The organism is Pseudomonas sp. NBRC 111133 (assembly GCF_001320605.1).
GTDB classification, from domain to species: domain Bacteria; phylum Pseudomonadota; class Gammaproteobacteria; order Pseudomonadales; family Pseudomonadaceae; genus Aquipseudomonas; species Aquipseudomonas monteilii.
In genome coordinates this window covers 1-55,348 of record NZ_BCBJ01000003.1, presented here as the reverse complement: position 1 = coordinate 55,348, position 55,348 = coordinate 1, and the positions used below count along the sequence as shown (strand labels likewise).

51 protein-coding genes and 3 pseudogenes (1 of these 54 cut by a window edge) are annotated in these 55,348 nt (G+C 63.1%); 23 read left to right on the top strand and 31 right to left on the bottom strand.

All coding sequences use genetic code 11. The features are described 5' to 3' along the window. A pseudogene (locus APH36_RS01950) lies at positions 1 to 875 on the top strand (helix-turn-helix domain-containing protein) (it extends 66 nt beyond the left edge of the window). A 117-nt stretch (positions 876 to 992) separates the two neighbouring features. Here APH36_RS01950 and APH36_RS01945 read toward each other — a convergent pair. Both APH36_RS01945 and APH36_RS01940 read right to left on the bottom strand, forming a co-directional pair. Further along, positions 993 to 1,715 carry a FadR/GntR family transcriptional regulator gene (locus APH36_RS01945; protein WP_060497266.1) on the bottom strand — a complete coding sequence of 241 codons (723 nt, stop codon included), beginning with the start codon at positions 1,713 to 1,715 and terminating at the stop codon, positions 993 to 995. 223 nt (positions 1,716 to 1,938) lie between these two features. Further along, positions 1,939 to 3,672 carry an IlvD/Edd family dehydratase gene (locus tag APH36_RS01940; protein WP_060497265.1) on the bottom strand — a complete coding sequence of 578 codons (1,734 nt, stop codon included), beginning with the start codon at positions 3,670 to 3,672 and terminating at the stop codon, positions 1,939 to 1,941. 185 nt (positions 3,673 to 3,857) lie between these two features. Here APH36_RS01940 and APH36_RS01935 point away from each other — a divergent pair, with 185 nt between their 5' ends. The 3 genes from APH36_RS01935 to APH36_RS01925 all read left to right on the top strand — a co-directional run bounded on the left by APH36_RS01935 (position 3,858) and on the right by APH36_RS01925 (position 7,891). Then, a complete protein-coding gene (locus tag APH36_RS01935; protein WP_060497264.1) occupies positions 3,858 to 5,165 on the top strand; it encodes an MFS transporter in 1,308 nt (435 codons plus the stop codon). A gap of 28 nt (positions 5,166 to 5,193) precedes the next feature. Further along, positions 5,194 to 6,183 (top strand): AraD1 family protein, encoded by a 990-nt coding sequence (gene araD1 / locus APH36_RS01930; protein WP_060497263.1) that lies wholly within the window; start codon positions 5,194 to 5,196, stop codon positions 6,181 to 6,183. A gap of 133 nt (positions 6,184 to 6,316) precedes the next feature. Then, positions 6,317 to 7,891 carry an aldehyde dehydrogenase (NADP(+)) gene (locus tag APH36_RS01925; RefSeq protein ID WP_060497262.1) on the top strand — a complete coding sequence of 525 codons (1,575 nt, stop codon included), beginning with the start codon at positions 6,317 to 6,319 and terminating at the stop codon, positions 7,889 to 7,891. A 59-nt stretch (positions 7,892 to 7,950) separates the two neighbouring features. Here APH36_RS01925 and APH36_RS01920 read toward each other — a convergent pair whose 3' ends face one another. Both APH36_RS01920 and APH36_RS31520 read right to left on the bottom strand, forming a co-directional pair. Beyond that, on the bottom strand, positions 7,951 to 8,334 hold the full coding sequence (locus tag APH36_RS01920; protein WP_060497261.1) for an NUDIX domain-containing protein: 384 nt from the start codon (positions 8,332 to 8,334) through the stop codon (positions 7,951 to 7,953). 216 nt (positions 8,335 to 8,550) lie between these two features. Continuing rightward, positions 8,551 to 8,694: a hypothetical protein gene (locus APH36_RS31520; protein WP_156342044.1), complete on the bottom strand. Its 144-nt coding sequence runs from the start codon at positions 8,692 to 8,694 to the stop codon at positions 8,551 to 8,553. A 117-nt stretch (positions 8,695 to 8,811) separates the two neighbouring features. Here APH36_RS31520 and APH36_RS01915 point away from each other — a divergent pair, with 117 nt between their 5' ends. Next, the gene (locus tag APH36_RS01915; protein ID WP_060497260.1) at positions 8,812 to 10,935 is read left to right on the top strand and encodes a PAS domain-containing sensor histidine kinase; all 2,124 of its coding nucleotides are present in this window, start codon (positions 8,812 to 8,814) and stop codon (positions 10,933 to 10,935) included. Between the two features lie 8 nt (positions 10,936 to 10,943). Here APH36_RS01915 and APH36_RS01910 read toward each other — a convergent pair whose 3' ends face one another. Continuing rightward, positions 10,944 to 12,326 (bottom strand): PLP-dependent aminotransferase family protein, encoded by a 1,383-nt coding sequence (locus tag APH36_RS01910; protein ID WP_060497259.1) that lies wholly within the window; start codon positions 12,324 to 12,326, stop codon positions 10,944 to 10,946. A 121-nt stretch (positions 12,327 to 12,447) separates the two neighbouring features. Between APH36_RS01910 and APH36_RS01905 the strand changes: the two genes are divergently transcribed. Continuing rightward, on the top strand, positions 12,448 to 13,317 hold the full coding sequence (locus APH36_RS01905; RefSeq protein WP_060497258.1) for a DMT family transporter: 870 nt from the start codon (positions 12,448 to 12,450) through the stop codon (positions 13,315 to 13,317). Between the two features lie 76 nt (positions 13,318 to 13,393). Here APH36_RS01905 and APH36_RS32490 read toward each other — a convergent pair. Continuing rightward, positions 13,394 to 13,609, bottom strand: a pseudogene (locus APH36_RS32490) (diguanylate cyclase domain-containing protein); the annotation flags it as partial. 114 nt (positions 13,610 to 13,723) lie between these two features. On the opposite strand from APH36_RS32490, the gene glsB reads away from it, so the two are divergent. Together glsB and APH36_RS01890 are read left to right on the top strand one after the other, a co-directional pair. Beyond that, a complete protein-coding gene (gene glsB / locus APH36_RS01895) occupies positions 13,724 to 14,632 on the top strand; it encodes a glutaminase B (RefSeq protein WP_016711224.1) in 909 nt (302 codons plus the stop codon). A gap of 65 nt (positions 14,633 to 14,697) precedes the next feature. Beyond that, positions 14,698 to 15,154: pseudogene (locus tag APH36_RS01890) on the top strand (anti-virulence regulator CigR family protein). A gap of 29 nt (positions 15,155 to 15,183) precedes the next feature. Here APH36_RS01890 and APH36_RS01885 read toward each other — a convergent pair. The 5 genes from APH36_RS01885 to APH36_RS01865 form a co-directional block, all read right to left on the bottom strand. Continuing rightward, positions 15,184 to 15,948, bottom strand: coding sequence for a hypothetical protein (locus APH36_RS01885; protein WP_060497256.1), 765 nt, complete (start codon positions 15,946 to 15,948; stop codon positions 15,184 to 15,186). Positions 15,949 to 16,012: 64 nt separating this feature from the next. Next, on the bottom strand, positions 16,013 to 17,290 hold the full coding sequence (locus APH36_RS01880; protein WP_060497255.1) for a bifunctional O-acetylhomoserine aminocarboxypropyltransferase/cysteine synthase: 1,278 nt from the start codon (positions 17,288 to 17,290) through the stop codon (positions 16,013 to 16,015). Between the two features lie 232 nt (positions 17,291 to 17,522). Then, the gene (locus APH36_RS01875; protein WP_060497254.1) at positions 17,523 to 18,293 is read right to left on the bottom strand and encodes an SDR family NAD(P)-dependent oxidoreductase; all 771 of its coding nucleotides are present in this window, start codon (positions 18,291 to 18,293) and stop codon (positions 17,523 to 17,525) included. Between the two features lie 120 nt (positions 18,294 to 18,413). Further along, positions 18,414 to 19,445: a 5'-nucleotidase gene (locus APH36_RS01870; protein ID WP_060497253.1), complete on the bottom strand. Its 1,032-nt coding sequence runs from the start codon at positions 19,443 to 19,445 to the stop codon at positions 18,414 to 18,416. A gap of 58 nt (positions 19,446 to 19,503) precedes the next feature. After that, positions 19,504 to 19,749: a hypothetical protein gene (locus tag APH36_RS01865; RefSeq protein WP_060497252.1), complete on the bottom strand. Its 246-nt coding sequence runs from the start codon at positions 19,747 to 19,749 to the stop codon at positions 19,504 to 19,506. A gap of 410 nt (positions 19,750 to 20,159) precedes the next feature. On the opposite strand from APH36_RS01865, the gene APH36_RS01860 reads away from it, so the two are divergent. Beyond that, entirely contained in the window at positions 20,160 to 20,645 is a 486-nt protein-coding gene (locus APH36_RS01860) for a hypothetical protein (protein ID WP_060497251.1), read from the top strand. 7 nt (positions 20,646 to 20,652) lie between these two features. On the opposite strand, the gene APH36_RS01855 is transcribed toward APH36_RS01860, so the two are convergent. Beyond that, the gene (locus APH36_RS01855) at positions 20,653 to 21,564 is read right to left on the bottom strand and encodes a LysR family transcriptional regulator (RefSeq protein ID WP_060497250.1); all 912 of its coding nucleotides are present in this window, start codon (positions 21,562 to 21,564) and stop codon (positions 20,653 to 20,655) included. 94 nt (positions 21,565 to 21,658) lie between these two features. Between APH36_RS01855 and APH36_RS01850 the strand changes: the two genes are divergently transcribed. Next, complete coding sequence (locus APH36_RS01850; RefSeq protein WP_060497249.1) at positions 21,659 to 22,828, top strand: MFS transporter; 1,170 nt, start codon at positions 21,659 to 21,661, stop codon at positions 22,826 to 22,828. 52 nt (positions 22,829 to 22,880) lie between these two features. Here the strand turns inward: APH36_RS01850 and APH36_RS01845 are convergent, their stop codons facing one another. Further along, a complete protein-coding gene (locus APH36_RS01845) occupies positions 22,881 to 23,504 on the bottom strand; it encodes a glutathione S-transferase family protein (protein WP_060497248.1) in 624 nt (207 codons plus the stop codon). Positions 23,505 to 23,703: 199 nt separating this feature from the next. On the opposite strand from APH36_RS01845, the gene APH36_RS01840 reads away from it, so the two are divergent. Beyond that, complete coding sequence (locus APH36_RS01840; RefSeq protein ID WP_060497247.1) at positions 23,704 to 24,006, top strand: DUF3077 domain-containing protein; 303 nt, start codon at positions 23,704 to 23,706, stop codon at positions 24,004 to 24,006. A 77-nt stretch (positions 24,007 to 24,083) separates the two neighbouring features. Then, on the top strand, positions 24,084 to 24,806 hold the full coding sequence (locus APH36_RS01835) for a hypothetical protein (RefSeq protein ID WP_060497246.1): 723 nt from the start codon (positions 24,084 to 24,086) through the stop codon (positions 24,804 to 24,806). A gap of 9 nt (positions 24,807 to 24,815) precedes the next feature. On the opposite strand, the gene APH36_RS01830 is transcribed toward APH36_RS01835, so the two are convergent. Next, the gene (locus tag APH36_RS01830) at positions 24,816 to 25,358 is read right to left on the bottom strand and encodes a WYL domain-containing protein (RefSeq protein WP_060497245.1); all 543 of its coding nucleotides are present in this window, start codon (positions 25,356 to 25,358) and stop codon (positions 24,816 to 24,818) included. A gap of 119 nt (positions 25,359 to 25,477) precedes the next feature. Between APH36_RS01830 and APH36_RS01825 the strand changes: the two genes are divergently transcribed. Further along, positions 25,478 to 25,762, top strand: coding sequence for a type II toxin-antitoxin system RelE/ParE family toxin (locus APH36_RS01825; RefSeq protein WP_025752732.1), 285 nt, complete (start codon positions 25,478 to 25,480; stop codon positions 25,760 to 25,762). Between the two features lie 46 nt (positions 25,763 to 25,808). Here APH36_RS01825 and APH36_RS01820 read toward each other — a convergent pair whose 3' ends face one another. Further along, the gene (locus APH36_RS01820; RefSeq protein ID WP_060497244.1) at positions 25,809 to 27,233 is read right to left on the bottom strand and encodes a PLP-dependent aminotransferase family protein; all 1,425 of its coding nucleotides are present in this window, start codon (positions 27,231 to 27,233) and stop codon (positions 25,809 to 25,811) included. Between the two features lie 325 nt (positions 27,234 to 27,558). Between APH36_RS01820 and APH36_RS01815 the strand changes: the two genes are divergently transcribed. Beyond that, complete coding sequence (locus APH36_RS01815; RefSeq protein WP_060497243.1) at positions 27,559 to 28,971, top strand: amino acid permease; 1,413 nt, start codon at positions 27,559 to 27,561, stop codon at positions 28,969 to 28,971. A 3-nt stretch (positions 28,972 to 28,974) separates the two neighbouring features. On the opposite strand, the gene APH36_RS01810 is transcribed toward APH36_RS01815, so the two are convergent. Next, positions 28,975 to 29,154 carry a hypothetical protein gene (locus APH36_RS01810; protein WP_060497271.1) on the bottom strand — a complete coding sequence of 60 codons (180 nt, stop codon included), beginning with the start codon at positions 29,152 to 29,154 and terminating at the stop codon, positions 28,975 to 28,977. Positions 29,155 to 29,257: 103 nt separating this feature from the next. On the opposite strand from APH36_RS01810, the gene tam reads away from it, so the two are divergent. Next, a complete protein-coding gene (gene tam, locus APH36_RS01805) occupies positions 29,258 to 30,040 on the top strand; it encodes a trans-aconitate 2-methyltransferase (RefSeq protein ID WP_060497242.1) in 783 nt (260 codons plus the stop codon). Here tam and APH36_RS01800 read toward each other — a convergent pair. Both APH36_RS01800 and APH36_RS01795 read right to left on the bottom strand, forming a co-directional pair. After that, positions 30,030 to 30,401: a DUF2784 domain-containing protein gene (locus APH36_RS01800; RefSeq protein WP_060497241.1), complete on the bottom strand. Its 372-nt coding sequence runs from the start codon at positions 30,399 to 30,401 to the stop codon at positions 30,030 to 30,032. The genes tam and APH36_RS01800 overlap by 11 nt on opposite strands. A 92-nt stretch (positions 30,402 to 30,493) precedes the next feature. Continuing rightward, complete coding sequence (locus tag APH36_RS01795; RefSeq protein WP_025752728.1) at positions 30,494 to 31,363, bottom strand: LysR substrate-binding domain-containing protein; 870 nt, start codon at positions 31,361 to 31,363, stop codon at positions 30,494 to 30,496. A 243-nt stretch (positions 31,364 to 31,606) separates the two neighbouring features. On the opposite strand from APH36_RS01795, the gene APH36_RS01790 reads away from it, so the two are divergent. The 5 genes from APH36_RS01790 (at position 31,607) to APH36_RS01770 (ending at position 37,713) form a co-directional block, all read left to right on the top strand. Next, entirely contained in the window at positions 31,607 to 32,923 is a 1,317-nt protein-coding gene (locus APH36_RS01790) for an MFS transporter (RefSeq protein ID WP_019097816.1), read from the top strand. A 14-nt stretch (positions 32,924 to 32,937) separates the two neighbouring features. Continuing rightward, entirely contained in the window at positions 32,938 to 34,329 is a 1,392-nt protein-coding gene (locus tag APH36_RS01785; RefSeq protein WP_060497240.1) for an FAD-dependent oxidoreductase, read from the top strand. Between the two features lie 97 nt (positions 34,330 to 34,426). Next, positions 34,427 to 35,137: a YebC/PmpR family DNA-binding transcriptional regulator gene (locus APH36_RS01780; RefSeq protein ID WP_060497239.1), complete on the top strand. Its 711-nt coding sequence runs from the start codon at positions 34,427 to 34,429 to the stop codon at positions 35,135 to 35,137. A gap of 137 nt (positions 35,138 to 35,274) precedes the next feature. Further along, positions 35,275 to 36,219 (top strand): LysR family transcriptional regulator, encoded by a 945-nt coding sequence (locus tag APH36_RS01775; RefSeq protein ID WP_060497238.1) that lies wholly within the window; start codon positions 35,275 to 35,277, stop codon positions 36,217 to 36,219. A gap of 81 nt (positions 36,220 to 36,300) precedes the next feature. Then, positions 36,301 to 37,713 (top strand): DOPA decarboxylase, encoded by a 1,413-nt coding sequence (locus APH36_RS01770; protein ID WP_060497237.1) that lies wholly within the window; start codon positions 36,301 to 36,303, stop codon positions 37,711 to 37,713. Positions 37,714 to 37,748: 35 nt separating this feature from the next. On the opposite strand, the gene APH36_RS01765 is transcribed toward APH36_RS01770, so the two are convergent. Beyond that, entirely contained in the window at positions 37,749 to 39,122 is a 1,374-nt protein-coding gene (locus APH36_RS01765) for an MFS transporter (protein ID WP_060497236.1), read from the bottom strand. A gap of 287 nt (positions 39,123 to 39,409) precedes the next feature. Between APH36_RS01765 and quiC the strand changes: the two genes are divergently transcribed. Beyond that, positions 39,410 to 41,317: a 3-dehydroshikimate dehydratase QuiC gene (gene quiC, locus APH36_RS01760; RefSeq protein WP_060497235.1), complete on the top strand. Its 1,908-nt coding sequence runs from the start codon at positions 39,410 to 39,412 to the stop codon at positions 41,315 to 41,317. Between the two features lie 30 nt (positions 41,318 to 41,347). On the opposite strand, the gene APH36_RS01755 is transcribed toward quiC, so the two are convergent. From APH36_RS01755 to APH36_RS31515, 3 genes are all read right to left on the bottom strand, one after another. After that, a complete protein-coding gene (locus APH36_RS01755; RefSeq protein WP_060497270.1) occupies positions 41,348 to 42,016 on the bottom strand; it encodes a bifunctional 2-polyprenyl-6-hydroxyphenol methylase/3-demethylubiquinol 3-O-methyltransferase UbiG in 669 nt (222 codons plus the stop codon). 19 nt (positions 42,017 to 42,035) lie between these two features. Continuing rightward, entirely contained in the window at positions 42,036 to 42,899 is an 864-nt protein-coding gene (locus APH36_RS01750; RefSeq protein ID WP_060497234.1) for a sensor domain-containing diguanylate cyclase, read from the bottom strand. A gap of 79 nt (positions 42,900 to 42,978) precedes the next feature. Further along, positions 42,979 to 43,131, bottom strand: coding sequence for a hypothetical protein (locus APH36_RS31515; protein WP_156342042.1), 153 nt, complete (start codon positions 43,129 to 43,131; stop codon positions 42,979 to 42,981). Between APH36_RS31515 and APH36_RS33090 the strand changes: the two genes are divergently transcribed. Next, the gene (locus APH36_RS33090) at positions 43,112 to 43,255 is read left to right on the top strand and encodes a hypothetical protein (RefSeq protein ID WP_110225574.1); all 144 of its coding nucleotides are present in this window, start codon (positions 43,112 to 43,114) and stop codon (positions 43,253 to 43,255) included. The two genes, APH36_RS31515 and APH36_RS33090, sit on opposite strands and share 20 nt — an antisense overlap. A gap of 85 nt (positions 43,256 to 43,340) precedes the next feature. On the opposite strand, the gene APH36_RS01745 is transcribed toward APH36_RS33090, so the two are convergent. The 7 genes from APH36_RS01745 to APH36_RS01715 all read right to left on the bottom strand — a co-directional run bounded on the left by APH36_RS01745 (position 43,341) and on the right by APH36_RS01715 (position 52,231). Continuing rightward, complete coding sequence (locus APH36_RS01745) at positions 43,341 to 43,637, bottom strand: chorismate mutase (protein ID WP_060497233.1); 297 nt, start codon at positions 43,635 to 43,637, stop codon at positions 43,341 to 43,343. Between the two features lie 188 nt (positions 43,638 to 43,825). Then, positions 43,826 to 44,611 (bottom strand): ABC transporter ATP-binding protein, encoded by a 786-nt coding sequence (locus tag APH36_RS01740; RefSeq protein WP_060497232.1) that lies wholly within the window; start codon positions 44,609 to 44,611, stop codon positions 43,826 to 43,828. Positions 44,612 to 44,622: 11 nt separating this feature from the next. Beyond that, complete coding sequence (locus tag APH36_RS01735) at positions 44,623 to 45,378, bottom strand: ABC transporter permease (protein ID WP_060497231.1); 756 nt, start codon at positions 45,376 to 45,378, stop codon at positions 44,623 to 44,625. A gap of 10 nt (positions 45,379 to 45,388) precedes the next feature. Beyond that, positions 45,389 to 46,141, bottom strand: coding sequence for an ABC transporter permease (locus APH36_RS01730; RefSeq protein ID WP_060497230.1), 753 nt, complete (start codon positions 46,139 to 46,141; stop codon positions 45,389 to 45,391). 198 nt (positions 46,142 to 46,339) lie between these two features. Then, entirely contained in the window at positions 46,340 to 48,787 is a 2,448-nt protein-coding gene (locus APH36_RS01725; protein WP_060497229.1) for a TonB-dependent siderophore receptor, read from the bottom strand. A 59-nt stretch (positions 48,788 to 48,846) separates the two neighbouring features. Next, complete coding sequence (locus APH36_RS01720) at positions 48,847 to 51,090, bottom strand: TonB-dependent receptor (protein WP_060497228.1); 2,244 nt, start codon at positions 51,088 to 51,090, stop codon at positions 48,847 to 48,849. Positions 51,091 to 51,307: 217 nt separating this feature from the next. Continuing rightward, complete coding sequence (locus tag APH36_RS01715) at positions 51,308 to 52,231, bottom strand: LysR family transcriptional regulator (protein WP_060497227.1); 924 nt, start codon at positions 52,229 to 52,231, stop codon at positions 51,308 to 51,310. A gap of 103 nt (positions 52,232 to 52,334) precedes the next feature. Between APH36_RS01715 and nfsB the strand changes: the two genes are divergently transcribed. After that, positions 52,335 to 52,988, top strand: a complete 654-nt coding sequence (nfsB, locus tag APH36_RS01710) for an oxygen-insensitive NAD(P)H nitroreductase (protein WP_060497226.1) — start codon at positions 52,335 to 52,337, stop codon at positions 52,986 to 52,988. A gap of 60 nt (positions 52,989 to 53,048) precedes the next feature. Here nfsB and APH36_RS01705 read toward each other — a convergent pair whose 3' ends face one another. Together APH36_RS01705 and APH36_RS01700 are read right to left on the bottom strand one after the other, a co-directional pair. Further along, a complete protein-coding gene (locus APH36_RS01705) occupies positions 53,049 to 54,203 on the bottom strand; it encodes a cysteine desulfurase family protein (protein WP_060497225.1) in 1,155 nt (384 codons plus the stop codon). Positions 54,204 to 54,391: 188 nt separating this feature from the next. Beyond that, complete coding sequence (locus APH36_RS01700) at positions 54,392 to 55,318, bottom strand: LysR family transcriptional regulator (protein WP_060497224.1); 927 nt, start codon at positions 55,316 to 55,318, stop codon at positions 54,392 to 54,394. Positions 55,319 to 55,348 lie beyond the last annotated feature (30 nt).

Genomic DNA, 55,348 nt, shown 5'->3' with positions numbered 1-55,348 from the left:
GAAGTGGTCTGCCGCCATTGCCTTTCGGCAGATAGCAAACCCTCGTCGCAGAGCGATTTTGAAGGGGTGCTGCAGTTCAACGAAATTGGCCCCCTGGATCTCACCACCCTGTCGTCACCGCTGCACCATTGGGTGCGCTCCGAGCACCATTTGCGCAGCGACCCCGCCGAAGACATCTGGCTCGGTTTGACCCTCGACGGCCACGGCGAAATCGAACAGCACACCCGCAAAGCCAGCCTCACGGCAGGTAATTTGTTTCTTTATGACGCAACCCAACCGTTCCGCTTCAGCCTCGGTGGTACCGAAAACCACCTGATCCGCATCCCTCGCCCACTGCTCGCCCAGCGCCTGCCCCGCATCGGCGAAATTACCGCGCTGGTGCTGGACGAAGCACGGCCCGGCGTTATCCCCTGCGGCAGATGATTGGCCAGGCGGCCAGTTCAGTGGCTCTGCTGGAGGGGGAAGGGATCTCTCAGCGCTATTCCAACACCATTATTGATTTGCTGGTGCTCAGCCTGGAGCTGCAGGACCTAAAAACCACCCATCAAGAGCTGGATTTGTATGGACGGATGATGAGCTACATTCAGCAGCATTTGACTGAGCCGGAGCTGTCCATCGAGACGATTGCTGTGGCGCACCACGTGTCGACGCGGACGGTGACCCGGGCGTTTGCTCGGCATCAGAAGTCGCCGGTTGCCGAGATTTGGAAGGAGCGGCTGAATGCTAGCCGCGCGGCGATTGAGTGTGGGCAGGTTAGGAGTGTGTCGCAGGCCGCGCTGGAGTTTGGATTTACGGATTTTTCGCATTATAGCCATGCGTTTCGGAAGGCTTTTGGGGTGGCGCCGCGTACATTGTTGCGAGGAAGTGGGGGGTAACTATGGCCGCCATCTGTGTTCTAGGCTTTGCAAGAGGCCCCACAAAAGTAAGCGTCCGGTTAAGTCGCCTTGACGAGCGAGAGCCGTGATCTCCAGGTTGGATTTCCGCTCGCATGCTCAGCTAGTCGGGTCTTGCCCCAACACCTTGCTCAACGCCACGCGTGCATCTTCAAGCTGTACCAGCGATGCATGCCGCGCCCCGAGCGCGTCGCCGTTCTGGATTGCCGTAAGGATCGCTTTGTGCCGGGGCAGGGCGAGCTGGTCAAAGTTTGGCCGCTGGTTGGAATAGCGCACCGATTCGCGCAGGGCCATTGACAGCATGTTGCACAGGTAGGCCAGCAGGTCGTTGTGGGTGGCGTCGGCGATGCGGGCATGGAAGTCCAGGTCGGGTTGCAGGCGCTCTTCATGGGTGCGGGCAGCTTCCATGCGCTGGTAGGCCTCGCCGATCGACTCGACATCCTCGGCGGTGGCGTTGGTGGCGGCCAGTGCGGCGGCGGCGGGTTCAATGACCCAACGTACGCTGGACAAGGTGTTGAAGAAGTCTTTTTGCGGGGTGGCCTGCATCAGCCAGTGCAGCACGTCGGGATCGAGCATGTGCCAGTCTTGGCGGGGCCGCACCAGGGTGCCGACCCGCGGGCGGGCTTCGACCAGGCCCTTGGCGGTAAGGGCGCGCATCGCTTCGCGAAACACTGGCCGGCTGATCGCGTAGCTTTCGCACAGGCTGGCCTCGGAGGGCAGCTTTTGCCCAGGTGCGAGTTGGCCGGATACGATTTGCAGGCCGAGGTCCTGGACCAGGGTGGCATGCATGCTTTTGCGCGTGGTGGGCTGGCGGTAGTTCATGGGGGGCGCGGGTGGTCCTTCGGGCGGGGTGGGCATCATAGCATTAGTGGGTGAGGGGCGGCCTTGTGTTCGGGGGGGCGCTGTTTTGAGATGTTCGGGCGGCAGGTGGTTCGACGTGGCATGTGCAGCGCCTGTGAGATCGAGCGCCGCCCGCGCGGCGCTCGATCTCACAGGCGCAAAGCATCCACAGCCAAACCCTTTGACGCCCCCACCACCCTCAGCCTCAGTGCGAATGCTTGGGCACTGCCGCGCCGCGGCAGCCAACCAGGAAGTCAAAGTCGCACCCTTCATCCGCCTGCATCACGTGGTCCAGGTACAGCTTCGCATAACCGCCGCTGATCAACTGCGGCGGGGCTTGCAGGTCGGCCAGGCGGCCGGCCAGTTCCTCGGCGCAAATGTCCAGGTGCAGCCGGCCTTCCTTGCAATCCAGCTCGATCCAGTCACCTTCGCGTACCACTGCCAATGGCCCGCCTGCCGCCGCCTCGGGCGCCACGTGCAGCACCACGGTGCCGTAGGCGGTGCCGCTCATGCGGGCGTCGGAAATACGCACCATGTCGGTCACGCCCTGGGCCAGCAGCTTGGCGGGCAAGCCCATGTTGCCGACCTCGGCCATGCCCGGGTAGCCCTTGGGCCCGCAGTACTTCATCACCAGCACCGAGTTGGCGTCCACCTCCAGCTCAGGGTCGTTGATGCGTGCCTTGTAGTCCTCGAAGTTTTCAAACACCACGGCGCGGCCACGGTGCTGCATCAGTGCCGGTGTTGCCGCCGATGGCTTGAGTACCGCGCCCTTGGGCGCCAGGTTGCCGCGCAGGATACAGATGCCGCCATCGGCCACCAGCGGTTTGTCGATCGGGCGGATGACTTCTTCGTCATACAGCGGGGCAGCCTGGCAGTTGTCCCACAGGCTCTTGCCGTTGGCGGTCAGCGCGGTTGGGTTGGGCAGCAGGCCATGTTCGCCCAGGCGGCGGATGACCGCCGGCAGGCCGCCCGCGTAGTAGAACTCTTCCATCAGGAAGCGGCCCGAGGGCTGCAGGTCGACCAAGGTAGGGGTGCCACGGCCGACGCGGGTCCAGTCTTCCAGTTGCAGGTCTACGCCAATGCGTCCGGCAATCGCCTTCAGGTGGATCACGGCGTTGGTCGAACCACCAATGGCGGCGTTGACGCGGATGGCGTTCTCAAAAGCTTCGCGGGTGAGGATCTTCGACAGGCGCAGGTCTTCGCGGACCATGTCGACAATGCGCATGCCCGACAGGTGGGCGAGTACATAGCGCCGTGCATCCACCGCCGGGATGGCGGCGTTGTGCGGCAGCGAGGTGCCCAGCGCCTCGGCCATGCAGGCCATGGTCGACGCGGTGCCCATGGTGTTGCAGGTGCCCGCGGAGCGCGACATGCCGGCCTCGGCCGAGAGGAACTCGTTGAGGTCGATCTGGCCGGCTTTATAGGCCTCGTGCATCTGCCAGACGATGGTGCCGGCGCCAATGTCCTTGCCCTTGTGCTTGCCGTTGAGCATCGGCCCACCGGTAACCACGATCGCTGGCACGTCGCAGCTGGCAGCGCCCATCAGCAGCGCCGGGGTGGTCTTGTCGCAGCCGGTCAGCAGCACCACGGCGTCTACCGGGTTGCCACGAATCGCTTCTTCCACATCCATGCTCGCCAGGTTGCGGGTGAGCATGGCAGTGGGGCGCAGGTTGGACTCGCCGCTGGAGAACACCGGGAACTCCACCGGGAAGCCGCCAGCCTCCAGCACGCCCTTTTTCACATGCTCGGCAATCTTGCGGAAGTGGGCGTTGCACGGGGTCAGCTCCGACCAGGTGTTGCAGATGCCGATGATCGGCTTGCCCTGGAATTCGTGGTCCGGGATGCCCTGGTTCTTCATCCAGCTGCGGTACATGAAGCCGTTCTTGTCGGCGGTACCAAACCATTGGGCAGAGCGCAGGGGGTGTTTTTTATCAGACATGGCGGGACACCTAATTAGTATTACTATTTGTCGTTATGTGGCTGACTCTACCGACTAAAAAGGCATCTGTGAAGGGTTGTTGTTTTAAATAGTAATACTATATGATCGATTCGCCAGGTTAGCGGTCTGCCAAAAAGCCCCGGCCAGGTGCTGTGCCCATTACAAGAACAATTGGAGACATCGCCATGATTCAGGAGCAGCGGCTCGTCCGCCTGATCACACTGAAACTCATCCCTTTTCTGGTTCTGCTTTACCTGGTGGCCTATGTCGATCGCTCGGCGGTGGGCTTTGCCAAGCTGCACATGGGCGCCGATATCGGCCTGGGTGACGCTGCCTATGGCCTTGGCGCCGGGCTGTTCTTCATCGGTTATTTTCTGTTCGAGGTGCCGAGCAACCTGTTGCTCGATCGCTTTGGCGCACGTCGGTGGTTCGCCCGTATCCTGGTGACCTGGGGCGCGATCACCGTTGGTATGGCGTTTGTCACCGGGCCTAACGGCTTCTACGTGATGCGCTTCTTGCTCGGGGCCGCCGAGGCAGGCTTCTTCCCTGGCGTGCTGTACTACATCACCCAGTGGTACCCGGTGCGCCATCGCGGCAAGATCCTGGGCTTCTTCATCCTCTCGCAGCCACTGGCCATGCTGATCACCGGGCCGTTGTCCGGCGCGCTGTTGGGGCTTGAGGGCATCTACGGCCTACATGGCTGGCAGTGGCTGTTCATCTGCATCGGCACGCCGGCGGTGTTGTTGGCCTGGCCCACGCTGCGCCTGCTACCGGACGGGCCTGCCAAGGTGCGCTGGCTCAGCGACGAGCAACGCAACTGGCTGCAGGAGCAGTTGGCCAACGACCTGCGCGAGTTCGGCCAGACCCGTCATGGCAACCCGCTGCATGCCCTGAAAGATGGCCGGGTGCTGTTGCTGGCGCTGTTCTACTTGCCGATGACCCTGAGCATTTATGGCCTGGGCCTGTGGCTGCCCACGCTGATCCACCAGTTTGGCGGCAGTGACCTGGTCACCGGTTTTGTCTCGGCGGTGCCCTACCTGTTCGGCATCATCGGCCTGCTGATCGTGCCACGCAGCTCCGACCGCCTCAACGATCGCTATGGCCACCTTGGTCTGCTGTACGCACTGGGTGCCATCGGCCTGTTCTTCAGCGCCTGGCTGACCATGCCTGTGCTGCAGTTGGCCGCGCTGTGCCTGGTGGCGTTCGCGCTGTTCTCCTGCACGGCCATCTTCTGGACGCTGCCGGGGCGGTTCTTCTCCGGTGCTAGCGCGGCGGCGGGCATCGCCTTGATCAACTCGATCGGCAACCTTGGCGGCTACCTTGGCCCGTTCGGCATCGGCGCGCTCAAGGAATACACCGGGCAGCTGTCGTCGGGCCTGTATTTCCTGGCGCTGGTGATGCTGTGCGGGGTGTTGCTCACGGGCGTGGTCTACAACCGCCTGGAGCGCCGCCAGCGCTTGGCTTCCACGCGGGCGGCCGAGGCCTCCCGCTAATTCTTGCAACCGATAAGCGAGCACAAGCATGCGACTGATTCAATTCGAAACCGCTGGCGGCCAGCGCCGTGTGGGCGTGGTGGAAGGCGAGTACGCCCTTGAAGTATCTGGCGCCAACAGCACCCGTGAACTGGCGTTGCAGGCCATTGCCGCAGGTCGTGACCTGGCCAGCGAAGTGCAGGCCGCCGGCCTGGGCGAGCGCCACGACTACTTGGCCCTGTTGGCCGAAGGCCGTGTGTTGCCACCGCTGGACCATCCAGACCCGGCTCACTGCCTGGTTACCGGTACCGGGCTTACCCATCTGGGCAGCGCCGCCACCCGCGACAAGATGCACCAGCAGCAAGCCGAAGGTGCCGTGACCGACAGCATGCGCATGTTCCAGTGGGGGCTAGAGGGCGGGCGACCGCCAGCGGGTGAAGAGGGGGCGCAGCCGGAGTGGTTCTACAAAGGCGACGGCGGCATCGTCGTGCGCCCCGGCGCCGACCTGCCGCTGCCGGCCTTTGCCGAAGATGCGGGCGAGGAGCCAGAGTTGGTCGGGCTTTACCTGATCGGTGCCGACGGCACGCCTTACCGCTTGGGCTACGCCTTGGGCAACGAGTTCTCCGACCATGTTATGGAGCGGCGCAATTACCTGTACCTGGCGCACTCCAAGCTGCGTGCCTGCAGCTTCGGCCCAGAGCTGCGCCTGGGTGCTTTACCGGCCCACCTGGAAGGCACCAGCCGCATCCTGCGAGATGGCCAGGAGCTGTGGAGCAAGCCGTTTCTTTCGGGCGAGCAGAACATGTGCCACAGCTTCGAGAACCTTGAGTTCCATCACTTCAAGTACGGCCAGTTTCTGCGAGCTGGCGATATCCATGTGCATTATTTGGGTACCGCCACGCTGTCGTTTGCCGACGGCATCCAGGCCCGCCCGGGCGATACCTTCGAGGTCAGCCTTGACGCCTTTGGCCAACCGCTGCGCAACGGCATTGCAGCCGCGTCCGGGCAGGTTCGCCCAGGCCTGGTGAAAAGCCTGTAGGAGCGGCTTTAGCCGCGAAGAACCCAGCGCGGTGCATGGCACCGGCTGCGCCGGTGTTCGCGGCTGAAGCCGCTCCTACAAGGGCCTGCATGAAGTGCCTTAGCGCCTTCTTTCTTTGTTACAGGAGTCAACCATGTCTGGAAGCAACTTCATTGGCGGCCAGCGCAGTGCTGCCGGCAGCGTACGCCTGCACAGCCTCGATGCGCGCACCGGCGAAGCATTACCTTTGGCCTTTGCCCAGGCCACCCCTGAAGAGGTGGCTGCCGCAGCACTGGCGGCCGAAGCGGCATTTGCCGAGTACAACGCCTTGGCGCCAGAGCGCCGCGCGCAGTTTCTTGATGCCATTGCCGACCAGCTGGATGCGCTGGACGATACCTTCGTCGCCACCGTGTGCCGCGAGACCGCGTTGCCGGCTGGGCGCATTCAGGGCGAGCGTGGCCGTACCAGCAACCAGATGCGCCTGTTCGCCAAGGTGCTGCGCCGTGGCGACTACCTGGGGGCGCGCATTGATCGCGCGCAGCCACAGCGCCAACCGCTGCCACGCCCCGACCTGCGCCAGTATCGCACCGGTGTGGGGCCGGTGGCCGTGTTCGGCGCCAGCAACTTCCCACTGGCTTTCTCCACCGCCGGCGGCGACACCGCAGCAGCGCTGGCTGCCGGCTGCCCGGTCGTGGTCAAGGCGCACAGCGGCCATATGGCCACTGCCGAGCGGGTGGCCGAGGCCATCGAGCGTGCAGCGGTAGCAACCGGTATGCCTGCGGGTGTGTTCAACATGATCTACGGTGCCGGTGTCGGCGAAGCGCTGGTACGCCACCCGGCGATCCAGGCCGTGGGCTTTACCGGTTCGCTCAAGGGCGGCCGTGCCCTGTGCGACCTGGCGGCGGCGCGCCCGCAACCGATCCCGGTGTTCGCTGAAATGAGCAGCATCAACCCAGTGCTGGTGTTGCCCGCAGCGTTGCAGGCCCGTGGCGAGCAGGTGGCCAAGGAATTGGCCGCCTCGGTGGTGCTGGGTTGCGGGCAGTTCTGCACCAACCCCGGGCTGGTCATCGGCATCGCTGGCGAGGCGTTCAGCGCCTTCGTTGCGGTACTGGGCGCGCAACTGGCTGACCAGCCCGCGCAGACCATGCTCAATGCCGGTACCTTGCGCAGTTATGCCAGCGGCGTGCAGCGCCTGCACCAGCACCCGGGCCTGCGCCACCTGGCCGGTGCCGAACAAGCCGGCGAGCAGGCCCAGGCACAGCTGTTCCAGGCCGATGTAAGCCTGTTGCTCAACGGCGACGAGTTACTTCAGGAGGAGGTTTTCGGGCCTGCCACGGTGGTGGTCGAAGTGGCCGACGAAGCCGAACTGCGCCGCGCTCTGCAAGCCCTGCACGGGCAACTGACCGCCACCCTCATCGCCGAGCCGGAAGACTTCCAGCGCTTTGCTGCGCTGGTGCCGGTTCTGCAGCGCAAGGCGGGGCGCCTGTTGGTCAACGGCTACCCGACCGGTGTCGAAGTATGCGATGCGATGGTACATGGCGGGCCGTACCCAGCCACTTCCGATGCCCGCGGTACCTCGGTCGGTACCCTGGCCATCGACCGGTTCCTGCGCCCGGTGTGCTACCAGGATTACCCGGACGTGCTGCTGCCCGATGCCCTGAAAAACGCTAACCCGCTCGGTCTGCAGCGGTTGGTAGACGGTCAGCACAGCCGTGAGGCGCTTGTCTGACGCAGGCGCTGTCGCGGTATACCTGCCGGGTCCGGCCCGGCGGGATTTCGACCGACGAATCACCCTTTGACAGCGATGAACCCTTCACGCCGCAGCAGCTCGACGTTGCTCGGTTTTATCTGGAGTTGCGACACCTCCTGAATCAGGAACCAGCGACACTCCACTATCTCGTGTGATGGCTGGGGAACCCGGGACGGCGGTACAGCCATCCGATACACCCAGTGCTCCTCCGCTTGAAGCACGTGATGGCCCAGAAACTGGGCATCGCTAAGCGGTAAGCAGGTTTCTTCCTGCAGCTCACGGCGTGCGGCTTCATGCTGGGTTTCCCCAGGGTCGATCTTGCCGCCGGGCAGCGACCATTCCAGTGCCTCTTTGCGTACAAGCAAGACCTTGCCGGCCTGCAGGCAAATGATCGTGGCATGCAGCGCTCTCGATGGGGTCATCACGTGTCCTCCCGTTTCAAGGGAAGGCCGTGCAGGCACGGCAAAGTTCAGCGCAATCGCTCCGAATGAACCCAGCCCGTGCCGGCCTGGTCGCATGTTCACCTTCACCGCAAAAGGAAGTTGGGGATGAAAGCGGTCAGTTCACTGTTCACCGGCGTGGCATTTCGCTGAACGGCCCGCGTCCCTGGCGCGGGCCTTTTGCGTGTGCCCCAAGGCTCAGCCGTCGGACTGCTCTTGCGGCGGTACCTGGCCGTCTGGCCAATCAGGCGCCTCCTGCTCCGGTTCAGGCTTGGGTATCGGTTCGCCAGGGTTGTGTGGCACCTCGTCAACGTACGGGTCGGGATGTTTGGGGTCGATCATGATCGGGCTCCTCGCAAATGGGCTGCACCGCGTTAGGCCGTGTGACCGGGCAGGCTGTTCAATTCGGTTTCTGTCGCCCGTGAGACTATGATGTGGAGCAAGCGACAGAGGTGAGTCATGGATAAAGATGGGATCGACCCGCTGGGCTCACTGCCAGCGGCAGGTGTGCGGTCTTCGAACGAGGTTGTTGCGGAGCATTCGTCCGAACAACTGCGTCTGGTGCTGGACGCCGCTGCGGTCGTGGGTATGTGGGTCTGGGATATTCCGAACGACCGGGTAACGGCAGACGAACGCTTCTCCCGGTCTTTCGGCATTCCCGCTCAAAAGTGTGAAGCGGGCATTCCAATCGCTGAAGCCTTTACCTCAATCTACCCGGATGATCGTGAGCGCGTTTCCCGGGATATCCATGACGCGATGTCTCGAGGCGGTACGTTCCGTTGTGAATATCGCGTTCGTAACGAAGCCGGGCTGTATCACTGGATCGAAGCCAACGGGCATGCGGAGCTGGATGCCGAGGGGCAGGCCATACGCTTACCGGGCGTGCTCATGGACATCGAGTCGCGAAGGGCAGCTGAGGCTGAGCGAGATCGCGTATCGGCGTTGTTGCGTACCTTTACTGCCGCAGTGCCTGGGGTTGTGTATGCAAAAGACCTGGAAGGCAGGATGCTCATTGCCAACCATGGGGCAACGCAACTGATCGGCAAACCGCCAGAATTCTACCTGGGTAAGACGGACCTCGAATTCCTCGAAGACAAGGCCCAGGCGCGTCAGGTGATGCAGACCGACCAGCAGATCATGCGTGGCGGCAAGGCTGTGCAGGTCGAAGAGCGGGTCGACATGCCGGACGGTTCTGCAACGACATGGCTCTCCGTCAAGGCCCCCTTGCTCGATGAGGCGGGAAACGTCATAGGGCTCATCGGTTCTTCCATAGACGTTACTGCAAGAAAACAGGCCGAGGCCGCGCTTTTGAACCTCAACCACACGCTGGAAGAGCGCATCAGCGAAGCCGTGGCCCAGCGTGAGGCCGCGCAGGAGGCGCTGCGCCAATCGCAAAAAATGGAAGCGATAGGCCAGCTCACGGGCGGTATCGCACACGACTTCAATAATTTGCTGGCGGGCATCACCGGCAGCCTGGACCTGGCCAGGCTGCGCGGCAAGCAAGGGCGGTTGGCGGACGTCGAGCGTTACATTGGGGTCGCGCACCGGGCAGCGTACAAGGCGGCGGCCCTGACCCATCGGTTGCTGGCATTTTCACGCCGGCAGCCTTTGCAGGCCACCCGTACGGAGGTCAATGGCTTGATAGGCGGCCTGGAGGACCTTGTGCAGCGCACCGTCGGGCCAATGATTCTTCTGAAAGTCGATTTGAAAGCGCAGCTTTCCACCTGCCTGGTAGACCCGGTCCAGGTCGAGAACTCGCTGCTGAACCTCTGCATCAATGCACGGGATGCCATTGGCAAGCGTGCAGGCAAGATCACCATCACCACGGCAAACGAGGCCCTTGAGGCAGGCCCGGGCCTGGATGCCGAGCTGCAGCCGGGTTCGTACCTGGTCATCAGTGTGGCGGACAATGGCATGGGAATGTCGGCCGAAACACTGTCGAAAGCGTGCGAGCCGTTCTTCACTACCAAAGCGATGGGCGAAGGCACAGGGCTGGGGTTGTCGATGGTATATGGCTTTGCCAAGCAGTCGGGCGGGCAAGTCAGGATTGCTTCCGAAGAAGGGGCAGGAACCCGGGTGCAGCTTTTCCTGCCAATCGATCAAGGGCAGCCTGAAAACACCGGCCCGGCAGAGATCCACCCCGATTTTTCAACCCAATGGTCTGACCGCAATGTGCTGATTGTGGATGACGAGCCCTCTGTGCGTTTGTTTGTCAGTGAAGTGCTCAGTGGTTTGGGGTGCACGGTTATCGAGGCCGCTGATAGCCAAGCCGGGCTGCAACTGCTCGCTTCGGACACTCGCATCGACTTGCTGGTGACTGATATCGGCCTGCCGGGAGGGCTCGACGGCCGGGAGATGGCGAAATCCGGGCGACAAACGCGTGAAGGGTTACCGGTCATTTTCATGACCGGTTACACCAGCCCTTCAGTGTTTGACGATGAGGTATTGCGCAACGCATCGGCCGTGTTGATCAAGCCATTCGCAATGGAGGACTTGATCGCCAATGTTCACGCGATGTTTGGCGCTCGAATCAACCAAGGCAAGCCTTCGGTAGCGGCTGACCGAGGTAGCGAGGTGGATTGATCGGGCCACTAGGCACCCAGTGCCCGTTTCAACACGTCATAGACTCTGACGTCCCCTGACTGCGCAACGTTGAACCGCAGAAAATCTCCCGCAGTCATGGACTGGCTAAAGGCATTCCCGGGCGCCAGCACCACGCCTTCATTCAAACAAGCCCTGGCCAGCGTTGCGGCATCCTTGCCTAGCGGCAGCTGGCACCAGGCGTACAGGCCAGCCTGGGGAATGATCCAGGGTTTGATACCAATCGCCTGAAGCCTGGCTACCGTTTTGTCCATTTGCTCGGCCAACCGAAGGCGCACACTCTCCATGTGCTTTCGGTACCCGCTGTCGGTAATCGCGTGGTGGATGATGTCCGCCGCCAGGCGCCCACCGCCGAAGGTGGTCGCAATCTTGAGGTCGACCAGGCCCTCGATCCATTCACCGCGCGCAGCGATGTAGCCGCAGCGGATTGAAGCGGAGATGGTTTTGGAAAAGCTGCCGATCTGGATGACCCGTGAGAGGCCGTCGAACGCAGACAGGCGCGGCGCGGGCGTATGTTCGAAGTCGCTGAAAATGTCGTCCTCGACAATCACCAGGTTGGAGGTGTCGGCCAGCTTCAGCAGCCTGTGTGCGGTGACCGGCGACAGGGTGGCCCCGGTCGGGTTGTGGATGCCGGAATTTGTAATGTACAACCGGGGCGCATGCGCGAGCAGGGCAGCGCCGAATGCATCGATGTCCGGGCCGGTCGGCGTGTAAGGCACGCCCACAACGTTCACCCGGTGTGCTTTCAGCAGTGCGTGAAAGTTGAAATAGCAGGGGTCGTCTACCATCACCGTGTCGCCTGGTTCCAGCAGAAAACGGCAAATCAGGTCGATGGCGTGGGTGCCGGACTCGGTGAGCATGATCTGCTCAGGCGGGGCTTCGACCCCGATGCCTGCCAGCCGTCGCGACAAGAACTGCCGGAGCGGTGGATAGCCAAGCGGTGAAGCGTACTCCGTCAGTTTTGACGCGTCAGAACGGGCAACCATTCGCAGCGCTTTACGCACACCCGCTTCGTACATCCAGGAAGGCGGTAGCCACCCGCAACCGGGTTTCAACGCATCGAGGGAGGTTTCAAGCGATTGGCGCGAGATCCACAGCGGGTCGACGACACGATCCAGTTTGGGGCCAAGTTCGGTCAGTGCCAATGGCGCCACTGGCCCTGCGACGTAAAAGCCGGAGCCGGGGCGAGAGCTGAGTACACCCTCGGCCATTAACCGTTCATAGGCCTCAAGCACGGTAGAAACCGACACCTGCATGGCCTGGGCCATGGCGCGGACGGATGGGATTCTTGCGCCGGGTGTGTAGGTGCGAGAGGCGATCCTGGACTGGATCTCGGCCATGACCGTTCGAATTCGCGTGCCGCTGCGTTTCATCGCACCCTCAACTGTGCTGGATTAATGTGCATAACAGTTCGGTTGAACTGTATTGGATTGTACATGGCCTGGGTGAGCCCGTCAGTGATGTACTGACGCCTGGCTTATCGGGGAATGAATGATGGAAAGAACAACAAGCGGGTGGGTCAACGGCTTCATAGGCGTCGCCATTTTTGCGGGCTCGTTGCCGGCAACCCGCGTGGCCGTGGCGGACTTTGAACCGACGTTTCTGACCTGTGCCAGGGCTACCATTGCCGCCTTGTTGGGTGCGCTGTTTTTGATCGTGCTGCGCCAGCCTCGGCCGAAGCGGGGTGACTTGGCGTCATTGGCGGTAACAGCGCTGGGCGTTGTCATCGGGTTTCCGTTGCTGACGGCACTGGCGCTCCAGCATGTCACCTCTGCCCATTCCATTGTTTTTGTCGGGCTGCTGCCGCTGTGCACCGCCGGGTTTGCCGTTTTGCGGGGCGGTGAGCGGCCTCGGCTGTTGTTCTGGCTGTTCTCGTTCATGGGGGCCGGGCTGGTCGCGGGCTATGCGTTGATGAATGGCGGCGAAGGGTCGTTGGTGGGTGACCTGCTGATGACGGCAGCGGTGGTTGTGTGTGGCCTGGGGTATGCAGAAGGGGCGCGGCTGTCGCGCACATTGGGCGGGTGGCAGGTGATCAGCTGGGCATTGCTGGTGGCGTTGCCGTTCATGCTGCTGCTGACGGTCGTTAATTTTCCGGCACCTGATGCCTTTGCCAAGGTAAGTGCGCCGGCGTGGTTCAGCTTTGGCTACGTTTCGCTGTTCAGCATGCTGATTGGCTTTGTATTCTGGTACCGGGGGCTGGTCCAGGGTGGCATTGCGGCAGTCGGGCAGCTGCAACTGTTTCAGCCGTTCATGGGGCTTGGGCTGGCGGCGTTGCTGCTGCACGAGCAGGTCAGCTGGTTGATGCTGGTGGTGACGCTGGGGGCTGTGATCTGTGTGGCGGGGGCCAGGAAGTACGCCCAATAAGTGAGTACAGCGGTGGCTGGCGCTCGCCTTGGTCGTTGCCCGGTACAAACAGGGCGAGCATACCGCCACACAGCCCGGCACCCACCTGTTCCCGAATGCGCTCAGCAATCCGCTGCAGTTCTTCGCTGTCCTTGACCTGCAAAATCGCGACGAATTCCTCACCCCCATGGCGCACGAGCAGGGCTTTACGCTGCCCGCGATCCATTTCAAGGCGCAGGTCGCGGTTCACCTGTGCCAGGGTGCGCAGTTGCAGATATCCCTCGGCGAGCGTGGCTAGGTTATGGCATCGAGCCATGGGCTACCGGGTAGAGCGGCATTTCTTGCCGCGTGTGTGATTTTTTCCGCTCGACCTTCGTCAAGAAGGCTACCCCTTAGCCGTCGTCTGGGGACTGATACAGGGCCTTCCATGCAAACGCTGTTGAACGAGATTCTTGAAGAAGTACGTCCCTTGATCGGCAAGGGCAAAGTGGCGGATTACATTCCCGCGCTGGCCGATGTGCCGGCGAACCAGTTGGGTATCGCAGTCTATGGCAATGACGGCAGCTATCACTGCGCGGGCGACGCCCTGGTGCCATTTTCGGTGCAGAGTATTTCCAAGGTGTTCAGCCTGGTTCAGGCGATTGGGCACTCCGGTGAAGCCATTTGGGAGCGGCTTGGCCATGAGCCCTCGGGGCAGCCGTTCAACTCGCTGGTGCAGCTGGAGTTCGAGCGCGGTCGCCCGCGCAACCCCTTTATCAATGCGGGTGCGTTGGTGATCTGTGATATCAACCAGTCGCGCTTTGCAGCACCCACGTTGTCGATGCGCGATTTCGTCCGACGGCTCTCGGGCAACCCCCACATCTCGATCGATGCCCGTGTTGCGGATTCGGAATATCAATTTCGCGCGCGCAACGCGGCCATGGCTTACCTGATGCAGTCCTTTGGCAACTTCCATAACGAGGTAGAGGCTGTGCTGCGCAGTTATTTCAGCTACTGCGCGCTGCAAATGAACTGCCTGGATCTGGCCCGGGCGTTCTGTTTCCTGGCCAACGATGGGTTTTGCAAGCACAGCGGTGAGCAGATTCTGACCCGACGCCAGACGCAACAGGTGAACTCGATCATGGCCACCAGCGGGCTGTATGACGAAGCAGGGAACTTCGCCTATCGGGTGGGGTTGCCTGGCAAGAGTGGTGTGGGGGGCGGGATTGTCGCGATCGTGCCGGGGCAATTCACGGTGTGCGTGTGGTCGCCGGAGTTGAATGCGGCAGGCAACTCCCTCGCCGGGATGGCGGCGCTGGAGTTGCTGAGTTCGCGGATTGGCTGGTCGGTGTTTTGATCAGTGGGCGGACGCACAGGGCAACCCTGTAGCCATGCGTGACGAGGCCCGGTAAGGATGTCCCCATGGCCAGAACATCACACCCGACAGCCCTGCTGACTTCGTTGGCAGTGGCATTCGCCGCTGGCCAGACCTTTGCCGACCCAGGTAACGGCAAAGGGCAGGGGCACGGCAAGGCACAGCATGCTCAAGGCCAGGGTAATGCAGGTGGCCATAAGCAGGGTAAGGGCGGTAACGACTGGCATGGTGGCCCGTCCATCGACCGCGGCGATGTGCTGGGCATTCTTGGCGGCCACCGCAGTTACTGGAGCCCGGTGCCTGCATTGCCGCCCGGCATTCAGAAGAACCTGGCGCGTGGCAAGCCACTACCGCCCGGCATCGCCAAGAAGCTGGACGGCCGCCTGCTGGGGCAGTTGCCATCACTACGATGGCTATGAGTGGATGCAGGCGGGTGCGGACCTGATACTTGTCGCTGCGGCAACCGGGATTATCTACGAAGTGTTGAACGGGGCGTTTGACTGAGCAGTGCTGAGCCACCCCACGCAGGCTTGTCAGCGCCGTCGCAATACGGTGGCCAGCCCGACGGTCAGCGCCACGGCGCAGAGCATGGCCAGGCTGATGGCTACGGTAACCCCCCACGTGTCGAGCAACGCTGCCAACACCAGGTAAAACGCAATCACCCCCACCGCCCCAATCGCATTGCCCCGTACCATGGCCGCCATGCCGGCCCGGCCATTCTGCACATGGGCGAACACCACCAGCGGCCAGGCAATCACTGGAATCGGCGCCAGCATCCCGCTGGTTGCCGGGCCCAGCCAGCTGGCCAGGCGGGTGGTGATCATCAGCAGTGACGTGGCAGATACCATTCTGAGCGGGATCTCCCAGTACCGGTACCTGGGGCGGGCCAGGGTATCGGGTTTGGGCTCTTGACCGCTGGCGCGTATCAGTACGCCAATCAGCACTAGCGCCACGGCAATCGACAGGTACAGGTTGCCCCAGTGCGTAAACGCATAGGCAGCCAGCCCGTAAAACAGCAACGCCAGCGGCACGGCCTGGGCGATGCCGAGCCTGCGTGTGGCCAACAGGTAAAACATATAGGTGGCTTGCACCGCCGCCAGGCCGCCCAGCGCGCCGGGCAATGCGCCCAAGGCGAAAGCCGTGCCCTGTTCCAGGCACAGGAAGGTCATCACCAGCGCGGAGGTGATCGGCAGGCCGGACAGCAGCCCACCCAGCAGGCCGCCCCAGCGCCGCGAGGCAAGGGAAATGGCCCACATCAGCAGGGGCGTGACAATTAGCTTGAGGTAGAACAGGGTCATTGCGGGGGTGTCCAGGCTCGGTGAAGGTGCGCCCGCCGTCAGCATTGGGTGGGGCGCGGATGCATCAGGTGCGGCTGGCCTCCAGGGCCTGGGCCAGGTCGGCGATGATGTCGTCGCTGTGCTCGATGCCGATCGACAAACGCACCATGTCCCGTGGCACGCCGGCCCTTTCCAGCTCTTCATCGTTGAGCTGGCGGTGGGTGGTGGAGGCGGGGTGGCAGGCCAGCGACTTGGCGTCGCCGATGTTCACCAGGCGCACCACCAGTTGCAGCGCATCGATGAAGCGCGCACCGGCCGCCTGGCCTCCCTTGATGCCAAATGACAGGATCGAAGCGGGCTTGCCACCGGTGTAGCGTTGGGCCAGTTCATGCTCGGGGTGGTCGGGCAGCCCGGCGTACTTCACCCAGGCCACCTGTTCGTGAGCCTGCAGGTAATGGGCGACCTTCAGCGCGTTTTCGGTGTGGCGTTCCATGCGCAGGGCCAACGTTTCCAGGCCTTGCAGGATCAGGAAGGCGTTGAACGGCGACAGCGCGGCGCCGGTGTTGCGCAACGGCACCACGCGGCAGCGGCCGATGAAGGCGGCGGGGCCGAAGGCTTCGGTATAGGTGACGCCGTGGTAGGAAGGGTCGGGCGTATTGAGCAGGGCGAAACGCTCCTTGTTGTCAGCCCAAGGGAACTTGCCGGAGTCGATGACGATGCCGCCGATGCTGGTGCCATGGCCGCCGATGTACTTGGTCAGCGAATGCACGACGATGTCCGCGCCATGCTCGAACGGTCGGCACAGAACCGGGGTGGCCACGGTGTTGTCGACGATCAGTGGCACACCATGGCGGTGGGCGGCTTCGGCCAGTGCGGCGATATCGACGATATTGCCGGCAGGGTTGCCGATGGACTCGCAGAACACCGCCTTGGTGCGTGCGTCGATCAACGCTTCGAGGGCCGCGATGTCGTCATGGGCGGCGAAGCGGGTATGGATGCCCATGCGTGGCAGGGTATGGGCCAGCAGGTTGTAGGTCCCACCGTACAGCTTGGCCACCGAGACAATGTTGTCGCCGGCCTCGGCGACCGTCTGGATGGCGTAGGTGATGGCTGACATGCCCGAGGCCACCGCCAGCGCGCCAACCCCGCCTTCGAGGGCGGCCATGCGCTGCTCCAGCACGTCGTTGGTGGGGTTCATGATGCGCGAGTAGATGTTGCCGGCCACCTTCAGGTCGAACAGATCGGCACCGTGCTGGGTGTCGTCGAAGGCGAAGGAGGTGGTCTGGTAAATGGGTACGGCCACCGCCCGGGTGGTTGGGTCGGGGCTGAAGCCTGCATGGACGGCGAGGGTTTCCAGCTTCATGCAATCGTTCCTTGAGCGTGGGTGGAAGCGCTCGAGCATGCGGTGGCGCGAGGGTGTGGGTCAAGGGCGTCGTGCCGGCGCTCACTGGGCCTGGCAGATTGTAAAGATAGGGGGGGCATGGCGGTGGCGGTGGCTTTGGTGGCCATCAGGGCGGCGGCCCACGCTAAGCTGACCCCGCGATGAAACGCACTGCCTCGGCCGGGCTGCAACAGTGCACCCGACGCGAGTGCACTCACCACACGATCCGCTCGCCGTCCCATCCCCAAAAGCTTCCGCTCTCTGCCGGCCCAAGCCGCCCTACCTGCTCGATCACGCACTGTGCGGCAAATGCCGGCTCAAACAGCTTCCCCTCCGGCACGTTCCCTTGAAACGGTCGCGACAGTTCGGTATCGGTGGTTCCCGGATGCAGTGTCAACACGGTAGCCGCAGGGTTGAGGCGTTTCAGCTCGATGCTTGCCGTGTGCAGTAGCTGATTCAGCGCCGCCTTGCTCGCACGATAGCTGTACCAGCCACCCAGTCGGTTGTCGCCGATCGAGCCAACCTTGGCCGACAGCGCTGCAAAGGTTGCGGGCTGTTTGCGCAGCAATGGCAGCAGGTGCTTGAGCAACAAGATGGGGGCGAACGCATTGGTGGCGAAGCTGGCCTGCAAACTGGCGAGGTCCAATTGGCCCAGCGACTTCTCGGCTTTCGCCCCCTCCGTGTGGAGGAGGCCGAGTGTGCTGATGACCAGATGAAGATGCGTGCAGGCAATGCCCACCTCGCTTGCAAGCGCGGTAAGAGCCAGCTCGTCGCGCGCATCGTAGTCCAGCGGTACTACGCGTTCGCCATGTGCCTGGGCAAGTGCAAGCAGCCCGTCAGCGGTGCTGGCGTGCCGCGCCACGGCCCAGACCCGGTTCACATCGTCGCGGGCCAGCAATGCCGTGCACAGCGCCAGGCCAATGCCTCGGCTTGCACCGCAGACCAACACACTGGCTTTGCCGGTCAGTCCGGGGATCAAAGCCATTGAGCGCGCTTCGTGAGACACTTTTGATCACCCTTGCAGGTTCGTTTTAGAGTCCTGCTACTGGAGTGCTGCCTTTCCGGGTCCGAGGTTGTGACGGCTGCGTAGCGCAGCACAGCTAGTCTACGTTGCCCGCAAAATAGTGGCTACTGGCGCATCTTGCGCTGAGTGATCAGCTTGCACAGTTTCAGCAGCTGCCGTGATTGTGTGAGAAAGCTTCGGCGTCGTGTGCCTGTTAGCGACCCCGAATGGCACATGCACCATTGGCAGGTTCCCGGCTGGCGATTGCAAGTGAGAGCGCTGGTCGTCAAAGAACACATGCGGCTTGAGGATCGACAGCACCCTGGGCTTCTCCATCCCGCCTAGAAAGAAGCATTCATCCGGCGACACGCCCCAATCCTTCAAGGTCGTCACTACACGCTCATGTGAGGGAGCGTTGCGCGCCGTGACGATGGCGATCCGCAGAATCCGCTTGTAGTTCGGGTCTTCTGCCAGCTTGCGATCCTCCAGCATGCGAATCAGTGAAAGTTTGCGGTACAAGTCTGCCAAGGGCCCTGGCGAGTGCGGGGTGCCTTTGTGTACGCGCTCATGCTCCTGAAAGTCGTTCAGATTGTCGTTGCGCTTGTACACGCTCTCTGCTTCATCGTCGGCAATCACGCCATCGAAGTCGAAGGCCACCCGTAGCTCTGTGTCTATTTCATCGTCGTAGATGCGTGTAGGCAGCACCCGCCCGGCCGGGTAGTTGGCGTCGATGGCCTTTTGCACATCTTCTTCGTTGGCACTGAGGAACAGTGACGCATTGAACGCCGGGATGTATTCATAGGGCGAGCGGCCCGACATGAACGCCGCGCGGGTAATGTCCAGCTGGTAGTGGCTTATCGAGCGGAACACCCGCAGGCCGGTTGCCGGCGAGTTGCGTGAGAGCAGCACCACTTCCACTGGCAATTGGTCGGGGAAGGCCTGGTTGATGCTCAGGAAGCGGCGAATGAACGGGAACGCCACTCCCCTTGGAAACGGTTCGTCCAGGTTGTCTTCCTGGTGCTGGCGGTAGGCCTCGACCCCTTGGGTCTTGTAGATGTCGTCCGAGACGGTGAGGTCGAACAGCGCACTCGAGGCAACGCCGATGACCAGTTTCTGTTCAATGGGGTAAGGCATGAAGCTGCTCCTGCAAGTGGCCTGGGGCAAGTGTACGCGTGCGTTGTGTGTAAAGCCCTCAGGCCTCCGGGGTCAGCCCGAGGAGCACTTGAATCTGGTACTGCAACTGGCTCACATGTTCGCGCTCTGCGCGCAGGGCCGCGTGCAATGTGCTGTTCTCCTGTTTGTGGAGACGGGCGGTTTGCTCCAGTTCACGGTCGCTCTGCAACAGGTTCCACATCTCGCCTTGGCGGACGGATTGCAGGCATACAAGCAGCAGGGTGATGCCGCAGACACACAACAGGGAGATTTCCAGCGCTTCCATTTAACGTTTCCTTGGGACGTGGCAACAAGCCGGTAAGCGAGACGATATGTCTATTATGAATACATGTCGATATTGGTGACTTGTACAGGTAAAGGAATGGTGCAGGTTCTTCGGGGCTTGCCTGGGTGCGGCAGCACGCAAGGGCAAGGCAATTTGATATCACGTTTCGGATGCAGCGCCGTTCTGGCAAGGCTTTACCTGCAATCGGCCTGTTGTTGGCAGAAGAAGAGCGGTTTTGCCCAAATATGGCTGGTTAGTTGACATATGCGGAAGGCTTTACTTGGCGGTGAGCAAGCCGGTCAGGCTTCTCAGATGCTGACCAATCACTCAATTGCGCGATGCACCAGTGGATCCGCTGATGCCATTTTGATAGCTTTCCGCCCATTGCCGCTGTATCCGGACAGGAATTGATGAGCCAGCCACACGAACACAGCACTTTGACCCCGCTCGCGGAGCCGACGGTAGACAAGGTGATCGAAAGCACCCCTCAGGCAGATGTTTCGCCTCAGCCGGCCTCCGAGCAAGGCACGTTGCAGGCCAGTATCGATGCACTGAACCAGAAGCTTGTGGCAAGTACCCTGGCCCGGGTGCAGAAGGAGGGGGCTATCCGCAAGCGCCTTGAACAGCACCAGCAACAACTGGCAGAAGGCAACCTGGCCAGGGAGGGCCTGTCGAGCACGGTGACCACGGCGCTGAAGAAGCTCGCACAGGCGACCAACACCCAGGCAGACCGCGTCGACAGCGTGGAGGCGCGGTTGGCCAGCCTGGCCGAACGACAGTGTGAGTGCGAAAGCCAGCAAGCGCACGGTTGGCCAGCGTATCTGGAGCGTCATGCCGTGTCGTTGGTGGCCTTGGCCGTGGCGGTGTTCACGCTGGGGCTGCACGTGCTTGGTTAATGCACCGCTATAGGCGCGTGCGCTGGCTGCCAGACAGCTGCTCTACCAGAAAGTCCACAAACACCCGCACCCGCGCCGGCATCGCCGAGCCGCCAACGAACACCGCATGAATCGGCTCGCGATCGTCAGGGTTGTACGCCTCCAGCAGCGGTACCAGCTGCCCGCTGGCCAGGTCATCGACCACGGTGAAGGTGCCGATGCGCGCTACGCCGGCCCCCAGCCTGGCCAGTTGTGCCAGGGCTTCACCGCTGCTGCATTCGATATTGCCGGTCACCTTCAGTGAAAACACTTCGCCATTGCGCCGAAACGGCCAGTCGGGTGCGGCGCGGCGAAAGTTGAAGCGCAGGCAGTTGTGCCGGGCCAGGTCCTCTGGCACCAATGGGGTACCGCAGCGTTGCAGGTACTCGGGCGAGGCGACCACTACCTGGCCGGTTTCGCCAATGGCACGCGCACTCAACGAGCTGTCTGGCAGGTGGCCGAAGCGCAGCGCTACGTCGGTCTGGCCGCCGAGAATATCGGCAACCTCGTCGCTTAGGGTCAGGTCGACCAGCACTTGAGGATAGCGCGCGCTGAACGCCGCCAGCAGCGGCACCACGGTCAGGCGGCCATGGCCCAACGCAGCGCTTACCCGCAAGCGGCCGCGGGGCACGCCCTGGTCGGTGATGGCGTCCTCGAGTTCCAGCATGTCGGCCAGCACCCGTCGCGCACCGCGCAGGTAGGCCTCACCCTCGGGTGTGAGGGTGATCGCCCGGGTGGTGCGCAGCAGCAGGCGCGTGCCCAGGCGCTGTTCGGTACGGGCGAGGATGCGGCTGACGGCAGAAGGTGTCAGGCCCAATGCCCGGGCAGCGGCGGACAGGCTGCCTTCTTGCGCCACCCTGGCAAAAATCTCCATCTCTCCGGATCTTCCACTGAAGTCCATTTGTGTCTCGCAGGCAAAGGTGATTCGCAAAAACGCAGTCTAGTGCGTTTTTTAAACAGTTTGTAGCATTTGCGGCATAGATAAGGAGCTTGCCATGCGTATCAATCCACCTCTGGTCGCACTCGCCATCGGTGCCTTCGGCATCGGTGTCACCGAGTTCGCCCCCATGGGCATGTTGCCCAGTATCGCCACCGACCTTGGCGTTTCCATTCCTGCTGCAGGGCTGTTGGTCAGTGCCTATGCCATCGGTGTGCTGATTGGCGCGCCATTGATGACCCTGGCCACGGTGAAGATCCCGCGACGATACCTGTTGATCGGGCTGATGGCCATTTTCACCTTGGGCAACCTGATGTCGGCGCTGGCCAGTGACTACGCCAGCCTGATGGTGGCCCGCGTGGTCACTTCGTTGAACCACGGCGCATTTTTCGGCATCGGCTCGATCGTTGCGGCCAGTGTGGTGCCGCCCGAGAAGCGCGCTGGCGCCGTGGCGGCGATGTTCATGGGCTTGACCCTGGCCACCATCGGCGGGGTGCCTCTGGCGACCTGGTTTGGTGAAATGTTGGGCTGGCGCACAGCGTTCTGGGGTATTGCCGGGCTTGGCCTGGTGGCGATGACCACGCTCTGGTATGCGCTGCCCAATGTCGCATTGCCCAAGGGTGACGGCGCCATGGCAGAAATCCGCGTATTGGGCCGCGGGCCGGTATTGGCGGCCTTGCTGCTGACCGTGGTGGGTTCCAGTGCAATGTTTACCGTGTTCACCTACATCGCGCCAATCCTGCAGAACGAGGCGGCGGCGTCTACCACCTTCGTGACAGTCATGCTGGTGCTGTTCGGGGCTGGCCTGACCCTGGGCAATGTGTGGGGTGGCAAGGCAGCGGACCGTTCGATCGATCGCACCCTGATCCTGTCGTTGGCGGTGCTGATTGCGGTCCTGCTGGTGTTTCCGCTGGTTCTGGCCTGGCCACTGCCGACGGCTTTGGCGGTGCTGGTCTGGGGGGCCGCCAGCTTTGCCCTGGTGCCGCCGTTGCAGATGCGGGTGATGGAAGCGGCCAAGGATGCGCCCAACCTGGCGTCGGCGGTGAACATTGGCGCGTTCAACCTGGGCAATGCGATTGGCGCGGCGCTTGGTGGCGCGGTGATCAATGCAGGGTTGGGTTACCCGGCGATTGCCCTGGCAGGCGCGGCGATGGCGGCGTTGGGCCTGGTGATGGTGCTGCTGTTTGCCTGGCGTGGTCGGATGGTGGCGGGCCAGGTTGCGGTGTAACAAGCCTGTATCGCCGGGGCTGCACGCAGCCCCGGCGTCTTCCTTTTCGCTGTCAGGGCGTGCCGTTGCGACCATGCAGGTGATAGGCCGGGCGCTCGCTCAGGCGTTCGTAGTAATCACGTACGGCCGGCAAGTGCGGGTGCTCGAACGGTGTTTCGAACCAGCGGTTGACCGACAGGCCGATAGGGATGTCGGCCAGGGTGAACTGGCTGCCGGCCACATAGGCACCGGTGCTGGCCAGCTGGCGGTCAAGGATGTGCATGTAACGCGACCACTCGGCGCAGCCGGCGGCGAGCGCCTGTGGGTCCTGGTGGGCGGGCGAATGCCTGACCAGCGACATGAATGCATAGCTCCAGGAGCGGTTCAGGTCCGAGGCCTGCCAGTCGATCCACTGGTCGATCCTGGCCCGTGCCTGCGCCTCGCTCGGGTAGAACGCAGTGGCACCGTAGCGGTTGGCCAGGTAGCGGATGATGCTGTTGGACTCCCACAGCGTAAAGTCGCCATCCTGGATCACCGGGATCATGGCGTTGGGGTTAAGCGCAAGGAACTCGGCACGGTCGGTGGGCTGGAAGCCCGAGCCCCAGTCTTCACGCTCGAACGCGACTTCGAACTCGGCACAGGCCCACAGGACTTTCCGCACGTTGATGGAAGAGGCTCGGCCCAGTATCCGTAGCATGGTATTCGTCCTTGTAGAGGGGGAGTTGATCGTCCGCCACTGCCCAGGGGCTGGTCAAGGGGCAGATCAGCGACCGAGCGCCCCTTCAGCCGGGTTCTTGTAGGCCATTTCCGAAAGTAACCCTTTCCACCCCAATGGCCATTGTGGTCGCACCGGCAGCCCCCTAGTCTCGGCACGCTCTTAACCCCGAGGAATGGACATGGACAACGACACGCCCCAAAACAGCAGCAAGCTCAATGTCGTGAGCGCGGCAAGCCGGTTTGGCAATGCCAATGCCGAACTGGTGCAAATGAAACCTCAGCTGCCATTGCGCACCGCACTGATGGAAGCTTCCAGCATCATGGGTTGCATCACCGAAATCACCCGCAAGGCCATCGACAGGCCAGGTGACCGCAAGGCGATGATGCAAGCCACGTTCTATCTGGCAGGTATGGCCAAGGCACTGATCGATGGCCAGTTGCTGCAGATGCGTCAGGCGCGCGAAGGCGAAGGTGACGCCTAGCCAGGCTTGCCTGGGGGCCACGAACTTGGCAACCTTGGGCGGTTTGAATCGCGTATCACCACAGAAGGAAGCATGCATTGAGCTGGGACAAGGTGGGGAAGCTTCTCGTCGCCGTGCTGATTGGCCTGATGGTCCTGTTGGCCGCCTACGCGCTGCTCAGGGGCAACCCGCGCCTGGAGGCGTCACTGACCTATGCCTACCTCACTTACCCCAGCCAGTTCAGCGAGCGTATCAGCAAGGCCAGCGAACAGCTCAAGTACGAGCAGTTGCAGGGGCGTATCAACAGCATCGACCAGGGCGGGCTGAGCCATGACCAGGTCGAGCGGCTGATCGAAATGGCCCAGGCACCGTATGCCCAGCTGTTCGCCAAACCGTTCGAGGCCGGGTTGGTCGATCACCGTACGGGGTTGCTCATCGAGTTGCTCAACAGTGGCGACGCTCAGGTACGCCAGGTGCGCATTCGCTTGCCAGCCAAAGGGCTGGTGCAAGTGCGCGATGCTGCCGGTAACGACACGCTGCTGGAAAACGCCACCGCGCAGGTAGATATCCCGGCCATCGAGCCTGGTGGCACCTGCAAGGTATGGGTGTATTTCGATGCCGACTTTTCGCAGATCCGCCAAGGCGGGGTCAGCATCAGCCACGCCGACGGTGTGGCCAATGTGCAGGTGTACCACCAGGTTATCGGTTTCCCTGCGACGGTGGCCCGCTACAGCCGTGAGCTGATGGTGTTGCTGGGGGTGTTGGGGCTCAGTGTGTTGGGCCTTGGGTATGCCTGCCTCGCGCGACGTCGCGCGGTTTGACTGCGCCGGTCAATATTCGCCATCGTGCAGCGCCAGGCTCTGGCGCAACTGTTCCAGCATGGCCACGCGCAGCACGTGGGGCGCATGCACCCGGATCGAACCGGCTTGGGACAGCAGCCAGGTCATCAGCGCGCGGTTGTCGTCGACGCTCGCCTGTAGCGTGGCACCGCCATTTTCTTGTGGCGTCAGTTGCATATCCGTAGACAGTGGCTGCGCTTCCAGGCGCCGGGCCAGTACGTCATCGACCCAGGCGTGCAGTTCAATGCGCTGCGGCGAGACAAGTACGTCGGGCTGCAACTGTTGTGCTTCGTTCAGGTCCAGGCCCGGTTGCCAGTACCAGCCGTAAGGTATGCCTTTGCTGTTGCATTGCAGTGGGAACAGCGCAGCGAGCTCGACCAGGTCGCGCTCAACAGTGCGTTTGCTGGTGGTATGCCCCACGGTCTTCAGGGCGGCCTGCAACTGGGTGGAGCTCATTCCCGGGTGGCGGCCGGGCAGTAACTTGAGGAGCTGCCACTGGCGGGCGATGGTATGGCGGGTGGGGTGGCTGGGCAAAGGGCTCGTCCTTGAAGCAGGCGCCAAACCTGTCGTGTGATGGCGTATGGCTATTGCCTCAGCATACCCTTTTGCTGAATGGGATCCAAGTTTTCGGTCGAGGCATTCAGTGTCTCTGGATGACCTATAAGCTAGATTTTCTGCCTTCGGCATTAAAGGAGTGGAGCAAGCTTGGCCACACTGTGCGTGAGCAGATCAAGAAAAAACTCGGCGAGCGTTTACAATCGCCGAAGGTACAGGCCGATGCGCTGCGTGACTTGCCGAACCACTACACAATCAAGCTCAGGGCCTCCGGGTATCGCCTAGTGTATCGGGTTGAGGACGAGCGAATCGTTGTCGTAGTGGTTTCGGTTGGTAAGCGCGAGCGCAGTGGGGTCTACCCTGCGGCTCAAAGCGTTAGATGATGGCACGCTGGTGCATTCACAATATGCTCAGCGCCCGCCATACACACTACACCCCACCCCGCCGCACATGCTGCACCAGCACCTTCTCCAGCAACTCCCACATCGCCGGCTCCGTGCTGAACGCCACATTGAACCGCATCCACCCGGTCGCCTTGGCATCCACCATGAACAACTGCCCAGGCCCAAGCATGATGCCTTTCTCAAGCGCATCATCCAGCAGCGCCGCGCTGTCCGGAATGGCCGGGTGGCGGGTCCAGATGTACATGCCTTCATCCGATTCGATGAACAGTTCAAAGCCCAATCGATGCAAATGCCGGCCAACTTCCTGATGCGCCTCGGCCAGGCGTTGGCGCAGGCGCTTGAGGTGTTTGCGCCAACGACCGTCGATGATTGCGGCGTACACCACGCGCTCCATCACCTGTGAGGTGGTCAGGCCCGAACGCATTTTCAGGTGCAACAGTTTCTGCATCAGCTCGGGGTTGGCCAGCATGTAGCCGACCCGCACGTTGGGCGAAATGCTCTTGGAGTAGCTGCCCACGTACACCACCTGCTGCAGGTGGTCGAGGCTGGCCAGGCAGGGCTGCGGTTCGGCGACCATGTCGGCGTACAGGTTGTTTTCCACCAGGCGGAAGCCGTGCTGGCTGGCCAGTTGCAACAGGCGGTGCAACTGCGGCAGCGGGGTGCGGGAGCAGGTGGGGCTGTGCAGGTGCGGCTGGGTGAAGAACGCGGTCGGACGGTGGTGGGTGAGCAAGTGCTCCAGCTGGTTCAGGTCGTAACCGGCCGGGGTGCGTGGCACGCCGACCAGGTTGGCGCCCTGCGTGCGCAGAATGCTCATCAGGTTGGGGTAGCCAGGGTCGTCCACCAGCACCACATCGCCTGGGCGCACCAGCGTGCGGGCGGCCAGGTCCAGGGCCTGGCTGGCGCCGTGGGTGAGCATCAGTTGCGCAGGGTTGGCGACGATCGACAGCTCTTGCTGCAGGTTCTGCGCGGTCAGTGCACGCAGCTCCATCAGGCCCATGGGGTCGCCGTAGCCGGATAATTCCAGCGGGCTGCCGGCCACCTGACGCAGGCCGCGACGCAAGCCGTCTTCGTACATCCAGTCGTTGGGCAGCCACCCGCACCCCGGTTTGTACGGCAACTGGCGGATCTCGAAGATCTGCTGCAGGTACCACTCGGAGTTGAACGTTGGTCGACTGGTATCAGCCTCGGCGTTGTGCGTGTCCAGTAGTTCGCCCGCCGCACGGTTTACGAAGAACCCCGCATTGCCACGGCTTACCAGCAGCCCTTGGGCGACCAGGCGGTCGTAGGCCTCGACCACGGTGAAGGTGCTCACCGAATAGCTCGCGGCAAAGGCGCGGATCGACGGCACCTTGGCGCCTGGCTTGAGGGTCTGGTTGTCGATCAGCTCGCGCAGCCCGTCAATGATCTGGTTGACCAGCGGGGTTGAGGAGTCTGGATGTAATTCGAACATTCGGGGCCTTCAGGGTGCGTATCGCCTGGCGTTTGCAGGGTGTACTGCATGGGCGACCTGTACAGTGCAGTGCGAGTTTCATGCCACTGTGCATGGCTCTCTGCGTCGGACATTTTTACATTAGGTGTCGGATATCGCCACATAAAGCATGTTCAGTTCGCTCCAGGCAGCCGCCCTGGGGCGCGTCAGCAGGCCGCCATGGAAGGCCTGCGTGTGTTCGTTCACACCTTCCTGCCCGCATTAGCACTGATGTACAGGTGAAACCGCCAGCCATCGGGGTTTCACGGTTTTCCTTGGATAAAAAGAAGCACGGGGTACACAACTGATGGACGCAACATCCACAACCACCACCGCGAAAAGCGGGCACGAGAGCAAGCTCAGTGCCTCGCTGAAGTCGCGCCACCTGACGATGATGTCCATCGCTGGGGTTATTGGCGGCGCCTTGTTCGTCGGTTCCGGCAGCGTGATCCACAGCGCCGGCCCAGCCGCTGTCCTGGCCTACCTGGCGGGCGGCATCCTGGTGGTACTGATCATGCGCATGCTGGGTGAAATGGCGACTTCCTCGCCAGACACCGGCTCGTTCTCCACCTACGCCGATCGCGCCATCGGCCGCTGGGCCGGTTTCACCATCGGCTGGCTGTACTGGTGGTACTGGGTCATCCTCATGGCCTGGGAAGCCTATGTGGCGGGCAAGATCCTGCATGGCTTCTTCCCCGACGTCAGCGTCAACGTGTTCGTGCTGGCCACGACCCTGTTGCTGATCACCGTCAACTTCTTCAACGTCAAACACTACGGTGAGTTCGAGTTCTGGTTCGCCTTGATCAAGGTGATCGCGATCGTCTGCTTCCTGATCGTGTGTACCGCTGCCGTGCTGAACGTCTGGCAGTTCGGCGAAGTGCGTGGCATCAGTCACCTTACCGCCGAAGGCTTCATGCCCAATGGCATCACCACCGTGATCGGTGCCTTGCTCGGGGTGATGTTTGCCTTCCTGGGGGCTGAAATCGTTACCATCGCTGCCTCCGAAGCCAAAGACCCGGCCGCGCAGATCGTCAAGGCCACCAACTCGGTGGTATGGCGTGTGTGCCTGTTCTACGTGGGTTCGATCTTCCTGATCGTCTGCCTGGTACCGTGGAACGACCCGCACCTGGGCGTTTCCGGCTATGGCGCCTACCGCCGTACCCTGGAACTGCTGGGCGTGCCGTATGCCGAGCTGCTGATGAACTTCGTGGTGCTGACCTCGGTGAGCAGCTGCCTGATCTCCGGCCACTACACCGCTTCGCGCATGCTGTTCTCCCTGGCTCAGCGTGGCGATGCGCCGTCGTTCTTCAAGATTACCCGCGCCGGCACCGGTGTACCGGTGTACGCGATCATGGGTTCGTGCGCCGTGGCCGTGGTATGTGCGCTGATCAACTTCAGCGAGACCCTGCGCCCGAAAGACGTACTGGAAACCCTGATGAACACCACCGGCATGATTGCCCTGCTGGTGTACCTGGTCATCGCCTTCTCGCAGCTGCGCATGCGCCGCAAGCTGATTGCCGAAGGCAAGGAAGTACGCCTGAAGATGTGGCTGTTCCCGTGGCTGACCTACCTGGTGATCGCGTTCATCGTGGCTGCCCTGGTGACCATGGCCTTCATGCCTGACTACCAGATCCTGGTGATCTCCACCGGTATCGCTGCGGCAGTCGTGGTGGCGATGGGTGTGGTGCACCAGATCCGTTCTGGCAGCAAGCAGCACTAAGCGTCACTCGCTTCTCGAAACGGCCGGCTCCCTAGGGGACCCGGCCGTTTCGCGTTGTTGGGCCTGGGCTTTTTCTGCGGGCATGTGGAAGCGCTGGTTCATCCAGGGCGAGCCGAGCAGGGCGGCGGCGGCAATCAGGGCCAAGATGGCGAGGGCGATGTAGGTTTTCATGGGCGTGCGCATCAATGGACTGACTTCAAGCATAGGTGGTCAGTTCCGGCGATAGGGCCCCTACAGTCGACAGATGGCATATGCTAGACACATCGCCCGCCCAAAGGAGCCGCACATGGCCTGGTCCGCCACCCAGTATTCCCTGTTCGAAGACGAACGCACCCGCGCCGTGCGCGACCTGCTCGCTGCCATTCCGACCCCGCCGCGCCCGGTGCGCCACGCCACCGACCTGGGCTGCGGCCCGGGCAATTCCACCGAAGTGCTGCTGCAACGCTACCCCGATGCCCAGGTAATCGCCCTGGACAGCGATCCGGACATGATCGACAAGGCCCGTGAGCGCAAACGACTGTGCATCCCCCGGGTACGCACGGCCATCGCGGACATCGCCGGCTGGTCCGCCCCGGAACCGCAAGACCTGATCCTGGCCAACGCCTCGCTGCAATGGGTACCCGACCACGCCTCGCTGTACCCGCACCTGGTGCGCCAGCTGAGCGAAGGCGCCAGCCTGGCCGTGCAGACCCCGGACAACCTTGACGAACCGGCCCACCGCCAATTGCTCATGATTGCCAGCCAAGGCCCTTGGGCGGCCAAGTTCGCCGATTTCCAGCTGCCACCACGGCACAGCGCGGCGTTCTACTACGACCTGCTCAGCCCGCTGTGCACGCGCGTGGATGTGTGGCGCACCACCTATCACCACCCGTTGCCGGGTGGCGCCGAAGCGGTGGTGGAGTGGTTCAAGGGGTCGGCCCTGCGGCCTTATCTGGCCAGGCTTGATGAACAGGAGCAGGCCGACTTCCTGCAGATGTACCTGCAGGCCATGCAGCGAGACTACCCACCGGCCACCGATGGCAAGGTGCTGCTGCCGTTCCCGCGCTTGTTCGTGATCGCTACCCGCTAGGATGGCGCCAGCGCCAGGCCACGTAACTGTAAACGCCGAGGTTGAGCAGCAGCACAACGCAACCCAGCAGCAGCTGAATGTGCGGCGTCAGCCCGGCGGGGTAGATCAGCGGCCAGATATAGTGCTCGACGAAACCGCCTTGGTAGCCTGCGTCACCGGCTGCGCTACGCATGCGGTTTTCCCAGGTGGTGAGCGGGCAGCCCAGGTGCAGGCATTCCACCGCAAGGCCCCAGGTCAGGGCTGGCAAGTGGATGAGGAGGGCGGGGCGCCACGTGAGCACCAGCAGGCCGCCGAACAGCACCAGCAGGATGAAGGCCAGGTGCATCAGGACCAGGGTGTCGGCGGCAAGGCGGTAGAGCATGGGCAGTGTGCCTAGGTTGAATTTCCCCCAGCATAGTTGGTTGCCTGTGCCGGCCTCTTCACGGGCTTGCCCGCGAAGAGGCCGGCACAGGTTTACATCCCTTCCTCAACCATTTGCAAAAAGGTCGCCACCACCCGCCGCGTTCGCTGCTCGCTCAGGCAGACCAGCGTCTCGGTCAAATGCCGCTGGCAGTCCACAATCGGCAGCGCACACACCCGCGCATCGGCGCCAAACTCTGCCGCCGACACCACCCCCACGCCAATCCCCACCACCACCGCTTCCCGTGCCGCCTCGCGGCCTTCCACCTGGATCGCCGGGCGAATCCGCAGCCCGGCCCGCTGCATTTCTTCTTCCAGGGTCTGGCGCGTCACCGAGCCAGGCTCGCGCAGCACCAGCGGTGTGTCGTCCAGGTCGGCCAGGCTGATCGAACCACGGCTGGCCCACGGGTGGTGGTGGGAAACGAACGCTACCATCGGGTCGCGGCGCAGCGGCAGGCAATGCAGCCGCTCATCGTCCACATCCCGGCCCAGCAGCGCCAGGTCGGCCTGGTAGCTGAACAGCCGGGCCAGCGACTCATCGGTATTGCCGGTCTCGATCTTCACCTGGATGCCCGGGTAGCGCTGGCAGAAGCGGGCGATCTGCGGCAGCACGTGCACCGGCGCATCCACCGCCAGCACCAGGCTGCCGGTGTGCAGGGCCCGCGAATCCTGCAGCAGGTCATGGGCTTCGGCTTCGCAGGCGAACAGGCGCTGGCTGATGCCCAGCAAGCGTTCACCGAGGTCGGTCAACTGCACCGAACGCTTGTTGCGGTGGAACAGCAAAACGCCGAAGCGTTCCTCCAGCTTGCGCACCTGGTCCGACACCGCAGGCTGGGTAAGAAACAGCTTTTCCGCTGCGCGGGTAAAGCTGCCGTGCACGGCCACCGCATGGAAGGCCTTGAGTTGTGCGTGGGAAACCGACATGGCCACCTCAGTAACAAGCTGAGCTTATGTGTGAAATACGATAAATCGATTTTATTTATCTTAGCGCAACTGTTTCCATGCATGTCAGCCCGACGCTGGCACCACGAATGCCGCCAGGGCCATGGTGCCCACACGGTGCCATCTGACCCGATGACAGCCTTGTCATCGCTGTGCGTAACACAAGAACAAGACAGGCGTTTCTTCACATTCTGCCGGCACACTTGAGCAAGAGGTCAGACGTACATGAATCAATCACTAGCCGCGTTCAAACGCTGGCGCATCCAGATTTTCGCCATCACCTGGCTGGCCTACGCCGCCTTCTACTTCACCCGCAAAGCCTTCTCGGTGGCCAAGCTGGGCATCGCCGAAGACCCCAACTTCATGCTCGACAAGGCCGCCATGGCCAACCTCGACGCCATCTACCTGGCCGCTTACGCCGTGGGCCAGTTCACCTGGGGCATGCTCGCCGACCGCTTTGGCCCACGCGTGGTGGTGCTGGGCGGGTTGCTGATTTCCGCCGTGGCGGCGGTGGTGATGGGCAGTTACGCCACCTTCCCGATCTTTGCCACCTGCATGCTGGTGCAGGGCCTGGCGCAGTCCACCGGCTGGGCCGGGTTGTGCAAGAACATCGGCAGCTTCTTCCCGGCTTCGCAGCGCGGGCGAGTACTGGGGTTGTGGAGTTCCTGCTATGCCTTCGGCGGCCTGGTGGCTTCGCCGTTCGCGGGTTGGTGGGCCTACACACTGGTCGGCACCTGGCACGCGGCGTTCTTCTCCAGTGCCGCCGTGGTGGCGCTGGTGGCCGTGCTGTTCTTCATCCTGCAGCGCAACAAACCTGAAGATGTCGGCCTGCCAGCGGTAGAGCCCGAGCCGCAGAGCATGGCCCCGGCCGGCAACCTGTGCAGTGTGTGGGCGCCGCTGAAAGAGATCCTGCGCAACCGCACCGTGCTGACGCTGGGCCTGGCGTACTTCCTGCTCAAACCCGCGCGCTACGCCATCCTGCTGTGGGGGCCGGTGATCGTTTTCGAGCAGATGCCGTCGGTGGGCAAGGTGGGTGCGGCAATCATCCCGACCGCCTTCGAACTGGCCGGGCTGCTGGGCCCGATCATCATTGGCCTGGCCTCCGACAAACTGTTCGGCGCCCGCCGCATGCCGGCTTGCGTGATCAGCCTGGTGTTGCTGACGGTGACCCTGGCGGCCTTCATGGCGGCCATGCACACCGGTAGCGTGATGCTGGTGGTGGCGTTGCTGTTCGTCATGGGCCTGACCCTGTACGGGCCGGATTCGATGATCAGCGGCGCGGCGGCCATCGACTTCGGCACCGCCAAGGCCGGTGCGACTGCAGCGGGCTTCGTCAACGGCTGTGGTTCGGTGGGGGCGGTGCTGGGTGGGCTGCTGCCGGGGTACTTCGATGGTGTCACGGTGTTCATCGTGTTCGCCGGCTGCGCGCTGTTCTCGGCGCTCGTGCTGCTGCCGCACTGGAACAGCCGCCCGGCCAGCACCCCGCAAAGCGCTGACGTGGCACCGAATACCAGCATGGCAATCAAGCCACTGCGTACCTAAAGGAAAGCGAGCGAATGAGACCCTTCTGGCTGCAACAGGCCCTGGATTCGGCGAAGGAGGCGGTGTGCCCACCGCTGCAAGGTGATACCCGTTGCGATGTGTGCATCGTCGGCGGCGGTTACACCGGCCTGTGGACGGCACTGATGCTCAAGGAGGCGGTGCCGGCGCTGGATGTCGTGCTGATCGAAGCCGATATCTGCGGCGCCGGCGCCAGTGGCCGCAACGGCGGTTGCGCATTGTCCTGGTCGGCCAAGTACTTCACCCTCGAACGCCTGTTCGGGGTAGCCGAGGCGGTGCGCCTGGTGCGCGAGTCGGAACGCAGCATCGGGGATATCGGTACGTTCTGCGCGGCCAACGGCATCGACTGCGACTACCGCCTGGATGGCACGTTGTACACCGCCACCAACGCCGCTCAGGTCGGCGCCACCGATGCAGTGATCGCGGCGCTGGAGCAGAAGGGCATCAACTCGTTTCGCCGCCTGCCGCTGGACCAAGTCCAGCGGCAGGCGGGTTCGGCACGGCACCTGGAGGGCTGGTTCTCGCCAGCTGCCGCCACGGTGCAGCCGGGCAAGCTGGTGCGTGGCCTGCGGCGGGTGGCGTTAGAGCGCGGCGTGCGCATTCATGAAGGCACGGCCATGAGTGGCCTGGAACACGGCGCCCCGGTGCAGGTGCGTACGGCCCATGGCACGGTGCGCGCCGACCGCGTGGTGCTGGGCCTCAATGCCTGGATGGCGCGGGCCTTCCCGCAGTTCGAGCGCAGCGTGGCGATCGTTTCCAGTGACATGGTAATTACTGAGCCGTGCCCCGAGCTGCTGCGCGAGATCGGCCTGGACAGCGGCATCAGCGTGCTCGACTCGCGCATTTTCGTGCACTACTACCACAACACCTCCGATGGCCGGCTGATGCTTGGCAAAGGCGGCAATACCTTTGCCTATGGCGGGCGCATGCTGCCGGTGTTCGACCAGCCGTCGCCCTACCGGCCGCTGCTGCGCGAAAGCCTGGGCGGGTTTTTCCCGGCCTTGGCCGAAGTGCCGCTGGCGGCCAGCTGGAACGGGCCGTCGGACCGCTCGGTGACCGGCTTGCCGTTCTTCGGCCGGCTGGACGGGCAGGGCAACGTGTTCTATGGCTTTGGCTATTCCGGCAGTGGCGTTGGGCCGTGCCACATGGGCGGGCAGATTCTGTCGTCGCTGGCGCTGGGGCTGGATAACCCATGGACCCGTTCGCCGCTGGTCAAGGGGCCGCTGGGGCTGTTCCCGCCCGAGCCGGTGCGTTACCTGGGTTCGCTGATGGTGCGCAATGCCATCCGCCGCAAGGAGCGCGCCGAAGACCTCGGCATGCGGCCACGACGGCTGGATGTGCGCCTGGCGCGGTTTGCCGCAGCAGCAGGCAAGGCCGATAAAGGCTGATGAGATTTCTTGTCGATCCCATGCGTGAGGGCGTATAAAATGCACCCACTTTTGGCCGGTCGCTTCCTGAACCGGCCGCTGAAACAAGAGAGTCGACATGGGCGCACAGTGGAAAGCCAAACATAGAGAAACAGCGGCCAATGCCAAAGGCAAGGTCATGGGCAAGCTGTCCAAGGAAATCCAGATCGCGGCCAAGTCGGGCGCCGATCCTGACATGAACCCGCGCCTGCGCCTGGCCATCGTGCAAGCCAAAAAGGCCTCGATGACCCGCGAGACGCTGGAGCGTGCGATTCGCAAGGGCGCGGGCCTGGACGGTGATGCCGTGCAGTACCACGCCGTCAGCTACGAAGGCTTTGCACCGCACCAGGTGCCACTGATCGTCGAGTGCCTGACCGACAACGTCAACCGTACCGTCGCGCAAATCCGCGTACTGTTCCGCAAGGGCCAGCTGGGTGCGAGTGGTTCTGTGGCCTGGGACTTCAACCATGTCGGTCTGATCGAAGCCACTCCGGAAGGCGACGCCGACCCGGAAATGGCAGCCATCGAAGCCGGCGCCCAGGATTTCGAGGAAGGTGAAGAAGAGGGTTCGACCTTGTTCATTACCGACACCACCGACCTGGACGCGGTACAGAAGGCCCTCCCGGAACATGGCTTCACCGTGACCTCGGCGAAGATTGGCTACACCCCGAAAAACCCGGTGAGTGCGGCCAGCCTGAGCGCTGAAGCACTGGCTGAGGTTGAAGCGTTCCTTGAAGCGATCGACGAGAACGATGACGTGCAGAACGTGTACGTTGGTCTGACCGCTTAAAAAGCCGGGGCCGCGTTGCGGCCCTTCGCGGGCTTGCCCGCTCCCACAGGTTCACCGCAGCTTTCAATACAGCGATGAATCTGTGGGAGCGGGCGAGCCCGCGAATAGGCCCTTGAATGCCACCGCAGGGAGCCTGCATGAACCCCACCTTCGCCTCCCTCAGCCTCGCCCACCTGCGCACCCTCGACCACCTGCTACAGCTGAAAAACCTCAGCCACGCCGCCGAGCGCCTGGGCGTCAGCCAGTCGGCCCTGAGCCGCCAGCTGGCCCACCTGCGCGAAGCTTTCGACGATCCGCTGCTGGTACGCCAGGGCCGTGGCTACGTATTGAGCGAACACGCCGAAGCCCTTGTCGAACCCCTGCGCCAGGTTCTCGAAGAACTACAGGCTCTGCGTCAGCCCGCGGTGTTCGACCCGGCACGCTGCGAGCGGCGTTTCTGCCTGGCTGCTTCGGACTACGTGGCCGAGCACATGCTGCCGCTGCTGGTGGCCGCGCTGGAGCGTGAAGCACCGGGCGTATCGCTGGAGTACCGTACCTGGCAGGCCGGCCAGTACGCCTTGCTGGCCAGCGGCGAGATTGACCTGGCCACCACCCTGTTCGACGAGTCGCCGCCCAACCTGCACGGGCGTCTGCTGGGCGAGGACCGCGCCGTGTGCCTGATGCGTCACGACCACCCGCTAGCTGCCCATGCCGCACTCAGTCAGGCCGATTACTTGGCGCACAAGCACGTACGTATTTCCGGCGGTGGCGACAAGGACAGCTTCATCGACCGCCACCTGCGCGTCCAGGGCTTGCAGCGGCGGGTCAGCCTGGAAGTGCCGTTTTTCTCCGCCACTGTGCAGGTGATCGCCAACAGCCAGGCCGTGGCAACCGTACCCGAGCACATTGCCCGGCAACTGTGCCGCTTGCATGATCTGGCCTGGCGGCCGCTGGGTTTCATCGACCACAGCCAGCGTTACTGGGTAGTGTGGCACCAGCGCCTGCAGGCCTCGGCCGAGCACCGCTGGTTGCGCAACCGGGTGTTCGAGCTGTGGCGACAGTCGCAGTTTGGCGTGCAGGGTGGGCATGCGGGTTTGCCATAGCAGGTATGCGCAAGGCGGGGTTATTCGCTTTGGCACAGGTACCTAGACTGGGGGCAGTGGAAAAACCACAGGAGCCCCCACGTGACCCCCGAACAATTCCGCCAATACGGCCACCAACTGATCGACCTGATCGCCGACTACCGCCAAACCGTCGGCGAACGCCCGGTCATGGCTCAGGTCGAGCCCGGCTACCTCAAGGCTGCTTTGCCTGACACCGCCCCCCAGCAGGGCGAACCCTTCGAGGCCATTCTCGATGACGTCAACCAACTGGTCATGCCCGGCCTGTCCCATTGGCAGCACCCGGACTTCTACGGCTACTTCCCCTCCAATGGCACCCTGTCTTCCGTATTGGGCGATTTCCTCAGCACCGGCCTGGGCGTGTTGGGCCTGTCTTGGCAATCCAGCCCGGCACTGAGCGAGCTGGAAGAAACCACCCTCGACTGGCTGCGTCAGCTGCTGGGCCTGTCTGGCCAGTGGAGCGGAGTGATCCAGGACACCGCGTCGACCAGCACCCTGGTGGCGCTGATCAGCGCCCGTGAACGCGCCACCGACTACGCCTTGGTACGCGGCGGCCTGCAGGCCGAAGCCAGGCCTTTGATCGTGTATGTCAGTGCTCATGCCCACAGCTCGGTAGACAAGGCCGCGCTGCTGGCGGGTTTTGGCCGCGATAATATCCGCCTCATCCCCACAGACGAAAAGTACGCGTTGCGTCCAGAGGCCTTGCGGGCGGCGATCGAGCAGGACCTGGCTGCCGGCAACCAACCTTGCGCGGTTGTGGCCACAACTGGCACCACGACCACCACCGCCCTTGACCCGCTGCGCCCGATCGGCGAAATCGCCCAGGCCCATGGCTTGTGGCTGCATGTGGACTCGGCCATGGCCGGTTCCGCGATGATCCTGCCTGAGTGCCGCTGGATGTGGGATGGCATCGAGCTGGCCGATTCGGTGGTGGTCAACGCGCACAAGTGGCTGGGTGTGGCCTTCGATTGCTCGATCTATTACGTGCGCGATCCGCAGCACCTGATTCGGGTGATGAGCACCAACCCCAGCTACCTGCAATCGGCGGTGGATGGTGAGGTGAAGAACCTGCGTGACTGGGGCATCCCGTTGGGCCGACGGTTCCGCGCGTTGAAGCTGTGGTTCATGCTGCGCAGCGAGGGCGTTGACGCATTGCAGGCGCGGTTGCGGCGTGACCTGGACAATGCCCGATGGTTGGCGGCGCAGGTTGCGGCGGCGGCTGAGTGGGAGGTGTTGGCGCCGGTGCAGTTGCAGACCCTGTGCATTCGCCATCGACCGGCGGGGCTGGAGGGGGAGGCACTGGATGCGCATACCAAGGGGTGGGCCGACCGGCTGAATGCTTCTGGCGATGCCTATGTGACGCTAGCGACACTGGATGGGCGCTGGATGGTGCGGGTTTCGATCGGTGCGCTGCCGACTGAGCGAGGGGATGTCGAGCGACTGTGGGCGCGCTTGCAGGAAGTGGTTGAAGGTTGAAAGTGCCGGGGCCGCAACGCGGCCCCGGCCATCTGTCAGTGGCTCACTGCCTGAAAGCTGCCTTTACGGCTAGCCTCGTAAGCATCCTTTTCCATCGGCTTGGCGTCTGGGTTACCCAGGTCTTCCATCGCCAGGCGATGGGTTTCCGGGGCAATGTAGGCCGCCAGGGCGCACACGCAGGTAATGAAGAACGCCAGGCTACCCACCACCAGCGGGATGTTGTCCGAGCCGGGCGGTGCGACCAGGGCGAACAGCGCTGGCAGCATGGCGGTCAGCATGGTGCCGATGTTCTGTGCGATGGCCATGGCCGAAACGCGGTAGCGGGTGTGGAACAGCTCTGGGTAGAAGCTTGGGAACACCGCGTTGTAACCCTGGTAAACCATGCCCCACATGATGATCGATGCGGCGAACGCCATGGGCACGTTCTGAATGCTGATTGCATACAGGTAGACGAACGCCAGCAGGCCAGAGCCCAGGCAACCGGCGATCATGGTCGGGCGACGGCCGATCTTGTCCGACAGGTTACCCACGAACGGAATCACCAGCACCGCGACGATGTTGCCGACCACCGGGATCCACAGGTACACGCTCTTGTCGAAGCCGATGCCATAGGCTGGCTGCACCGCGTAGGCCGCACCGAAGATGGTGGCCACCACCGGGATCACGTTCATCAGGGCCATGAACATCACCAGCACCATGTGCTTCCAGCTGTGGCGGAAGGCCTCGCTGATGGGCGACTTGGCAACCTTGTCCTGCTTCTCTTCCTTCACGAACGCCGGAGTTTCGTGCACTTCCTTACGGATGATGAAACCGGCAATCAGCACGATGGCGCTCAACAGGAACGGAATGCGCCAGCCCCATTCGGTGAAGGCTTCGTTAGGCATGAAGTAGGCCAGTGGCAGGAACACCGCCGCTGCCAGTACCTGGCCAGCCTGCACGCCTTGCAGGGTAAAGCTGGCGTAATAGCCTCTTCGGCCGAATGGCGCGTGCTCCATGATCATGGAACTGGCACCGGAAATTTCCCCGGCCACGGCAAAGCCCTGGATCAGGCGCAGCACCACCAGCAAGGCCGGGGCGAGGTAACCGATGTCGTGGTAGGTGGGCAGCAGGCCGACGGCCATGGTCGACAGGCCCATCAGGAACATGCACAGCAGCAGGACGTTCTTGCGCCCGCGAGTGTCACCCCAGTGGCCCAGTACGAAGGCGCCGACCGGGCGCGCCAGGTAGCCCACGCCGTACGTGGCCAACGAGGCAATGATGGCCATTTTCGGGTCGGTATTGGGGAAGAAGATCTGCGGGAAAATCAGCGCAGCGGCCTGAGCGTAGATGAAGAAGTCGTAGTACTCGAGTGCCGAGCCTATCCATCCACTGGCGGTCGCTTTTTTGGCTTGCGAGCTGGAGTGAGCCATCGTTGTCTCCGTTGTTATTGTTGTTTGCGCAGGCTCCGCCATACGTTCGCCAAGGCAGGAGGCAGTGGTCGGTGTGCCTGCGTCTGGGTCTCATGTTGACCCTGGGGCTGCGGTCTAGCAATTCGTTAAATTGGGTTTTGTGCGATAATCGAACGCAAAACTAACCATTCCGTACAAAGAGATTGAAGCGGCGACTTTACCTGCGAATAATCGATCGTGCCATAAACTGTGACAGTGGTTTTTACCTGACTGGCACCGTCATTTTCTAACAACAAGGAACTCCCGCCATGCAGCGCTCGATCGCTACCGTGTCCTTGAGCGGCACCCTGCCGGAAAAGCTCGAAGCCATCGCCGCCGCCGGTTTTGACGGCGTCGAGATCTTCGAAAACGACCTGCTCTATTACGCCGGCAGCCCGCGCCAGGTGCGCCAGATGTGCGCTGATCTTGGCATTGCCATTACCCTGTTCCAGCCGTTTCGCGACTTTGAAGGCTGCCGCCGCGACCGCCTGCAGAAAAACCTCGACCGCGCCGAACGCAAGTTCGACCTGATGCAGGAGCTGGGCACCGACCTGGTGCTGGTGTGCAGTAACGTCCAGGCCGATGCCCTGGGCGAAGAACAGTTGCTGGTCGATGACCTGCGCCTGCTGGCCGAGCACGCCGGCAAGCGCGGCCTGCGCATTGGTTACGAAGCGCTGGCCTGGGGCCGCCACGTCAACACCTACCAGCAAGTGTGGAACCTGGTGCGCCAGGCCGACCACTCGGCCCTCGGGGTGATCCTCGACAGTTTCCACACCTTGTCCCTGAAGGGCGACCCCAGCGCGATCCGCGACATCCCCGGCGACAAGATTTTCTTCGTGCAGATGGCCGACGCCCCGATTCTGGCCATGGATGTGCTGGAGTGGAGCCGCCACTTCCGCTGCTTCCCGGGGCAGGGTGAAATGGACATGGCCGGTTTCCTGGCGCCGATCCTTGCCACCGGTTACCGTGGCCCGCTATCGCTGGAAATCTTCAACGACGGCTTCCGCGCTGCGCCGCCACGGCAAAACGCCGCTGATGGCCTGCGCTCGCTGTTGTATCTCGAAGAGCAGACCCGCCTGCGCCTGGAGCAGGAAAACACGCCGATCGAACCTGGCGTGCTGTTCACCCCGCCAGCGGCAAGCACCTATGACGGTGTGGAGTTCCTCGAATTCGCGGTTGACGAAGCCGTTGGCGCGCGTCTGGCCAGCTGGCTGAAACGCCTGGGTTTTGCCGAAGCCGGCAAACACCGCAGCAAAGAAGTGCAGTTGCTGCGCCAGGGCGATATCAACATTGTGTTGAACGCCGAGCCGTATTCCTTCGGCCACAACTTCTTCGAGGCCCACGGCCCGTCGCTGTGCGCCACCGCGCTGCGGGTCAAGGATCAGCAAGCAGCCCTGAAGCGCGCGACTGCCTACCGTGGCCAGCCGTTCCGGGGCTTGGTCGGCCCTAACGAATGTGAAGTACCGGCGGTGCGTGCGCCGGATGGCAGCCTGCTCTACCTGGTAGAGCAGGGCACTGCCGGCCAGACCCTGTACGATACCGATTTCAGCCTGGACAAGAACGCCACCGCCACCGGTGGGCTGCGCCGCATCGACCACATGGCCCTGGCCTTGCCGGCCGAGTCGCTGGACAGCTGGGTCCTGTTCTACAAGAGCCTGTTCGATTTCGCCGCTGATGACGAAGTGGTGCTGCCCGACCCGTACGGCCTGGTCAAGAGCCGCGCGCTGCGTAGTCAGTGCGGCACCTTGCGCTTGCCGCTGAACATTTCGGAAAACCGCAACACCGCCATCGCCCATGCGCTGTCCAGCTATCGCGGCTCCGGTGTTCATCACATCGCCTTCGATTGTGACGATATCTTCCGCGAAGTGGCGCGCGCGAAGCTGGCTGGTGTGCCGTTGCTGGAAATCCCGCTGAACTACTACGACGACCTGGCGGCACGCTTCGACTTTGACGACGAGTTCCTCAGCGAGTTGGCGTACTACAACGTGCTGTACGACCGCGATGCCCAGGGCGGCGAGCTGTTCCACGTGTACACCGAACCGTTCGAAGAGCGCTTCTTCTTCGAGATCATCCAGCGCAAGGGTGGCTATGCCGGTTACGGCGCGGCCAACGTTGCGGTGCGCCTGGCGGCCATGGCCAAAGCCCGCAGCGGGGCGGTGCGCAAGCCAGTGCTCTGAAGCTTGAGCTGGGTGGGGGCTTGAGCGCCTTCAAGGGCGCTCAGCCACCATCAATAAGGACTGCGGCACCGCACTCTGCGGGTGCTGCGGCTCCTGCAGGCTGACCAGCCGAAGCCCCGCCATGTCCATTGCATTCAGCCAGCTGGCCAGGGTACGGAAATACCAGGGCATTGGCTGCCAATCCCCGGCAAACCCGGCAAATGACTCCTCCCGCCAACCATCCTGATAGTCCCCGCCCGCCACGCCCCATGGGTGCAGCGTCTGGATCACCAGCGCACCGCCAGGCACCAGTAGGTCGTGCATCGCTACCAGTAGCGGAATGATGTCCTGGTGCAACAACGCAAAATTGGCACAGATCAGGTCATAACCTTTGCCTACGTAAACGTTGGCCTCGGCCAACTGCGCATAGCTGGCCAGGTGCACCTCGGCCGAGCCCGCAGCCCGCGCGGCATCCACCAAGGTTCTGTCGCCGTCGACGCCCACGGCTTCGATCCCGCGATCACCCAGGGCGCGCAGCAGCCAGCCCTCACCGCAGCCCAGGTCCAGCACCCGTTCGGGCTGGCGGCCAAGAATGGCCAGCAGGATCGCCTGGTCGGTGACCTGGCGGCGGCTTTCGATGGCGCCGCTGCGCACGGCGTCAATCCAGGCTTGCGCGTTGTGCTGCCAACTGTCGAGCAAAGCGTCTTCAGGGTTGGGCATGATCATGGTCCTTTCTTGTTCAGCCGGCTGCGGTCCTCTGTCGCTTGACCTGATACATGTTTCCATCAGCGTGCCTCAGCAATAGGTCGGCATCGTGGCCGTCCTCAGGGAAACAGGCTACGCCGATGCTGCAGGACGGCGCGTCGACGCCGGGCAGTTGGACGCCGAGTGGCTCGGCCATGGCTGCCAGGATGTTGGCGACGTGTTCGGCAATCGCCTCCGGCGACGGGTGATCCGTCAGCAGCACGGTAAACTCGTCTCCGCCCATGCGCGCCACGGTGCCGTTTTTACCTACACAGTCTTCCAGGCGCCGTGCCACTATGCACAGTACCCGGTCGCCCACGCTGTGCCCGTGGTTGTCATTGATCTGCTTGAAGTCATTGATATCAATAAACAGCAACGCCAGCCGATGCTCTTGCTGCCGGGCTGTGGCAAGTGCGTTGCCGAGCCGTTCGTTGAACATGGCCCGGTTGGCCAGTCGGGTCAGCGGGTCGTAATGGGCTAGGAAGCGCAGCGCTTCTTCTGCCTGGTGCAGTGCCGTCACATCCCGCGCCACACCGATGCGCGCTTGCGCCTCATCGGACCAGCTGGCTGCCCACAGGATATGCACGATCTCGCCATCCTTGCGCACATAGCGGTTGCGGAAGTCGTAATGGGGCTGCCCGTTCATCACCCTTACAATCGACGCGCGGGTGATGGCCAGGTCGTCCGGGTGCATGTAGTCGGTGATCGGTGTGCCGATCAGCTCGCGGGCCTGGTAGCCCAGCAGCGCTTCGCAGGCATCGCTGACGAAGACAATCTGGTTGTCCCTGTCGACCACGAACACGGTGTCCAGCATCAGGTGGATCAGCCTGGGGTATAGCGCTTGCAGGTCTACGGGCATGGGGCAGGGTGTCCGCGGAGGGGTGACCGATCATAGCCTGACGCCAATAGACCGGCCACCGCTACCGTGTGTGCTCCGATCAATTGCTTACCATCAGTTCCGGCCCCAGGTAATTGTTGATCTGCTCGATGTCGTCATCGCCCAGGCTACCCACCGACGAGGCCAGCCGCAGCCGCGACATCAGGTAGTTCAGCTTCGCTGGCAGCGACACACTGTTCGGTGACGCTGGCAACGACATCCTGTCGGGTGGTAGCGGCAGTGACTACCTCAACGGTGATGTTGGCGACGATACGCTGGTCAGCATTGGCGCCACCGACGCCATCCGCCTGGTAGGGGGGCGGATGCAACCACAGTAACCGCAGCGGACTTCACCTTGGCCAGTTGAGCAGCCCCAGGGTAAGTTGTTGGCTTCAAATACCGGGGCTGCCGCGCAGCCCCGGTTTATTTGCCGGCCAAACCGGCATGCACGCTCAACTCTTCATCGATGAACGCTGCAATCATCGCCCGATAAACCCGCTCCACCACCTCTGGCGAAGCCCCCGTTTCTTCGGCAATTCCTCTCACCTTGGCAATTACTTGCTCGACCCGTGCGGGTGCGCGGACGTCATCGGTGGTCTTTTTGAAAGTAGCCGCCTGGGCTACCAACTGGCCGCGCTGGGCGAGCAGGGCGACCAGGTTCTGATCGATATGATCGATGCGCGTGCGGACATCTTCGATCGATGTGCAGCGTACGTTCATGTGTGAAGCTCCTTAAGGGGTTGCGGCACAGTACCACAGGTGCTGAGGCTCAGAGGTCGTAGCGCAGGTTCAACGTTGCGTGCCTGGGTGCCCCGTAATGCCCATAGTTCCCCGCCAGGCCTGCTCCCAAGCGCCGCCAGTTTCAGCTGCCAGTCATTGGCAAGCCCTGTCTTGCCGTTCACAACCCGTCAATGCCCCACAAGTTCCCCTAGCAAGCGCTGCTTGTACCTCTGCAGTACCTGGCTATCGCGCTGGCGTGGATGGGGCAGGTCTATGCGCAGATCCTCACGAATCCGTCCCGGGTGTGCGTCCATCACGATCACCCGGTCACCGAGGTACAGTGCTTCTTCGATATCGTGGGTCACCATGATCACCGTGCAGCGCTCCTGCACCCAGATGCGCTGCAACTCCTGTTGCAGCCGCACCCGGGTCAGTGCATCCAGCGCGCCGAGTGGCTCGTCCAGCAACAGCACTTTGGGCTTGTTCACCAGCGCCCGGGCAATCGCCGCGCGCTGGGCCATACCACCGGAAAGCTGGTGCGGATAGGCTTGCTCGTAACCGCTCAGACCCACCCGTTCGATGTGCTCGGCCACCAATCGATTCTTCTCGGTCGTCGGCAGTGCATGATTTTTCAACGCCAGGGCGATGTTCTGCTGCAGGGTCATCCACGGGAACAGGCGGTGGTCCTGGAACACGATGCCGCGTTCCAGGCCTGGCCCGCGCACGGGTTGCCCATCCAGCAGGATCTGCCCTTGGTAAGCCTGGTCCAGGCCAACGATCAACCGTAGCAGGGTGGATTTGCCGCAGCCGCTGGCGCCGAGAATGCTGACAAACTCGCCGGGGCGGATGTCCAGGTCGATGCCTTGCAACACCGGTACAGCCTTGCCCTTGAGCGTGTACGCCTTGTTCAGGCCGCGAAGGGTCAGTGCGCCGGTGATGGCGCTGGTGGGTAAAGCATGGGCGATGGCGTTCATGGTCGGGCCTTTCAAGAGGTGGTACGCCAGCGCAGCAGGCGGCGGGTGAGGAGGGTGCTCAGCCAGGACATCAGGTAGCCACACAGGCCGATGCACAGCACGCAGACCACAATGATCTCCATGCGCGCCCCGGCTTCGGCGGTCATCATCAAGCTGCCAAGGCCGGCCCCGGCAGACAGGAACAGCTCGCTGCCCACCGAGGTTACCCAGGCGAACGCCAGGGCCTGCAACACCCCGGCGGCGATGCCTGGCAGGGCGGCGGGTAGCAGGATCAGTCGAAGTTGCTGCCAACGGCTGAGCATCAATACCTGCGCGGCTTCACGGTGCTGACCGGCAACCTGGCGCAGGCTCTCGAACGTGTTCAGCACCATCGGGTACAACGCCGCCAGGCTGACAATCAGCAGCTTGGCGCCTTCGCCGTTCCCCAGCCATAACGCAATCAACGGAATCCAACCCAGCATCGGCACCTGGCGCAGGGCGTGGAACAGCGGGGCGATCAGGCGGTTGGCCGGTGCGGACAGGGCCATCAGCGCGCCCAGGCCAACACCGCCGACAATACCGATGGCCAGGCCGCTGCAGGTGCGCAGCAAGCTGGCCCACAGGTTGACCAGCAATTCACCGCTGCCCAGCAACGCGGCCAAGGCCGTGCCCACCTGCGCCAGCGGCACGAAGGCATAGGCGCCGGCGGCGCCCTGGCGCGAGGCGTACTCCCAGGCGCCGAGCAGCAACAGTGGCAATACCAGACCGCGCAATGTTTGCAGTTTCATCACAGCCTCCTCAGCGGCTTTGCCAGGCAGACAAGCGCCGCTCCACACGGCGCAGGGTGAAATCCAGGGTAAAACCGATCAGCCCAGTCAGCACCACGCCGACCATCACCACATCGATACGCAGCATCTGCCTGCCCATCTCGATCATCTGCCCCAGGCCGCTGTCTGCCGCCAGCAGCTCGCAGGCCACCAGCACCACCCAGGCGCGGGTCATGGCCACGCGAATGCCGGTGACAATGGCCGGTACTGCAGCGGGCAGGGCAATTCGCCCCACCAGCGTCGGCCAGCGCAAGCGGTACACCGCCGCCACTTCGAAATGGCTGCGCGGGATGGCGCGGATGCCTTCACAGGTGGCCAGTGCCACCGGGAAGAACGCGGTCTTGGCAACGATCACTACCTTGAAGGTTTCGTCGACACCAAACATCAGCACGAACATCGGGATCAGGGCGATGCTCGGCACCTGACGCAGGGTGTGGAACAGCGGGGCGCAGTAGGCCTCCACCGTTTTCGACATGGCCAGCGCCGCACCGAAGCCGAGGCCCGCCAGTGCGCCGCCGGTGAAGCCCAGGGCCAGGCGCGACAGGCTGCCTGCCAGGTGCGCCTGAAGTTCACCTGTGGTCAGAAGGTCGTTGAGGCTCAGCCAGACCTCTTGCGGCGGGACCAGCAGGTTGGCCGGAAACAGCCCGGCATTGGCCACCACGGCCCAGAGCGTGAGCAGGGCCAGGGGGGAGATGAACCAGGAAAGGGTAGAGAGCACGCGCATGGCAAGCCTTGGGAAAACAGAAGGTGTTAGGGGTATCGCAAGAGCTGTGCCAGGCGGCGCAGGCCCCGGAATGCGGGGCTGAGGGAAGAGGATGGTGCTGGAGACGCAGCAGGGTGCTGCTGCAGCAGCAGTCCGTCAGCAGCATCGATGTTGGCTTCTTCGCGGGCTTGCCCGCGAAGAAGCCAACGCGGTTTCAGCCTAGAAGTCGTAACTCACGCTGGTGTAGTAGAACGCTCCCTGCGCCCCCTCCGGGCTGGTGATGGAGTATTTGGGCACGCCATACAACTGCGCACCCTTGAGCTTGTCCGGGTGGCTGTCGAACAGGTTGATCGCGCCCGCCGACACGGTCAAGCCCAGGTCGAAGCGGTACGACACATCCAGGTCGGTTACCCACTGCGGGCTGAAGGTCTGGTCCAGCGTGGGGTTTGCGGCGTTGCGGTTTTTCCACTCGCCATATCGGCGCTGAGCCACGGTGACGCTCCAGTTGTCATACAGCCAGTTGGCGCTGAGCGTGAGCTTGTCCTTGGGCGTGCCATCCTCGATCAGCCCTTGGGTATTGCGGCCGATGATCTGGTTGCCGGGGATGTTGCCCACATCATCCAGCCCGGTGATGCGGGTGTTGTTGCGCGCATAGCCGCCGTTGAAGTCCACGCGCCCCCAGCGGCCCACGTCCAGCTGATAATGGCCCGCCAACTCGAAACCGTCGGTGCGGGTGTCGGCGATGTTGGTATAGAACGCCGCACTCTGGATGTTGGCGTAGGGGGTGCCGGCGAAGATCGGGCCCACCACCGATGCAGGCAACTGGTCGGACAGGGTGATGCGGTTGTCGATGTCGATGCGGTAAGCGTCAAGGGTGACCGAGGCATTGGGCACCGGCCGCCAGACCAGGCCCACGGAGAAGTTGGTCGACTCTTCCGGCTTCAGCGCCTTGCCACCCAGCAAGGCGGCTTCCGGGCTGTCGGCGCGCAGGGTGCGCTGCTGCACCTCGACCCAGTTGCCACTGCCTGGCGGCTGCTCTACTACTTGCACACTGAACGACGACAGCCCGCTCTGCACCAGCGAAGGCGCACGGTAGCCGGTGCTGGCGCTGGCCCGTGCGGCAATCTGCGGGGTGAAGTCGTAGCGCAGCGACAGCTTGCCGTTGATGGTGTCACCAAAGTCCGAATAATGCTCGCTGCGCACCGCCACACCGGCCTGGAATTTTTCTGTCAGTTGGGCTTCGACGTCGACATAGGCGCCGATCACGCGACGGTCCAGCGACACGGCATCGACCTGGGTGATGCCCGAGTAATAGCCGGGGATGCGTCGGCCAGAGGCCGGGTCAACGGTATTGAACAGGGGGCCGTTGGACCAGCCGGCGGCGTCGCCCTCGGTCAGGTCGTAGTTTTCCTGACGCCAGGCCAGCCCGGCAGACACTGTAAGTGGCTTGAACAGCCAGTCGTTGGCAAAGTCGCGGGTCCAGTCCAGGGTCAGGTTGGTCTGGTCGGCTTCGCGGCGGCCGGTGTAGATCGTCGAGGGGCTCGCCGTCCCCCAGCTGGGGTTGATGGCGTTACGGTCGGTGGATTCGACCCGGTTGTCGCCGTAGTTCAAGGCCAGGTCGAAGTTGCCTACGGTTTCGTCTTCAAGACGCAGGCCGCCGGTGACCGCAAAGTCTTCCAGGCCGTAGCGGGTGACCGGCAGGCGGCCGTCGGGGTAGCGCGCCAGGGCCACGCTGCCGTAGTTGCTGCGCAGGGTGGTGGGCGGGTCGAAGAAGTTCTCGGCGTCGGTGTTCTTGTGCGCGTAGGTGGCAAAACCGTAGGCGCTAAGGCCGTCGCTCAAGCCCATTTCGGCGTTGGCGGTGAAGTTGTACTGGTCCGAGACATTGCCCGAGCCCCAACGCCAGTTGCGGTAGCGGTTGTTTTGCTCACGCGCGGTGTCGATGCTGGTAGAGCCGGGGTAGAAGAGGCGGTTGTCGTCGCGGGTGTCGCTGGCCGGGTCCTGGCTGCCGGCGTCGAAGGCCAGGGTCAGGAAGCCGTCGTTGGGCAGGGCGAAACCCTTCCAGCCACTGAGTTTGCGTTGCAGGCCGTCGCCTTTCTTGTAACCGCCGAAGCGGTAGCCGGCGTTGCCACCTTCGTCGCGCGCCTTGAGCACGATGTTGATCACCCCGGCAATGGCATCCGAGCCGTACTGGGCGGCGGCGCCGTCACGCAGGATTTCCACGCGCTCGATGGCCGACAGCGGGATCAGGCTGAGGTCCACCGCTGCCGCGCCACGGGCGTTGACCAAGCCCTGGCGGGTAACGTTGGCGCTGGTGTGGCGGCGTTTGCCGTTGACCAGCACCAGCACCTGGTCCGAAGCAAGGCCGCGCAGCGAGGCACCTTGGGCGATGGAGCCCGCGAAAGCTCCTTGTGGTGATTGCGGGAAGCTGAACGAGGGCGACAGTGCGGTGAGTGCGGCGGACAGGTCACTGGCGCCGGTTTCCTTGAGTTTTTCGCCGCTCAGTACATCGACCGGGGCGGCGCTTTGCAGGGCGGTCACGTCGCTGCGGTGGGTGCCGACCACGACCACGGTGTCGAGGCGGTCGTTGGGTTCGGCGGCGAAGGCGGGCACGGCGAGGCCGGCGATGGCCAGGGCGATGGCGCTGGCCAAGGGGGGGTGGTGGGGCATGGGGTGTTCCTGCTGAATGATGTATTGGCAGTGCCGGCGATAGGGCCCGGAAGGACAACCTAGAATCGGCTGGTAACGCTGAGCCCGACGGTGCGCGGGTCGCCGTAAGTGATCACGTACTGCCCGGCAGTGCCGTTGGGCCGGCCATGCACCTGGTAGCGGCGGTCGGTGAGGTTGTTGACGAAGCCGGTCACGCTCAGCTTGTCGTCGTGGCTGAACCAGCTCAGGCGGGCGTTGGCCAGGGTGTAGTGGGGCTGGCTGAGGGTGGCGTCGGCACTGCTCTGGCGGTCGGCCAGGAAGTACTCCTTGTCACGGAAGCTCACGTCGCCACCGGCCACCAGCTTGCCGCCCACTTCCAGCGGGATGGTGTAGTCGGCGCCCAGCGACACCACGTTGCGGGGCGAGCGCACGAAGCTGTTGCCGCTGTAGTCGCCCGTCACCGCACCGGTGGTAGGGTTGGTGTTCTTGAAGTCTGTGTATTCGGTGTCGAGGAACGACACCGCCGCGCGCAGGTGCAGGCGCTCGGTCGGCTGGCCTTCGATTTCCAGTTCTGCGCCTTTGACCTTGCCCTTGGCGCCGTTGGTCAGTGCGGTGGTGAGCACGCCGTTGTTCACCGTCAGCAGGTTCACCTGGATGTCGGAGTAGTCGTAGTAGAAGAGGTTGGCGTTGACGGTCAGGCGGCGATCGAACCACTCCGACTTCAGCCCCAGCTCGTAGGCGTCCAGCTCTTCCGGGTCGACCGTGGTCAGCTGTGCCAGGCTGGTCGAAAGCCCGGTGTTGAAACCACCCGAGCGGAAACCGTGGGCGTAGCGGAAGAACACCCGCAGGTTGTCATTGATGCGGTACTCGGGGGTGAGGTCGTAGGTCCAGGCTTCCCAGGTCTTGTCTTCCTGGCGGTTACCGTTGGTGCCCACACCGCCCAGCGGTATCAGCGGGCCGCTGGCGGTGGCGCGGGTCAGTTGCACCAGGTCCAGGTCGATGTCTTTCTTCTCCTGGGTCCAGCGCAGGCCGCCGGTGACGCTGAAGTCATCGGTAAAGTCGTAGGTCAGGTTGCCAAACAGCGCGTAGCTGTCGGTGCGCTGGTCGTAACCCAGGTCGCGGAACGCGGTGGTGCCCACCTGGTTCGAACCGGTGCCGTTGGGCGTCGGCCCGGGGGTGACGATGCGTTGCGCCGAGCTGTCCAGGTCTTCATGGAAGTAGTGCGCACCCACCAGCCAGTGCAGCGGGCGGTCTTCCGGCGATGCCAGGCGCAGCTCTTGCGACCACTGGCGGTAGCTGTTGTCGGTTATGGCCGCGCCGTTGACCTCGTAGGGGGTGTAGTCGGCATCGCTGGTGGAGCGGTTGCGGAGGTAGTCGTAGGCGCTGATCGAGGTCAGGGTGTAATCGCCGAGGTACCAGTTGAAGGTCAGCGAGGCGCCATCGTGGTCCAGGCGATAGTCTTCGTTAACGTTCAGCGAGATATCGCGGCCGTGCGGGCGTTCGTAGCCGACGTTGTAGTAGCGGCCAACCGGCAGCGAGCCGTTGCTGCCATCGCCTTTGAACTGGCGGCTGTGCAGTTTGAGCAGGGCGTCCAGGTCGGGGTTGAGCTGGGCCAGAAACTGCAGACGGATGGCTTTCTTGTTCACATCACCGTAGGTGTTGCCGTCGAAGTCGTTGTTCTGAAAACCGTCACGCTCTTCGGAATACAGCGCGACTCGCCCGGCCAGTTTTTCATCGACCAGCGCACCGCCGATGGCACCGGTGACGATACGCTCGTTCTTGCTGCCGAAGCCGACAGTGCCATAGCCGTCGGTGTCGAAGGTGGGCTTCTTCGAGATCACGTTCACTGCGCCGGCCGTGGTGTTCTTGCCATACAGGGTGCCTTGCGGCCCGCGCAGGATTTCGATGCGTTCCAGGTCGAACAGCGGTCCGCCACCGGCGATGGGCGCGTTGAGGTAGACATCGTCCGCGTAGATGCCCACCGGGAATACGGTTGCCGCGCCAGTATCGCCGGTGCCCAGGCCACGGATATACCAACGAGGGCGGCCGTCGCCGTCGGGGTTCTTGGCCGAGGCGTTGGGCACGAAGGTGGTGATGTCGCCCATCGAGCGCACGCCATCGGCAGTGATGCTGGTGCCCTTGATGGCCGACACCGCAACCGGTACTTCCTGCAAGGTCTGCTCTCGGTGCTGAGCGGTGACCGTTACGGTTTCAAGGGCGGGTTCGTTCTTGTTGTCTTCGTTGGCAGCGATGGCCTGGCTGCCGGTGCCGGCCAGCAGCAGCGCAAGGCTGATCTGGCGGGCCAGTGGGTTGAGCGGATGCATGGTGGATCTCCCCGTATGTAAAGCGTTGTTGGGGAGGGCTAGAGCAGGGACTGTGCCATTTTTTTAAGTTATTGATATATATGATTTTTAATGGATTTCTTCGGCGGTGTTGCAGGTTGGGCAGCAGTCGGGTGCTGGGCGGGTGCTGCTGGGGCAGCAGTGGTGGCGTGCAACCTGTTGCAAGCGTTTTTGCGCCCTGCTCGCTGCCTGCTGGCGCTTAGTCCGGGACGATTGTGCAACCGTTGTTCAGTGCGCGAGCGCGCAGGGCCTCGAAGTGGTCGCGCAGGCACAGGTGCAGTTGTGACACCGCAGGCGTGAGTTGTTTGCGGTGTGGGCAAACCAGGGTTACAGGCACGGATTCACCCAGGTATTCGGGCAGGATGATCTGCAGTTCGCCGGCTGCAATATTGGCGCTTACGTCCAGCCACGATTTGTAGACGATGCCTTCACCTTGCAGGGCCAGACGGCGGATGACGTCGGCATCGTCGCTGACCAGCGGCCCGCTGACCTGCACGGTGCGGTTGCCCACCCGCCACTTGTCGTAGACCCGGTTGTGCTGCATGTACAGCAGGCAGGCATGTTCTTGCAGGGCTTCGGGCGTGACCGGGTGGCCGTGGCGGGCCAGGTAATCGGGCGATGCCACCAGCACTCGGCGGTTCCAGCTGGCCAAGGGCAGGGCGATGTAGTTGGCGTCCTGGTTGAGGCCATAGCGGATGGCCACATCCACCGGGTCACGGTTCAGGTCGGCAATCTGGTCGGACAGAAAAAAGCGCAGGTGCAGGGCCGGGTGCTCCCGGCGAAAGGCGCTCAGCCAGGGCAACAGCATGTTGCGGCCCAAGTCGGAAGGCGCCGACACCTGCAGGGTGCCACGCAGGGTGCCAGGGTTGCCATGCAGGTCTTCGCGCCCCTGGCGAAGGCTCTCCAGCACATTCAGGGCGGTCGGCAGGTAGCGCTCGCCTTCGGCGGTAAGGCGCAGGCTACGGGTGGTGCGGGCAAACAGGCGCACATCGAGGTCGCGCTCGAGGCGTTTGATCGCAGCAGCCACTTGCCCCGGCAGCAGGCCGGCTTCATGGGCGGCGGCCGTGAAGCTGCCCAGCACGCTGCTGCGCACGAACAGTTCGAGGTCAGTGATGCGCAGCATCTTCACTCCAGGTGTGAAAGTGTTGCTGCATTGTGCCGGTTTTTCTTTGCGGCAGGAAAGATAAGATGCCCGGCAAATCCCCAGTACATTCCGGAGTTGTTGCATGGATACCGTCTCGCTGGCCAAGCGCCGCTACACCACCAAAGCCTACGATGCCTCGCGCCGCATTCCCCAGGCCACTGTCGACGCCCTGCTCGAGCAACTGCGCCACAGCCCGTCCTCGGTCAACTCCCAACCCTGGCACTTCATCGTCGCCGACACAGCCGAAGGCAAGGCCCGCCTGGCCAAGAGCACCACGGAGCGTTTTGCTTACAACACGCCGAAACTGCTCGATGCGTCGCACGTGATTGTGTTCTGCACCCGTACCGAAATGCCCGAGGCGCACCTCAATGCCGTGCTCGAGCAGGAAGCTGCCGATGGCCGTTTCCGCGATGAACAAGCGCGAGCCGCACAGAACCAGAGCCGCCGTCACTACGTCGACCTGCACCGTCATGACCAGAAGGACGTGCAGCACTGGATGGAGAAACAGACCTATCTGGCATTGGGTACTGCATTGCTGGGGGCTGCGGCACATGGCCTGGACGCCACGCCCATCGAGGGCTTCGACAGCAAGGTCCTGGATGCCGAGCTGGGGCTGCGTGAGCGTGGCTTCACCAGCGTGGTGATCCTCAGCCTGGGCTACCGTGCTGAAACGGACTTTAACGCCGGGCTGAACAAGTCACGCTTGCCGGCGTCGCAGGTGTTCACCTTCCTGTGAGTTTACCGGGGCGCTGGGTGCCCCGGTGACGCCGTGCGGCAGGCCGCGCCAGGGCGCGGCTTACCACAACGTTGCAGATGCTGCTGTCAGTACCCGGGCAAACACGTCGATCGCTTTGTCCACTTCGGCCTCGGTGCTGAAGCGCCCGATGCTCAAGCGCACACTGTTGCGTGCCTGGTGCTCGTCCAGCCCCAGCGCCAGCAGCACATGTGAGGCTGCATGGCTGGCCGAGTTGCAGGCCGAGGTGGTCGATAACGCCAACTCGCTGGCCAGCGCCGCACTGTTGAAGCCCTTGCTGTCGATGCACAGGTTCAGGGTATGGGGAATGCGTTGGCTGGCGCATCCGTTCAGGCTGACGCCGGGCAAGGCCAGCAGGCCTTCGCGCAGGCGCTTTGCCAGTTGCTCCAGGTGCTGGTATTCATTGTCGCCGGGCTGGCCGGCCAAGGCAAAAGCGCTGCCCATGCCCGCGATCTGGTGGGTCGCCAGGGTGCCGGAGCGCAGGCCCTGTTCATGGCCGCCGCCGTGCATCTGCGCACGCATCAGCGCACGGGCGCGTGGTCCGACGTACAGCGCGCCGATGCCTTTTGGCCCGTACACCTTGTGTGCCGAAAACGACATCAGGTCCACGGCCATCGTGTTCAGGTTGATGGCCAGCTTGCCCACGGCCTGCGCCGCGTCCACGTGCAGCAAGGCACCGTGGGCACGCACCTGTTCACCAATGGTGGCAAAGTCAGTGACCGTGCCCAGCTCATTGTTGACTGCCATCAACGATACCAGGCGGGTATCGGGGCGCAGTGCGGCCTGTACGCTGGCGGGCTTGATCAGGCCGACGGCATCCGGGGCCAGGCGGGTAACGTCCCAGCCTTGGCGCTCCAGTTCGGCCACGGTGTCGAGCACGGCTTTGTGTTCCAGTTGGCTGGTGATCAGGTGCCCAGGCTGGCCGGCGCCTTGAGCAATGCCTTTTAGCGCCAGGTTGTTGGACTCGGTCGCGCCCGAGGTCCAGACCAGGCGCTCGACGTGTGCGCCGACGCGCTCGGCCACTTGCTGGCGGGCTTGCTCAACGGCTCGTCGGGCAGCCTGGCCGAAGGCATGACCACTGGACGCCGGGTTGCCGAAGTTGGCTTGGCTGCCAAGGCTGGCGAGCATGGTTTCGATGACCCGGTCGTCGACTGGAGTGGTGGCGGCGTAATCAAAGTAGAGCGGGGCGCTTGGCATTGAGGCAGGTCCATGTCTGTCGCCGTGAAATCGGCGATTGATGGCGTAAGCGTATCCGCCATCTGAAAGAAATTTTTTACTTCCCACAGTGGATTTTTGAGTGCTGCCACATAGATTTTCTATCTGTTTGTAGATTTTTAGGATTTTTTTCCTCCGTGGTGGCCATGAGCGATCCCTCGTGCGCATCTTCAGGCAGGCTCCAAGGCTCTTTCTTCCTCGGCCACCACGCGTTCGCACAGTTCGGTGATTTGCTCACGCATCCAGCGGTTGGCCGGGTCCTGATCGGTGCTTTCATGCCAGTACAGGTGCGTTTCGAGCGCGGGTACTTCCACCGGCAGGGGGTGATAGCGCAGTTGATGGCGGCGGGCGAAGCGCTCGGGCACCGTCATCGCCATGTCGGTTTGCTGCAATACCTGCGAAGCCATCAGGTAGTGCTGCGAGCGCAAGGCCACTTTGCGCTGTACGCCCATCTTGCCCAGCGCCAGGTCGACATAGCCCAGGCCGTTACGGCGGCTGGAGATATGGATGTGGGTCATGCCCAGGTAACTGTCGAGGGTCAGCTTGCTGTCGGCCAGCGGGTGGCCCTGGCGCAAGGCACAGACATAGCGGTCTTGCATCAGTTTGACGTGGCGTACCTGCGGGTCAGTATTCAGGGGGGCGTCGATGGCGAAGTCCAGGCGGCCGGCGGCGAGCTCCTTGGTGGTTTCGCGGCGCTTGCACAGGAAACTCTCGATCAGCACCGCCGGCGCCAGGCGGCGCAGGCGCTGGAACAGCGGCGGCAGGATCACCGCCTCGGTCAGGTCGGTCATGCTGATGCGGAAGGTCTTGTTGGCTTGTTGCGGGTTGAAGATACGGCTTTCCTGCACCGACGTACGCAACAGTGCCAGTGCGTTGCGCACCGGGCCGATGATGTTCTGTGCCATGGGCGTGGGCACCATGCCCTGCGCGGTGCGCACGAACAGCGGGTCGTTGAAGGTTTCGCGCAACCGCGAAAGGGCGTTGGACACCGCTGGCTGCGTGATACCTACAATCTGCCCGGCGCGGGTCAGGTTGGCTTCGGTATAGATCGCATCGAACACGATGAACAGGTTGAGGTCGACCTTGCTGAGGTTCATGGGCGCCGCTCTTTGTTGGAGTTATTGGCC

What these genes read in the sequence shown, in the direction of transcription:
- APH36_RS01715 (WP_060497227.1), bottom strand. Translation starts at nt 52,231, where the DNA reads ATGCTGCGCATCACTGACCTCGAACTGTTCGTGCGCAGCAGCGTGCTG.
- APH36_RS01860 (WP_060497251.1), top strand. Translation starts at nt 20,160, where the DNA reads ATGAGCCAGCCACACGAACACAGCACTTTGACCCCGCTCGCGGAGCCG.
- APH36_RS01745 (WP_060497233.1), bottom strand. Translation starts at nt 43,637, where the DNA reads ATGAACGTACGCTGCACATCGATCGAAGATGTCCGCACGCGCATCGAT.
- APH36_RS01815 (WP_060497243.1), top strand. Translation starts at nt 27,559, where the DNA reads ATGGACGCAACATCCACAACCACCACCGCGAAAAGCGGGCACGAGAGC.
- APH36_RS01865 (WP_060497252.1), bottom strand. Translation starts at nt 19,749, where the DNA reads ATGGAAGCGCTGGAAATCTCCCTGTTGTGTGTCTGCGGCATCACCCTG.
- APH36_RS31520 (WP_156342044.1), bottom strand. Translation starts at nt 8,694, where the DNA reads ATGATCGACCCCAAACATCCCGACCCGTACGTTGACGAGGTGCCACAC.
- APH36_RS01905 (WP_060497258.1), top strand. Translation starts at nt 12,448, where the DNA reads ATGGAAAGAACAACAAGCGGGTGGGTCAACGGCTTCATAGGCGTCGCC.
- APH36_RS01720 (WP_060497228.1), bottom strand. Translation starts at nt 51,090, where the DNA reads ATGCATCCGCTCAACCCACTGGCCCGCCAGATCAGCCTTGCGCTGCTG.
- APH36_RS01790 (WP_019097816.1), top strand. Translation starts at nt 31,607, where the DNA reads ATGAATCAATCACTAGCCGCGTTCAAACGCTGGCGCATCCAGATTTTC.
- APH36_RS01875 (WP_060497254.1), bottom strand. Translation starts at nt 18,293, where the DNA reads ATGGCTTTGATCCCCGGACTGACCGGCAAAGCCAGTGTGTTGGTCTGC.
- APH36_RS01820 (WP_060497244.1), bottom strand. Translation starts at nt 27,233, where the DNA reads ATGTTCGAATTACATCCAGACTCCTCAACCCCGCTGGTCAACCAGATC.
- APH36_RS01935 (WP_060497264.1), top strand. Translation starts at nt 3,858, where the DNA reads ATGATTCAGGAGCAGCGGCTCGTCCGCCTGATCACACTGAAACTCATC.
- APH36_RS01705 (WP_060497225.1), bottom strand. Translation starts at nt 54,203, where the DNA reads ATGCCAAGCGCCCCGCTCTACTTTGATTACGCCGCCACCACTCCAGTC.
- APH36_RS01880 (WP_060497255.1), bottom strand. Translation starts at nt 17,290, where the DNA reads ATGAAGCTGGAAACCCTCGCCGTCCATGCAGGCTTCAGCCCCGACCCA.
- APH36_RS01735 (WP_060497231.1), bottom strand. Translation starts at nt 45,378, where the DNA reads ATGAAACTGCAAACATTGCGCGGTCTGGTATTGCCACTGTTGCTGCTC.
- APH36_RS01945 (WP_060497266.1), bottom strand. Translation starts at nt 1,715, where the DNA reads ATGAACTACCGCCAGCCCACCACGCGCAAAAGCATGCATGCCACCCTG.
- APH36_RS01870 (WP_060497253.1), bottom strand. Translation starts at nt 19,445, where the DNA reads ATGCCTTACCCCATTGAACAGAAACTGGTCATCGGCGTTGCCTCGAGT.
- APH36_RS01940 (WP_060497265.1), bottom strand. Translation starts at nt 3,672, where the DNA reads ATGTCTGATAAAAAACACCCCCTGCGCTCTGCCCAATGGTTTGGTACC.
- APH36_RS01825 (WP_025752732.1), top strand. Translation starts at nt 25,478, where the DNA reads ATGACCTATAAGCTAGATTTTCTGCCTTCGGCATTAAAGGAGTGGAGC.
- APH36_RS01850 (WP_060497249.1), top strand. Translation starts at nt 21,659, where the DNA reads ATGCGTATCAATCCACCTCTGGTCGCACTCGCCATCGGTGCCTTCGGC.
- APH36_RS01920 (WP_060497261.1), bottom strand. Translation starts at nt 8,334, where the DNA reads ATGACCCCATCGAGAGCGCTGCATGCCACGATCATTTGCCTGCAGGCC.
- APH36_RS01840 (WP_060497247.1), top strand. Translation starts at nt 23,704, where the DNA reads ATGGACAACGACACGCCCCAAAACAGCAGCAAGCTCAATGTCGTGAGC.
- APH36_RS01845 (WP_060497248.1), bottom strand. Translation starts at nt 23,504, where the DNA reads ATGCTACGGATACTGGGCCGAGCCTCTTCCATCAACGTGCGGAAAGTC.
- APH36_RS01915 (WP_060497260.1), top strand. Translation starts at nt 8,812, where the DNA reads ATGGATAAAGATGGGATCGACCCGCTGGGCTCACTGCCAGCGGCAGGT.
- APH36_RS01775 (WP_060497238.1), top strand. Translation starts at nt 35,275, where the DNA reads ATGAACCCCACCTTCGCCTCCCTCAGCCTCGCCCACCTGCGCACCCTC.
- APH36_RS01795 (WP_025752728.1), bottom strand. Translation starts at nt 31,363, where the DNA reads ATGTCGGTTTCCCACGCACAACTCAAGGCCTTCCATGCGGTGGCCGTG.
- APH36_RS01885 (WP_060497256.1), bottom strand. Translation starts at nt 15,948, where the DNA reads ATGACCCTGTTCTACCTCAAGCTAATTGTCACGCCCCTGCTGATGTGG.
- APH36_RS01730 (WP_060497230.1), bottom strand. Translation starts at nt 46,141, where the DNA reads ATGCGCGTGCTCTCTACCCTTTCCTGGTTCATCTCCCCCCTGGCCCTG.
- APH36_RS01855 (WP_060497250.1), bottom strand. Translation starts at nt 21,564, where the DNA reads ATGGACTTCAGTGGAAGATCCGGAGAGATGGAGATTTTTGCCAGGGTG.
- APH36_RS01785 (WP_060497240.1), top strand. Translation starts at nt 32,938, where the DNA reads ATGAGACCCTTCTGGCTGCAACAGGCCCTGGATTCGGCGAAGGAGGCG.
- APH36_RS01765 (WP_060497236.1), bottom strand. Translation starts at nt 39,122, where the DNA reads ATGGCTCACTCCAGCTCGCAAGCCAAAAAAGCGACCGCCAGTGGATGG.
- araD1 (WP_060497263.1), top strand. Translation starts at nt 5,194, where the DNA reads ATGCGACTGATTCAATTCGAAACCGCTGGCGGCCAGCGCCGTGTGGGC.
- APH36_RS01910 (WP_060497259.1), bottom strand. Translation starts at nt 12,326, where the DNA reads ATGAAACGCAGCGGCACGCGAATTCGAACGGTCATGGCCGAGATCCAG.
- APH36_RS01925 (WP_060497262.1), top strand. Translation starts at nt 6,317, where the DNA reads ATGTCTGGAAGCAACTTCATTGGCGGCCAGCGCAGTGCTGCCGGCAGC.
- APH36_RS01800 (WP_060497241.1), bottom strand. Translation starts at nt 30,401, where the DNA reads ATGCTCTACCGCCTTGCCGCCGACACCCTGGTCCTGATGCACCTGGCC.
- APH36_RS01750 (WP_060497234.1), bottom strand. Translation starts at nt 42,899, where the DNA reads ATGCCCGTAGACCTGCAAGCGCTATACCCCAGGCTGATCCACCTGATG.
- quiC (WP_060497235.1), top strand. Translation starts at nt 39,410, where the DNA reads ATGCAGCGCTCGATCGCTACCGTGTCCTTGAGCGGCACCCTGCCGGAA.
- tam (WP_060497242.1), top strand. Translation starts at nt 29,258, where the DNA reads ATGGCCTGGTCCGCCACCCAGTATTCCCTGTTCGAAGACGAACGCACC.
- APH36_RS01740 (WP_060497232.1), bottom strand. Translation starts at nt 44,611, where the DNA reads ATGAACGCCATCGCCCATGCTTTACCCACCAGCGCCATCACCGGCGCA.
- APH36_RS01700 (WP_060497224.1), bottom strand. Translation starts at nt 55,318, where the DNA reads ATGAACCTCAGCAAGGTCGACCTCAACCTGTTCATCGTGTTCGATGCG.
- APH36_RS01755 (WP_060497270.1), bottom strand. Translation starts at nt 42,016, where the DNA reads ATGCCCAACCCTGAAGACGCTTTGCTCGACAGTTGGCAGCACAACGCG.
- APH36_RS01780 (WP_060497239.1), top strand. Translation starts at nt 34,427, where the DNA reads ATGGGCGCACAGTGGAAAGCCAAACATAGAGAAACAGCGGCCAATGCC.
- APH36_RS01725 (WP_060497229.1), bottom strand. Translation starts at nt 48,787, where the DNA reads ATGCCCCACCACCCCCCCTTGGCCAGCGCCATCGCCCTGGCCATCGCC.
- glsB (WP_016711224.1), top strand. Translation starts at nt 13,724, where the DNA reads ATGCAAACGCTGTTGAACGAGATTCTTGAAGAAGTACGTCCCTTGATC.
- nfsB (WP_060497226.1), top strand. Translation starts at nt 52,335, where the DNA reads ATGGATACCGTCTCGCTGGCCAAGCGCCGCTACACCACCAAAGCCTAC.
- APH36_RS01810 (WP_060497271.1), bottom strand. Translation starts at nt 29,154, where the DNA reads ATGCGCACGCCCATGAAAACCTACATCGCCCTCGCCATCTTGGCCCTG.